This window comes from Mucilaginibacter sp. OK283, from assembly GCF_900110415.1.
Lineage (GTDB): Bacteria > Bacteroidota > Bacteroidia > Sphingobacteriales > Sphingobacteriaceae > Mucilaginibacter.
In genome coordinates this window covers 57,672-115,342 of the sequence record NZ_FODR01000008.1, presented here as the reverse complement: position 1 = coordinate 115,342, position 57,671 = coordinate 57,672, and the positions used below count along the sequence as shown (strand labels likewise).

The following is a 57,671-nucleotide window of genomic DNA, read 5'->3' as shown; positions in this document are numbered from 1 at the left end:
GTGGAAAAGATACCCTGGTTAAACCGCTGGATATGTTAACAATGCCCCCGCCGTCATTCATCAGTGGAATTAAGCCTTGCGTTAAAAAATAAACGCCTTTAAAATGAATGTTTAGCAGCTCATCAAAAAACTCGTCGGTAACCTCTTCAATCAATTTATATCCCCCGATGCCGGCGTTATTAATCAAAAAATCAATGCGGTTTGCACCAAAAGTATTGGTTAAAATATCTTTAACCTGATCAGTAAAAGCGGCAAAGCTTTTAATGTCGCCGGCATTGAGTTGTAGCGTTGCCGCTTTTCTGCCGCTTTGTTGAATTTGGTTAACCACATCTTGCGCCTCTGCCAGTTTGCTGTTGTAGGTAAGTATCACATCAATACCCTTTTCGGCAAGCCGAAGCGCCATATCTTTACCTAAGCCCCGGCTGCCACCGGTTACTAAGGCTATTTTATTTTTACTCTCCATTTTGATAATTTTTATGATACAAAATTGCCATTATTAGCATTGCAATCGTTTGTAATAATCAATCCGTTACTTGTACAATTCAAATGATATTGAAGCTGCAGCCTTGTAATGGTTAATTAAATTTGGGTAGCTTAAATTCCAGCAAAAAATCACATAAAAACCCCCTTTTTTATAGCGTAGTATAGCATATAAAAGCCTATATTAGCTGTCAATCAATGCAAAAAACAGCAGGATTATCCTCTTTGTCCGGCTTGTTTTTTAACCTATTTTATAATTTATGAGATCCTTTCTAATTTGTATTGCGGGCGGGCTATTTTTACTCTCCTCCTGCAAAAAGCCCGAGTACCAAAAAACAATGCACGATCCTGAACTGTACCGTGTTACCGTAAAGAAATTAAACGATATTGTGCTGGAGAACAACTTTCCGCCGGTTACTGCTTCACGTAATTATGTGTATGCCAATATCGCAGCCTACCAGGTTATCGCGGCCGGCGATCCGGCGCATTTCAGGTCGCTGTCCGGCCAAATCAAACATTTGCCGCCAACACCAAAGCCCTCAAAAGATACCACGGTTGATTACCAGTTTGCATCGCTGCTGGCATTTTGCTTTGTGGGCAATGCGGTAACGTTTCCGGAAGGCAGTATGGACCAGTATGTAGACGGGCTTAAACAAAAAGCAAAAGATGCCGGCATGCCCGATGATTTGTTTGAAGGATCGGTAAATTATGCCAATAAAGTGGCCAAATCTATCATGAAGTGGAGCAAAGGCGATAATTATTTAAAAACCCGGTCGGCAAGTAAATTTACGGTGAAACAGCAGGATGGCCGCTGGATCCCGACGCCGCCTATGTATGCCCAGGCACTGGAAGCACACTGGGGCGAGATAAGGCCAATGGTTTTGGATTCTGCGTCGCAATTAATCCCGCCAGATCCTCCGGCTTTTGACGTTAAAAACAAAAACGGAAGGTTTTACCTGCAGGCGCTTGAAGTGAAAAACATTGTCGACAGCCTTACCACCGAACAAAAGCACCAGGCCGATTTTTGGGACGACAACGCATTTAAGCTGAACGTAGTGGGCCATGCCTCATTTGCCACCAAAAAGTTTTCGCCGGGAGGCCACTGGATGAATATTACCGGAACAGTTACCCGCGCCAAAAAGCTTGATTTTAACACCACAGTGAGTGTTTACACCGAAACTGCCATTGCTTTATTTGATGGTTTTATCAATTGCTGGTATTTAAAATACCGCTCAAACTACGTACGCCCCGAAACTATTATCACCAAATACATTAATGCTGATTGGCGGCCGTATATCCAAACCCCACCTTTTCCCGAATACAGCAGCGGGCACGCGGTAATATCATCGGCCGCTGCTGAGGTACTCACCAGCAAGTTTGGCGATAATTTTGCCTATACCGATTCGTCGGAGATGGAATTTGGGATAGCGCCGTTATCGTTCAAGTCATTCAGGGAAGCCGCGAAGTCGGCAGCCATGTCGCGGGTGTTGGGCGGCATCCACTTTAAAAACGCCTGTGTTGTGGGCAATAAACAAGGTGCCGAAATTGGGCAGCTGGTGGTAAAAAAATTGCAATTGAAAAAATAATATATACGATATTGATAATGAACAAGCTATCAAAATGGCTGGTATTGCTGGCTTTTGTTGTTCCGATGACCGGAAATGCCCAGGGTGCCGACCCATGGACGGTTAAAGCAGATAAAATAGACCCGGCAAATTATTACGGTATCACCGTTGCCAACGGGATGATAGGTATTGTATCGGCACCTGAGCCTTTTAAAGTGAAAAATGTGGTACTGGCAGGAGCATATGACCTGTACGGCAGGGGCAGGGTAAGCAATTTTTTAAACAGTTTTAACCTGCTGAACATGTACCTGGAGATTGATGGCCGCCGCATTGATGCCAAAAACATCAGCAATTTTAAGCAGGAATTGGATATGCAGCATGCCGCCTTTACCACCACGTTTGATTATGGTGATAAAGCTACCATCAGATATACCTACTACTCGCTGCGACAATTGCCGTTTACCGTATTGATGGATGTATCTGTTATAGCCAAAAAGGCCATCAATATTACATCGGCCAGCGTAATGGAAGCGCCGGATGCTTTAAAGGAAGTTCAAAATTATTATAATGAAATTGACAGGCCGCATGTAACCATCAGCCTGTTAACATCTACAGCGAAAAGTCCTACAGGGAAAATGCAGTTGTGCGCGTCCACTTCGTTTTTATTTAACGAGCCGCATGGCCAGGAACCGCGTATTATTCACGAAATGTGGGATAATAACATGCACCTGATGAAATTCAGCAAAGCCGTTGCTGCCGGCGAAACCTATAAATATGCGGTTACAGGCTCGTCTATAACTTCGGCACACCATGCTGATCCGTTAAACGAGGCCGAACGCCTTACCATTTTTGCCAAACTGGAAGGCCGCGACCGCCTGATCAAATTCCACAACAAAGCCTGGGACGACCTGTGGGCCAGTGATATCCAAATTGAAGGCGATGCGCAGGCGCAGCAGGATGTACATAGCATGCTGTATCATTTGTATTCGTTTTCGCGGGCGGGTACTGCTTATTCGCCGTCGCCAATGGGGCTTTCGGGTTTGGGTTATAACGGACACATTTTTTGGGACTGCGATATCTGGATGTATCCCGCTATGCTGGTGCTACACCCCGAAATAGCCAGATCTATGGTTGAATATCGTTTTGAACGCCTGGATGCCGCCCGTAAAAATGCATTTTCGCATGGGTATAAAGGGGCTATGTTCCCTTGGGAAAGTGCCGATAGCGGGGTAGAAGAAACCCCCGTTTGGGCCTTGAGCGGTCCGTTTGAGCACCACATTACTGCCGATGTTGCCCTGGCAGCATGGAATTACTATTGCGTAACCCAGGACAAACAATGGCTGCGCGAAAAAGGCTGGCCCATACTATCGGCCACTGCCGATTTTTGGGCAAGCCGGGTTGAGCGTAACGGCCCCGGGCACTACGATATCAAAAACGTGGTAGCTGCCGATGAGTGGGCCGAAAATATTGATAACAATGCTTTTACCAATGCCGCCGCCATAGCCAACCTGCAAAACGCCGCTGCTGCTGCCAAAATATTAGGCGAAAAAGCGGATGCCGACTGGCAGCTGGTAGCGCAAAATATCCTCATCCTGAAAATGGATAACGGCGTAACCCGCGAACATGCCACCTATAACGGCGAAGGTATTAAACAGGCAGATGTTAACCTGCTGGCCTATCCGTTGAAAACGATAACCGATGCCGGCCAGATTAAAAAAGACCTGGAATACTACGAAACCCGTGTACCCAACGAAGGAACCCCGGCCATGACCCAGGCTGTTTTTGCCCTGCTATATGCCCGCCTGGGTAACGGCAATAAAGCATATCACTTTTTCAAGGACGCTTACGAGCCAAACCTCAACCCGCCATTCCGCGTAATTGCCGAAACCAAGGGTGGTACCAATCCCTATTTTGCAACAGGCGCTGGCGGTATTATCCAGAGCTTACTCATGGGCTTTGGAGGTTTGGATATAACCCCCACAGGTATTACACAGGTTAAAAGCAAGCTGCCACCCAACTGGAAATCGCTAAAGATAACCGGTGTTGGAGTTAACAAAACGACTTATACGATAAAATAAAGTTTCTTCATTTGAACAAACCCAGACTTACGAAGTTTAAAAAACTTCGTAAGTCTTTCGCCGCTTTGCAATTATTCTCATAATCAACTTCTCTCTCGCGGGGTTAGCATAGCGTAACCCGTGAGTAAATTTGGAGTAAGCTTCCAGCTTACGTTTACCAAATTGTAAATACACTTAATTTGAACGCGGTGCAGCTAAAAGCTGCAGCCAGATTGTGTCACGAGTTGAAACCTCGCGACAGACGAATAATACATACAATTATCAATTCTGATTTTCCGGCAAATCTTTACTTTCATGTTCGGTATCAATATGGTACCGGTTAATCAGGTGCAGCAGTACGCCGTTGGTCCAGCCGAAGCCGTCCTGTAGCGGGTACTCGCCGCCGCCTGCGGTAAGTTTGGTATCAACCACGTTGTATTTTTCAAGCAGTTTGCCGGTTTGTTTAAAAACCCTGATGTTTAACCGCAGCCAGCGCGTGGCAATTTCTTTGGCCAGCGCGTTGTAATGGTAGTTCTCCAAGCCGTCAATAGCTATGTACTGTAAGGGAGCCCAACCATTTGGTGCATCCCATTGCTGGCCCGAAAAGTTGAGCGTAGTAACCAATCCGCCGGCTTTCAGGAAGTTGTTTTTTAATCCTTCGGCAACCAGGCGGGCCTGCTCAACGGTAGCTATTTTAAATTCCAAGGGGAACTCGGCTGCCAGGGTGGGCACAGTTGATAGCTGGTTTAGCTGCCAGTTGTAATCATCGAACCAGCCTGTTTTTTGGTTCCAGCAGTATTTTAAAATAGCGGCTTTACGGCGGGCGGCGCGTTTGCTGTACAGCTTAGCCAGCTTTCCATTTTGAATTTGATTAAGACTGCGGGCTATGGTAAGTTCAAGGTTATACAGCAAACAATTCAAGTCGACAGGTACCAGGCTGGTGGTTTGTATGGTTGGCAGCTTGCCCGATGCATCAAACCAGCGTGTACTGAAATCCCAGCCCGAGGCTGCGGCTGCCCTGATGTTATGGTAAAATTGTGGCAACGGTTGTTGGGTTTCTTTGCCGGCGGTTACGTCCTGCACAAATGATTCCTCGCGTGGCTGATCGCTCTCATCCCAGTAGCGGTTCAAAAGTTCGCCGCCTGCCATTTTCACAACCCTGTGCGATGCCTGGTTAGCAGCCAAACCTTCCCAGCCCTGCATCCAGTACTGATATTCTTTAATCAACTGCGGTCTGAAATGAATCAATACTTTCTCCCCTTCGTTTTTTGCCAGCAGGTTTACCATCATGGCAAAAAATGGCGGTTGCGACCGGGTAAGGTAATAAGCCCGGTTTCCATTGGGTATAAAACCATATTTATCAATCAGGTAAGCAAAATTCTCAACCATATTGTGGATCAGCTTTACCTGGTGACTTTCCTGCAGGCCCAGCATGGTGAAGTACGAATCCCAGTAGTAAATTTCCCTGAACCGGCCACCCGGTACTATATAGGGGTTTGGCAAAGCCAGTGATGACGAAAATGGTTTGGCCTCATCGGGCCGGCGCTGTAAAACATGCCATAAAGTGTCAATATGTTTGCGGATACCCGCTTCAATATCTGTTTGAAACGAGTTGTGTGATACCGGCATATCAAAATGTGCCAGTACAAATGTTTTAATATCAAAGCCGGGTTTATCCTTTTCGTCCTGGTAGGCTTTCATGATCATGGCCGGATCCTGTTTGGGTACAGCATCTACAAAAGTTTTATTATCCGGAAAAATCTGGCCAAGCTGAACAGCCTCAAACAAGCCCGGAAACTGTTGCCGCGGTGTTAGCGTTTGTGCTTTAACGCCAAGGGTAAAAAATAAAAACGTGAGTAAAAAAAGTCTTCTCATTTAACGTATTGATGTGCCTTTTTAAGGATAAGGCAATTGGTTTATAATAATGTATAAATTTAATGTTTTTAAGTATAAATGTGTATTGTTAACACTATTAATTTGCTGTGTTTTTTAAACATATTTTGTAGCATGCATAAATTGTTATAACTTGAACATTATTACCAGGAACGCCAATTTAACCTGCTGCTGTTTAGTTATTTGCTCATCATGAAAATTTTTAACACGCTTATCATAAGTGCTGCCTTTTTGCTATTGGGCGGTAATTACAGCTGTGCCCAAAACAGCCAGTCCCGTAAAGATAGCCTTGATCGTAAATGGTGGAAAGAGGCTGTGGTTTACCAGCTTTATCCGCGCAGTTTTAATGATGTGGATGGCGACGGCATTGGCGATTTAAAGGGAATAATTGCCAGGCTTGATTATATTAAAAGTTTAGGTGTCGACGCCGTTTGGCTTAACCCGATATATGGGTCGCCAAATGACGATAACGGTTACGATGTGAGCGACTACCGCGATATTATGAAAGATTTTGGCACCATGGCCGATTTTGATGCCATGCTTAAGGGCATGCACGCCCGCGGAATAAAACTGGTGATGGACCTGGTAGTAAACCATAGCAGCGATGAACACGAATGGTTTAAAAAAAGCCGCAGCTCGCGCAACAGCCCTTACCGCGAATATTACCATTGGTGGAATGCCGAAAAAGGCAAGCCGCCTTACCGTTACAGCCTTTTTGATGTAAACCACGATGCGTGGCGGTATGATTCGCTTACCAATGCCTATTACCTGCATTATTTTTCGCGCAAGCAGCCGGATCTTAACTGGGAAAACCCCAAACTAAGGCAGGAAGTATACAATATCATGAAGTTTTGGGGCGACAAAGGCATCGATGGTTTCAGGCTGGATGCTTTCCAGTTTGCGGCAAAAGATACCACCTTCCCGGCTTTCCCGAATGGGTTCGAAAAAAACTTTACCCAGTATTACGGCATGCAGGGCAACCTGCATGGTTACCTGCAGGAGATGAACCGGCAGGTTTTAAGCAAATACAATGTAATGAGCGTAGCCGAAGGGGCCGGCAATACTTTTGAAGATGCACACAATTTGGTTGATGCCGACAGGAATGAGTTGAATATGGCTTATGCGTTTGAAGCAGTAGACATAGCCAAACCCGATGGTTATAGCGTGTTGCATTTAAAGCAGATATTTACCAAATGGGATAGCGCGTTTGCTGCAAAAGGATGGCTCTCCATTTTCCTGGCCAATCATGACCAGGCAAGGCTGGTTACCCGGTTTGGCAACGATAGCCCGGAGTTTAGGGCGGTATCGTCAAAAATGCTGACCACGTTTTTAATGACCATGCGCGGTACCCCTTATTACTATAATGGCGACGAACTGGGAATGACCAATGCCGGATTTAGTAAAGCAGAAGACTATCGTGACGTGCAAACCCTGAACGAATACCAGCGCCAGAAAAATCTTGGCACCGATATGCAAAAGTATTTACAACGTATGAGTTTTGAAAGCAGGGACAATAGCCGCACACCCTTTCAATGGAACAACCGCAAAAATGCCGGCTTTTCGACCGGAAAACCATGGATTGCGGTAAATCCTAATTACACCACCATTAATGTGGCTGCCGAGGAAAAGGATCCCAATAGTGCCCTTAACTATTTCAGGAAGGTTGTAAAACTGCGTAAAGACAACCTGGTGCTTGTATATGGCAAATACACCCTGCTTGATGGCCAAAACCCCGATACTTACAGCTATACCAGGGAACTGGATGGTAAAAAATTGCTGGTATTATTAAATTTTACAAGCAAGGCGGCCACAACCAACACCGGGGTAGATTTTAGCAAAGCCAGTGTTTTATTGGGTAATTATCCCCAATCTTCAACAAACGGAACGCTTAAACCTTATGAAGCAGTAGTTTACGAACTGAAATAAAGTATTTGAAATCAGTTATTTGATTGCCCATGGCTGCGATTATGGCGGCCATGGATTTTATGTGATTATACCTAATGGCAGGGTCTCCGTTGCAGCCCTTTAGAGATCTATAAACTCCACAAAAATTTATTGGATAATCACCGTCGCCTTTGCCGGTGTCATGATTATAGGTCCAGGTATTGGAAAACAGGTGGATGTAATTAATTGGGGATAGCCATATTTTTTTAAGCATATGTCCTATTCCGCACATCTCAATCGCTATTAGGGCATAAGTAAAACATCAATAAATAACACCATGAAACAACGACTCAATGTTTTTGAAAAAGGCCAGGGCGCTATGAAAGCTTTGTATGGTTTGGGCATCTACCTGGCTAAGTCGCCGGTTGAGCAAAGGCTTTTAAATTTAATTTATTTCCGGGTATCACAGGTTAACGGTTGCGCCTATTGCCTGGATATGCACTCGAAAGATTTACGTGCCAACGGCGAAACCGAACAACGCCTGTATATGTTAAATGCCTGGCGGGAAGCTCCATTTTATACCGATAGGGAACGCGCTGCATTTGCATGGGCCGAAGCTTTGACAAAAATTGCAGGTGGTCCCGTACCCGACGAAATTTACGTGGCAGCCCGCGAACAGTTTACTGAAGAAGAATTGGTTGATTTAACTTTGGCTGTTATCACCATTAACAGCTACAACCGCGTTAACCTTGCATTCCCTAATGTGGCTGCTGTTGGTACGTACAAAGTTGGCGCGCACGCCGTTCAATAAATTTGCAAAGCATAAGGTAACAAATTGAACACCTTAATTAAATAAGCCCGGTTATTATCTTTTGAAGATACCCGGGCTTATAAATACAATTCAAATCGGCGGTCATCCGGTTTTTGGTTTACGCCTTAAAAACCTGGGCACTAATTTTTTAGCCCTTGCCGAATTCCGAAATTTCAGGACGATAACCGACCAAGCGGCAATCAATAATGCAGCAATCATAGCGTTGTTGTTAAAGTGTTAGTGAATGAGATAATGAGATACGGAAGCTTTTAGCGTATTAATTTGAAAATCAATACATTATTGCCTTGTTTTTTTGCTTCTGTAATAACGGGATAGCATCAAATGGTTACAACCAGGCGTTGCCCGTCCGGTACATCTAAATTCCAAAGTTCGGCAATGTCTTCCAGGGTAACGGTGATAGTATCCACTTTGAGTTTTCCTTCGGCTGCAAGGGCAAACATTTCGGGTAGTATACCGGTAAAAAGCTGGCCAACCTCCTGCTTTGACCATGCGCCAAGCCCCGACCCGGTGAGCTGAAGATCGACGCTCCTTAAATTGGCGGCGGAGAGCTGTATGATATCGCCCGCCATGCTGCCAACCGATACATACCGTACCTTGTTTGTAAATGAACCATCGCCCTTTAAACAAGCAAGTATCATTTCGGCGGTATGGCCCCACAGGTAATCTATAATAACGTCAATGGGGGTTTGTGCGTGAATAGCTTTAATACGGGCCTTAAATTGTTCATCATCCTGCAAAACAGAAACCGCCTCATCGCCACCCATCATGAGCGAGTCATCAAGCGATTTTTGATTTCTGCCGGTTACAATCACTCTTTTTGCACCATAATGTTTGGCAATTTGAACGGCTACCCGGCCTGTAAAACCGGTAGCGCCATTTACCAGCACCACATCGCCCGGCTTAATACCGGCCTTAAACCGTAAACCCATTGCCGCGCCTATTACGGCGTTAGGCAAGGCTGCCGCTGCAGCATCATTAAGTCCATCGGGTATTTTTACTATCTGGTCTTTGTTAATGGTCGCTTTTTCGGCCAGCATACCACTCACACCCATGCCATAAACCCGGGTTCCATCTTCCAACAGGCAAACGCCATCTCCCCCAATCACCCGGCCGCTTGCCGCAGGGGCATCGCTTGAGTAGTGTTTGCCGGCGGCACGCCCTTTATCAAAGTGTTTAATGGCTACGGCTTTTACAGTTACCAATAGCTCATCGCTATTTTGAATTGCCGGCTGGGGAAAATCAACATATTGAGGTAATTCCCCTTTTTGATACATTACTGCTGCTTTCATCTTTTTATTTTTTGTTAAGACAAAATTAGCTGCAACGTTAGCAGCGCAACGATAACATATGTTATCAAGTTCAGAAATGTAATTTACCTTTTGCAAGCTTGCTTTTAATGCGGCTTAAGTGTACTTTACTGATACCCAGGTACGAGGCGATATAATGTTGCGGTATCCGCTGCACAATATGCGGCCTTTCGTCCAACAGTTTTTGATAACGCTCTTCGGGTGTATCCCTGATAAAAGAAACAAACTCGTTGATGTAATGGGTTTGCCTGCCGGCAGACAGCTGTAATATCATTTGTGCAAAACCGGGTTCCCGGCTTAGCTCATCCATCAATTGAGTAACGTATTGTTTGGGGAGTAAATAGACTACTGACGGCTCTATCGTTTCAACCGTGAATGCGCTTGGCGTGTTATTGATAAAGCTTTCGAGCGAAGCGAGGCCTTCATCCTCAAAAAAGAATTGTACAGTTTTATCATCCCCATTATTGTAAAAAAACGTACGCACACAGCCTTTCTCAATAAAAATATAGTGCTGTGATACTTTTCCTTCTTCCAGCAAAATTGTTTTAGCAGGTACCTCCAGCCGTTTTTGATATTCCAGGTACTTATCCCAAAAAGGATTTAATTGGGGGAATTTATTTCTGAAATGGAAAATCATAACCTGTATAATTAATATGCTAAGATAAGCTCCCTGTATATAAAATACGGATATTTATAAAACGAGGTGTAAATTCGGCATTAGTAATCAAAAGGCTTAAAGGGCAATTTGCGGCAGATAGCCCGCGCTAAACGCATTGACCGTTGATCGGGGTGTGAGTACAGTTACCTGTCCCGCCTTTATTGGTAAGCCTGGTTTTTCATAGCCGGCAGGCGTCCAATGATAAAGCTGGCTATCGGCTACCAGGTAGGGTTCGCCATCAACCTGTATAAAAGTACCGTTGGGCAGGCCCTGTACATCGGCATCGAACGTTACTTTGCTGCCGTTTTTATCAATCCTTTCCTGGTGTGTAATCTCGTCAATTTTTCCGATGGCGGTTTTATTATCAAACCCAAACCCGGGATTTCCCTTAAGCCACGCTGTTTTAAATTTGTTGGCATTATCGCGGCGGCATTCAAAACAAGGGCGATGGCCAGCTGCAAAAGCGGTGGCCTCATCCAAAAAGAACAGTTCTGTCCACAAGCCCGGCGACATCACCTCGCGATGCCTGCCTTTAAACTGTAGCAGGCAGGTAATCCAGGCTTTAAGCTTAAAAGGGCGCAGTATGGTTTTGGTATTACCATGCAACTGACCACGGTTACCTATCCAGGCGCCCCGTGAACTTGTTTTGATAATATCGCCATGAGGGTTTACCCGGTTTTGCAGCATGTTAAATAATTAAAGTTTACCAAAAAGAGCCTTTTTTTGCTTTCTGCCTTAGGCCTTCGGCTTTCAGCTCCTTCTCTAATCGCACTCAATGTTATGGCCTACCCGCAAAATGTGCCCATCGGGATCTTTTACCAGCATCTCGCGCATAAACCAGGGTTTATCTTCCGGGGGCGATAAAATTATAGCGCCTTTTTCTTTAATAGCTGTATAATATTCGTCCACATTTTCAACATTAAGGCAAAGCCATGTTCCGGCATGGCCCTGGTCGTCTTTGCAAAAAAAGATGGTGGTGTCGCCCGTTAGTGCACCGCCAAAGGTTGGCGGGTCGTCCCATGTCCATTGTTCTTCAAAACCCAGTACCTGTGTATAGTAGGCCAGGCTGCGCGTAACATCATCAGAATAAAGTATGGGGATAACCGATTCTATTTTCATGAGGAAAGGATATGTAGAGAAGCTAAATATGGAAATTAATCTACGTTTTAAACCAATCATTAATGGTTAAATCAAGATATGCATATTAGTTATAGCAAACAAAATAAATGGGAAAAGGCCGTCATTTTTCAAGATATGTGACCTTTATTTATTGTATATATCCTCTAAGAATTTATTAAATGAAGTTAAAATTAATTGTTTTAGCGGGTTATCTTTTACAATCATCAATGATCCATACACATAAGTGTTTTCATATGGAATAACATTGTCGTGCTTTTCAACAGATAAATCTAAATCGCTGCACCACTGGTTAAAAACAATTTTTCTATGTCTTGAATATCCGTCGTCGCCGAAACAAAAATATATAAGTACTCTGTGGTCGTTTTTATTAAAAAAATCATTAACGATAGACATAATAGTGGCTCTTATTAATCTATCATACTTGAACGAGAAAGGGGTAGATGAATGATCTCCGTCCCTGCTAAACCCTAAATTATAAACTATATGAATATTACCATCTGAATCGGGCAAAGTAGATTCAGAAAAGTAAATTAAGTAATGATGGTTTTGTTCAGAAATGAAACTATAAGAACCGTCTTCAGTTACATCAAAGCTATACAGGAGAGACAATTTTAATTCCCTTTAGCGTAGATAAACTTTCTCCATTTTTAATTGCCTTAACAATCCTTTTTTTATCCTCAATCATTTGGATGATTGGATTGGAGTTTTTTTGGGGTTCAGAAACAGTGTTTTTATTTACTTGTTCCATGATGCGTATTTTTTTGATATACTTTAAATTAAATACAAATTTAAACAAAAAAAAAGAAATATTTGTTCGGCGTATGCAATTTATCCTCGAAATAGAGTTGATATTACATACATCATAAACTCATTTATTGTTCCTTCTTCCAGTCCGAATATTTAGTTTCCTCCGGTACATTTGTCGGGCTTTCAAAATCCAGGTTATAGCTGTCGGGATCCTTTATGGTAACAACCCACATGTTGTTTCCAACAAAAGGCTCGTTGGGTTTAAGACCTTGTTCCACAAACTCCTGATACAATGCCAGCGCATCCTGGCACTGAAAGCAAACAGATACCCCCAAACCTCGCCCGGGCATGTCCTTATGCAGGGTTTGCAGCATAAGGGCACCACCACCGCGCTGAAGCCAGCACCATTCTATTTTATCTTTTGGTACCCATTGATTAACCAGCGTAAAGCCCAATCCTTCCACATAAAAGTGTAATGATCGCTCCATTTCGGTGATCATAAAAAAAGGTACCGCTTGAGTAATGTTTGGGGCTTTGGTTGTTTGATTGGCCATAGCGTGGGATGGTTAATGGTGCTGGATAACACAAAGTTAAGGTGTGGGATTGGTTTTAGCAATGATAGTTTTGGGGGAGAGTAACGTATATCGTATGGCGGCTACGACTCACCCATGACGAGTTAAAAAACGGAAGTCATCCCGAACTTGTTTCGGGATCCCACAGGACAGGTGACCCGCATGAAGTTAACTTAGCATGTGGGGTGCCGAAACAAGTTCGGCATGACATCGGGGGGACGTTGTCATTACTCCTTCAGAATCTGCGAAATTTTACAACTCAGCCCGACAAATCTTTAAAAGATATTATTCAAAGCATAGCCATAACTCTCACCCTAATCAACCATCCCATTAATATCCGTCACCAGCACCTCGCTCATATAATCTAAAAACGGGCGCATATCCCGTAATACCTGGCAAACACTTTCAAAAAAGCCGGCATTCAAAAATTCTTCATCGGTAAAGCGGTGTACAACCAGGTATTGCTTGTACCGCAACAAGTCGATAGCTTCATGATCGGCGGGGTAACCTTTGGGAGTGGTTTTCACGGTTTCGCCACGCAGCGTGCCAAAGCTTTTGATAAAAGCTGCGCTGTTGAGGATATTGCGCAAGGGCTTAGCATCAAAAGCAATATCATCCCTGATGCGTTTTAAATCTTGCGGGTTGGGCGCCCAAAATCCGCAGGCAATAAAGGCATTCCCGGGCTCAAAATGGTAATAGTACCCGCCGCGCCTGTATTTGGTGGCGCGCCTGAAACTGCCGCTCCAATTGGTTTTATAGGGCGTTTTATCTTTACCAAACCGGGTGTCGCGGTAAATTCGGTGCATGCTTTTTTTACCGGTTGGCGTTTCAATAACATCGTGCAGATTTAAGTTGGCCAGAATGGCATCTACAAAACCCTCTACAAAACCAAGCTGTTGCTGGTAAAACTCCTTATGCACGGTAAACCATTCCCGGTTATTGTTATTTTTCAGGTCGGTTAAAAAATTGATGGCAGAAAGGGGCAATACAGGTTGGCTCATGCCGTCAAAAATAACTATTTACGCCTTAAAGTAAGCACTGCAATTTCGGGCCAGATGCCTATACGGCCTTTTAGCCCAAGGAAACCGAAGCCACGGTTTACGTATAAATATTTGCCGCTTTGCTCATAAAGGCCGGCCCATTGCTTGTACACATACTTAATGGGGCTCCACTTAAAGCCAAACAATTCAAAGCCAAACTGCGCACCATGCGTATGGCCGGATAAAGTAAGGTGAACATGCTGGTGGTGCCCCATAGTTACCGCATCCCAATGCGATGGATCATGCGACATCAGCACTTTAAAAGCGTCATCGGGCACGCGGGCGGCAGCCTTTTCCAAATCGCCATATTTGTGGAAACCGCCCTTGCCCCAGTTCTCTACGCCGATGAGCGCCAGCGATTCGCCATTTTTATCTATAGTTAACGATTCGTTTAAAAGCAGGCGGAAACCTATTTCCTTATGCACATTTTTCAGGCGTACAAGGTTGGCATCCTTATCGTTCACGTTATCCCAGCGCATATAATCGCCATAATCATGGTTGCCCAATACCGAATATTTGCCATAAGGGGCTTCCAGTTTGGCAAAGGCCGGTATCCAGGGATCCATTTCGGCAGCGTGGTTATTTACAAGGTCGCCCGTAAATAATATCATATCGCTCTGTTGGGCGTTCACCAGGTCGAGGCCTTTTTGCACACCCTCGGCATCGCTGAAACTGCCGGAATGAATATCAGATAACTGGGTGATGGTAAAACCATCAAATTCTTCGGGCAGGTCGGGGAAGTACAACGTCTCGCGCCTTACTTTGTAATAGTGGCGGCCGCGGGTAACACCAAACAACAGCAGCAGGAAAAACACCCCGGCTATGATGAGCACAAACTGGCTTACGCCCACGCTATGCGGCGGAAAGCCACGGAACAGGCGCGTAACATCTTCCAGTAATAAAACAATGCTGCCAATAAGTTTAGGCACAAATGATAACAGCATTAATGCCATTAACCACGATATAACTTTGGTTTTACCGGTAAAGGCGCTTAAAACGATAGTGGCGCCCAGCAAGCCATCAAAAAGCCAGTAGGCCAGGTAAACCGTTGTATTGACGGTAAGCGTTTGTACCGCCGCAAAAAAATAAACATCAATAATAAGCCATAGCAATACAATGGCAAGTACTCTTTTCTTCATACTTAGGTTAGACGAACAAGTATCAAAAAGATTTTAACCATTTAAACTTCATTGCGTTAAGATGACAAAAGGGGTTTGGTCCTTTAAAATTGTAGAGACGCATAATTGCGTCTCCCGTAGGATATTCAGAATTTTCATGGTCGGATTTATAGGTCGGACCTTGCATGTGTGATTTGCATGCGGGCTAAGACTCACCCGGCGAGGCTACGCCCGCCACCCTCTCTCTTCACCTGCGGTGGAAAGAGGGGCTTGAATGCTCAATATCAATATATTATAGAGAAAAAAATAATGAATTTTCAAGCCCCTCTTTCCGGCGAAGCCGAAGAGAGGGTGCCGCGCGTAGCGCCGGCGGGTGAGTCTTCACCGCCATGCGATATACGCCATTTTTACTTTCAGAATTTTGCGAAATTTTACAACTCAGGCAGACGCAATTATACGTCTCCACAAAAAAACGGATCATATCACCACCCTGAACGTCAAATTAACCCTCGCCTTCATCGGTTTTACAGATTTGGCTATGCGGTGTTCCCAATGCTCCTGCAATCCGGCCTTCATCAGAAGGAAAGAGCCATGTTCCAGCCGTACCGAATATTTTTCATGGTGATGCTGTTTGCTGCGGATATCAAAGCTGCGTACCTGCCCAAAACTTACCGATGCGATGACCGGGTTTTTGCCCAGTACATCTTCGCGGTCGCTGTGCCAGGCTACCGAGTCGTTGCCATCGCGGTAATAATTGAGCAGTACACTGTTGAATTGGATGCCGGCCAGTGGTTCTATTTTATTTTTAATCATCAGCAGTTCGGGCGTCCAGTAATTGGGCTTGCTTTGGGTTAGGGAGGCATAATCATAAACCTCCGGGTCGCCGTACCAGGCGGTCAAACGCGGGGTAATAATGTCTTTATCATAAATCCTTTGCATACGCTGTTTCCAGGGAGTTTCGGCAATAAACTTTTGAAGCAGGCTATCGCTTTCCTGCTCATTAAAAAGGCCTGGGCGGTAATCTAATAAATGGCTGGGCAGGCCCTTACTTTGCCCGGCATCAGGAAAAAAACATAGCTGTTCCATATCAACCTCCAACTTTTTTTAAGAAGATCTGTCTAAAAATATAAAACAGACCGTTATTGCTTCGTACCTATCCATTGCGCACTAAAATTTGCATAAACATTCGCATGAACGCTGGCTAAGACTCACCCGGCTACGCTACGCTGGCCACCCTCTCTTCACCTGCGGTGGAAAGAGGGGTTTGAACGTTGAATATCAAAAGTTTATCAAAAAAGTAAGTGATAAAATTTCAAGCCCCTCTTTCCGGCGAAGCCGAAGAGAGGGTGGCGGGCGCAGCGCAGCCGGGTGAGTCTTCACCGCCATGCGATATACGCCATTGTTCATTCTTTGCTAAATTTTTTTTTACAAAGATATTAAAATGCTAATATTTTTAGTATTAGATTTGTGGTCTGTTTCTGATGGAAGAATTTTATATCGATGTGGAACTCAGCCGGGGCATGACCCGGATACAGGTGGACGAGGTGCCGCCTGAGCAATGGGATTTGCCCTATGCGCCGCAATTTATCATCGAGTTTTATAACGGCCGGGAATTTATCACCATGATGCTGCAACTTGAGCAGGGGGAATGGTATGATCGTAACGCCCGTGTACAGGATGACGATATACAGCGTTATTTTGAACCTGTGCCCGACCCGCGTAATGCCGATTATGAAAGCCCGTTAAGTGTACAGGCCATCCATGAAATTGGGCAGGCTATCAGCAGGCACATGGTAGTGCACCTAACGGTTTATATGGGATTATTTATACCTGTTTTTCGTGAACCAACTTTAAACTGAAACTCATGGAAGCAAAAAAGGATATTATCAGCCAGCTGAAAAAAGATATTTTATTGTGGGAGGGTTTTAAAGCGCCCATTGCCGGGGCCGACGATAGCTTTGGCCTGGGGCCTATTGAGGCTGCTTTTCCAAATGGGATTTTCCCGGTAGGGGCAGTGCATGAGTTTTTAACTACCGAGCCGGAGCATGCCGCGGCCACCAGCGGCTTTATTGGCGGCATACTGGCCCAGCTGATGCGTAACAATGGGGTTTGCTTGTGGATAAGCAAAGCGCGTACGGTTTTCCCGCCCGCGCTTAAGGTATTTGGAGTACCGCCTGAGCGGGTGATATTTATAGATCTGCAGCGCGAAAAAGATTTGCTTTGGGCAACCGAAGAAGCCCTGAAATGCGATGGCCTGGCAGCCGTTATTGCCGAATTGCCGGGCATCAACTTTACCCAGTCGCGCCGTTTGCAGCTGGCGGTTGAAAGTAGTAAGGTTACCGGCTTTGTTTTACGCACCGATGCTAAAAAGCTAAGTACCACCGCCTGTGTGTCCCGCTGGCAAATAACGCACCTGCCCAGCGAGTTGGAAGATGGTTTACCCGGCGTCGGTTTCCCGCGCTGGCAGGTAGAACTTTTAAAGGTGCGTAACGGCAACCCCGGCTGCTGGCAGGTGGAATGGGTGGCCGGCAGCTTTGCGCTGGTTGTTGAAGAGAAGGCGGTAACAGAAATAGCATACCATCAATATGCCTAAGCGATTCATGTCCATATGGTTTCGTCATTTAACTACCGACTGGCTTACCCTGAAGCAGCCGGAGCTGAAAGATGTGCCTTTTGTTTTTGCGATAAAAGATCACGGCCGCATGGTAATAACCGCCACCAACCATGCTGCCGAAGTGCATGGTGTAAAAGCAGGTATGGTTGCTGCCGATGCCAAAGCCATAATAGTTGGCCTGCAGGTGATAGATGAACAACCTGATAGGGCCGCCAAATTATTACATGCCTTAGGCGAGTGGTGCATCCGCTACACGCCCATCATCGCTATTGATTTGCCCGATGGGCTGATCCTTGATGTATCCGGTTGTACCCACCTTTGGGGGGGCGAACGGGAATACCTGAAAACGATAGTACTTAAATTAAGAAGCAAGGGCTACGATGCCCGCGCCGCCATGGCCGATAGCATTGGCGCGGCCTGGGCCGTTGCGCGTTTTGGCAGGCTGAGCCCCATTGTTGAAAGCTATGGGCAGGCCACGGCATTGCTGCCATTACCGCCGGTGGCCTTGCGGCTGGAGCCGGTTATTACCGAACGTTTGCAAAAACTGGGGCTGCGTACCATCGGCAGTTTTATCCGAATGCCACGGTCGGTACTACGCCGCCGGTTTGGGGAGCATTTGTTGATGCGGCTTAACCAGGCTTTGGGTAACGAGGATGAGCCGATGCAATTATTACAGCCCGTTGAACCCTACCAGGAACGCCTGCCCTGCATGGAACCCATCAATACCGCCACCGGGATAGGGATAGCGATCAGGCGGTTACTGGAAAGTATATGTAAACGGCTGCAACAGGATGGCAAAGGGTTACGAACGGGTGTACTTAAGTGCTACCGGGTGGATGGTAAGGTAGAGCAGGTGCAGATAGGCACAAACCGTGCATCGCATCATGTGGAGCATCTTTTTAAATTATTCGAGCTTAAAATAGCCACGATAGAGCCTGCCCTGGGTATCGAGCTTTTTGTGCTGGATGCCCCCAAAGTAGATGATGCCGACCCTGTACAGGAACGCCTGTGGTGCGAGGTTGGCGGCCTGGATGATACAGGAGTAGCCGAACTGCTGGACAGGATTGCCGGTAAAATAAATACCAATGTTATTCGCCGTTACCTGCCTGATGAGCATTACTGGCCCGAGCGATCTGTCAGAAAAGCCGCTACTATCCTGGAGAAACCAACTACCGCCTGGCGCATCAGCAGGCCACGGCCCACACAGCTTTTGGCCCGGCCCGAACCGGTTAAGGTCACTTCGCTGGTGCCCGATTATCCGCCCATGCTTTTTATCTACCAGGATAAAGTACACCCAATCAAAAAGGCAGATGGCCCCGAGCGTATTGAGCGTGAATGGTGGCTTGAAAATGGCGAACGCCGGGATTATTACCATGTTGAAGATATGGATGGCAAGCGTTACTGGATCTTTCGCCTGGGGGCCTATGTGGCCGGTGAAACAAATCAATGGTTTATTCATGGCTTTTTTGCATAGGTTATGGAGTATACGGAATTACAGGTTACCAGCAATTTTAGCTTCCTGCGCGGCGGCTCGCATCCTGCCGAGCTGGTTGAGGCCGCAGTTAAGCTGGGTTATACTGCCATTGCCCTTACTGACCGTAATACCGTTGCCGGTGTAGTACGTGCCCATGCCGCTGCAAAAAGTGCCGGCATCCGTTTTATCCCGGCCTGTCGGCTTGATTTGTTGGACGGCCCCAGTCTGCTGGCTTATCCTACCGATATTACAGCCTGGGGGCGTTTGTGCGCTTTGCTTACTAAAGGTAACCTGCGTACCGAAAAGGGCAAATGCGAGCTGTATAAAAATGATGTTTTTGAACATGCCGAAGGCATAAAATTTATAGTGATACCCCCCGATGAATTAAACACCTGGTTTGATTTTGATGATTCATTTAAGCAGGATTTAAAGGAATACCGGATAGCTTTAGGCCATGATTTATATATAGCCGCAACGCGCTCATACCATGGCGATGATGCTAAACGCTTTTACCGGCTTTCGCAGTTAACCATCCCTATGGTGGCTACCAATGATGTGCATTACCACGTGGAGGAGCGGCGCGAATTGCAGGATGTGGTAACCTGTGTACGCGAAAAGTGCACCATTCATAACGCCGGTTTCCGGCTGCATGCCAATGCTGAAAGACACCTGAAACCTATTGAAGAGATGGAACGCCTGTTTCAGCAATATCCTGATGCCCTGACACGTAGCCGCGAGATTGCCGAAGCCTGCCGTTTTTCATTGGATACTTTAAAATACCTGGAGCCCGAGTGGGTTAGCCCTGATGGGCGGACGGCAGATGAACACCTGGCATCCCATACCTGGGCTGGTGCCAAAAAAATGTTTAACGACGAGGAGTTTGAACAAGTGCGGGAGCAAATCCAATTTGAACTTGATTTTTTTAAAAAGCGCGAACTGGCACCCTATTTTTTGCGCATTTACGAGTATACGAAAAAAGCCGAAGAGTGGGGAATACTTCACCAGGGGCGCGGTTCGGCTGCTAATTGCGCAGTTTGTTTTTGTTTGGGGATAACTCCTGTTAATCCCACCAAATCGCGGTTGTTGTTTTCAAGATTCATGTCCGATTCGCGGGAGGAATGGCCCGATGTGGATGTTGATTTTGAACACGAGCGCCGGGAGGAAATTATCCAGTGGATATATGAAACCTATGGCCGCGAGCATGCAGGTATTGTAGCCACCGTTACGCAGGAGCGGCATAAAGGGGCCATACGCGATGTGGGGAAAGCTATGGGTATTTCTGTTGATACCATTAACCGGCTTGCAGGTGCTATCTGGGATTTTTCGGAAGAAGCCTTTGACCGCGAGCGCATTATTTCGCAGGGGCTTAATCCCGATGATCCGCTGTTGATGAAAGTACTGCAGCTAACCGATGAACTGATGGGCTTTCCCCGGCAGTTAGGGCAGCATACGGGTGGCTTTGTAATTATGCGGTGCAAGCTTTCGGATATCTGTCCCGTAATGAATGCCCGCATGGAAGACCGTACCCAACTGGAATGGAACAAAGATGACCTGGAAGATTTGGGCATTTTAAAGGTAGATGTGCTGGCTTTAGGCATGCTTACCTGTATCCGTAAAGGGTTTGACCTGGTTAAGCAGCACTACGGGCGGGAATTAACGCTGGCAAACGTGCCACAAGATGACCCTGCGGTATATGAAATGATTTGCCATGCCGATACCCTTGGCGTTTTCCAGATAGAAAGCCGCGCGCAAATGTCGATGCTGCCGCGATTGAAACCAAGGGTGTTTTATGACCTGGTGATAGAAGTAGCCATTGTGCGCCCGGGCCCTATACAGGGCGATATGGTGCACCCTTATTTACGCAGGCGCGATGGAATAGACCCTATAGAATATCCGTCTAAAGAACTGGAAGATATATTAGGGCGTACTAAAGGCGTGCCCTTATTCCAGGAGCAGGCGATGGAAATTGCCATTGTTGCAGCAGGTTTTACCCCCGCCGAAGCTGATCAGTTAAGGCGAAGTATGGCCACTTTTAAGGCTAAAGGACTTGTAAGTAAATTCAGGGATAAACTTGTGGCTGGCATGACGGCCAAAGGCTATACCGAAGAATTTGCCAAACGCATTTTTAAGCAACTGGAGGGCTTTGGCAGTTATGGTTTCCCCGAAAGCCATGCTACTTCGTTTGCGCATTTGGTATACATCTCATCATGGCTTAAGTGGTATTATCCTGATGTTTTTGCTGCGGCTTTGCTTAACAGCCAGCCTATGGGTTTTTACCAGCCGGCGCAGATAGTGATAGATGCCGAAAGGCATGGGGTAGTTGTACGCCCGGCAGATGTAAACCACTCTATGTGGGATAACACACTCGAAGAAAAAGATGGTAAGTTTTGTGCCGTACGTTTGGGCTTCAGGCAGGTGAACGGCCTGCGTGAGGACGACATGCAGGCGCTGATAGCCGGTCGCGGGAGCGGTTATACCAGCATTAGCCGGTTAAGCGATGCCGGTGTGCCACAAGCGGCTATTGAAAAGCTTACCGATGCCGATGCCTTCCGTTCCCTGAAACTTGATCGCCGCGAAGCTTTATGGGAAGTACCCGCGTTGAATGATAAGCCCATCGGCCTGTTTGCCGGCCAGCTATCCGAAAGTGCTATGGAGGCTCAGGTTACGTTGCCATTAATGACCCAGGCCGAGCATGTGGTACAGGATTATGCATCTACCGGTTTATCCTTAAAAGCTCACCCTGTTAGTTTTGTGCGCGAAAAACTGGATCTGTTAAAAGTAACAGCTACCGGCCGCCTGGCACAGCTAAAAGATGGCGACCCGGTTAAAGTGACCGGCCTGGTAACCGTACGGCAAAGACCCGGTACAGCTAAGGGGATTTTATTTATTACCATAGAAGACGAAACCGGCTTTGCCAACCTGGTGGCGTTTGAAAAGGTTTTTGATAAATACCGTAAAGAGATCTTACAATCACGCCTGCTGATGGTAGAGGGCAAATTGCAGGTGGAGGGAGAGGTAATCCATGTGATAGCACATCGCTTTTTTAACCTGTCGACACTATTACGCGGCCTTACCGCCGCCCACACCGAAGATTTGCCGGTATTAACCCTATCGCGCAGCGATGAAATAACCTCGTTGGTTACGCCGGTTAAGGAGATTTTTCACAAAGGCAGGAATTTTAAATAACAGGGGAAAAAGGAGAGCCAAGAATTAAGAGCCAAAAAAATAAAACTGTCGCGGGGTTATAACCCGTGACGAAAGGCTGGTTTCAGCTTTCAGCTGAACTCCGTAAGCTATAAGCTTACACCAGTTGTACCCACGAGTTACGCTACGCTAACCTCGCGGGAGTGGAAGAAAAAGACAAAACAAAAAATGAGCTTCACCCTCTATGCGGCGCAGCCGGAGAGAGGGTCGGCCAGCGCAGCGTAGCCGGGGTGAGTCGTGACCGGCGTTCAAAACCGCCATTGCTATAAACGCTAAATGTTCCTGGAAAATCAAATTTTAAATAGCTTCCTGATAAACCGAATATGAAAATTGCAGCTTTAAAAGCTGTTTGTTAATTGAAGTTGAGTGTTAACCATGAATATTTATAATATGTTAATTATCAATTGTTTATAATTTAATTTTTTAAAATGTGTTAAGTTATGTTAACCCAATTATATGCGTTTGCCATAATTCATGACTTTAATATCCGGCTCAAATAAAATTTATATTAACATTGCAACCGAAAATATGAACGAGACAAACCCGGCAATGCAGATGGCTTTTGATTACCTGGAAACAACCAATACGGTTGTTTTTTTAACGGGTAAGGCAGGCACGGGTAAAACCACTTTTTTACAGCGGGTACGGCAGGAATCAAAAAAGAAAATGGCTGTTGTAGCGCCTACGGGCGTAGCTGCTATTAATGCGGGCGGCATGACTATTCATTCGCTGTTCCAGATCGCCTTCGGCCCCATCATCCCGGCAGGTAATACGCGGCCCGAAATGCATTATAGCCCCGAGAAAAAGGAATTGTTATCCAGCCTGGAGCTGCTTATCATCGATGAAGTAAGTATGGTTCGGCCCGATGTGCTTGACCAGATAGACCTGATATTACGAAACCTGAAAGGCACCGCCCAGCCTTTTGGCGGTGTACAGCTTTTGCTCATAGGCGATCTGTCGCAGCTAAGCCCCATCATCCGCGATGAGGAATGGATGATGCTTGGGCGGTATTATAGTACCCCCTATTTCTTCAGCAGCCTGGTAATGCAAAAAGCACCCTATGTAAAAATTGAACTGGATCATGTGTACAGGCAAAAAGAACAGGCCTTTGTTGATATTTTGAACGAGGTGCGTAACCAAACTATCAGCCCCGGTAACCTGGAGTTGCTGAATGCCCGGCACCAGCCCGGCTTTCGGCCAACGGCCGAAGAGCCTTACATCACCCTTACTACACATAACTCCATTGCCCAGCAGCTGAATAACGAATTTGTGGAAGCATTGGAAGGGCAGGAGTTTGAATTTGCGGCCACTATCCGCGGCGAGTTCCCCAAGGATGCTTATCCCACTGAAACCAACCTGAAGCTTAAAATAGGCGCCCAGGTAATGTTTGTGAAAAACGATAGCTCGGCCGAAAAGCTTTTTTATAATGGCAAGATAGGGGTGATAACCCGGATAGAACCAGATACTGTTTTTGTGCGCTGCGGGCAGGAAGAACGCGAAATTGCCGTACAGGCTTTGGAGTGGACCAATATTAAATACCAGCTGGAAGATCAGCAAATTAACGAGACCAATGCAGGCAGCTTTGCCCAGATCCCGCTTAAACTGGCCTGGTCTATCACCATTCATAAAAGCCAGGGCCTGAGTTTTGATAAAGCCATTATTGATGTAAGCGAGGCTTTTGCCCACGGGCAGGCATACGTAGCGCTCAGCCGTTGCCGAACCTTGTCGGGAATGGTATTGCGTAACCCTATTGCTGCAAATAATATTATTGGCGACCCCGCCGTTGCCCGTTTTAATGAGCAGGCAAAGTCCCTTAAACCGGATGAGGAAAGACTGGAACGCGACCGCGAGCTATATCGCCAATCGTTGCTGGCCGAGTTGTTCAATTTCAGCGGTTTACAAAACCGGGTCGCCGGGTTTGAAGAGGCGACGCCAGACATGGAAAAAGATATTTTTAACGTGGCCGAAAAGTTATCTCAGCAATTAGCCACTTATCAGCCCGAACGCATCCAAAAAGCGGCCCTCTATTTCAAAGATAAACTGACTGAAGCCACCGGAAACCTCCATCAGCAAATCCCGGTGCTTATGGGCTTATCTAAAGATAAAGAAACAAAAGCCGCCAAAGCGGATAAACTGATTCAATGGATGATGGCCCGAATCGCGTTAATGGACCATTTTTCTGGAAATACTTTTACCGCAACTACATATCTTGAAGAAAAGCGGAAGGCACAAGACCAGGCTGGTTCAAACCAATCAAACTCCTACGTTAAGGCTTTGAACGAAAAGCCAAATCAACAGCTTTTTGACCAGTTAATGGCTTGGCGCGATACCGCAGCTGAGAGGGAAAATATAATGCCGGGAATGGTATTATCAGAGAAGACGGTTGCCGCTGTTGCCGAAAAATTGCCACCCACCATCAAAGCTTTGGGTGCCATTAAAGGGGTCGGCCCGCAAAAAGCCACACAATATGGCCCGCAGCTCATCGCCATGATCCGCTCTTATCTGCAGGAAACATTGGGTGCCGAAATGGAACAGGGGAATTTGTTTTAGAAAGAAGATCTTAAACCCGACATTGATAAAGCCGGTATATTCAGGTTTGCTTTATCGCCCACAAGTTGTCATTTCGAATGAACCAGGGTGGGAATGAGCGCTGGAGTGAAGAGAAATCTTGAACGCCACGCATTCCATCAAGCTGATCAGGATGCAATGCGTCTAAGATTTCTCACTCGTACCTCGTTTCGAAATGACATTTTTTATTTGAAAAGATTCAGGTGCATGGAATCCTGAAAAAAGATAGAATCAGGTGGTTTTAGCCAAATTTATTCCTACAGAAACGCTACTCGCGGAAATCCAACAAAAACACTTTCCGATTAATAAAGTTGAAGTATCTTAGGTTATTGATTGAAAGGTGATATAATAAACACCATCTTTCAATACTACATCTATAAAAACAAACTTCTTTAAAAAATGATCAGCAAAAAGATATTTGCCATTATTCCAGTTGCTTTAATTTTATCTGCCGGTGTTCAGGCACAGCTTTATAAAAATCCTAAAGCGCCCGTTGCACAACGTGTAGCCGATTTGTTAAAACGGATGACGCTGGAAGAAAAAGTTGGGCAAATGAGCATGTCGTCGCTAAGCGAAGCAAGCAAAAGCAAGATTGCTTACGGTGTATTGGAGAGCCCTTTTACCAATGTTTATGATATTGCCCAACAATCGATTGCCGCCAAAAAATACTCGCGCGAGCATACCCGGCTTGGTATTCCACCCATACAAATTGGAGAATGCCTGCATGGGCAATTATCGGCCGGCGCCACTACCTTCCCGCAGGCAATAGCGCAGGGGAGCACCTGGAACCCGGCGCTGATTGAGCAAATGGGCGCTGCCATTGCTTACGAGGCATCAACATCGGGCGTTGATGAAGCCCTGTCGCCACTTTTTGATCTGATCAGGGATGCCCGCTATGGCAGGGTAGAGGAATGCTTTGCCGAAGACCCTTACCTGGTTGGCCAGTTGGGTTCGGCATTTGTACGGGGCATGCAGGGCGATCCTGCCAAAACAAAAACAAGCATTGCCTTTGATAAAGTAATGTGTACAGGCAAACACTTTGCCGCCTACAGCAAACCTATTGCCGGTATTAACCTTGCCCCATCTGAGCTTGGCGAGCGAGAGCTGCGATCAATGTTTTTACCACCGTTTAAGGCAGCTGTACAAGAGGCCAACATAGCGGCTATTATGCCATCGTATAACGAGATTGACGGTATCCCGGCCCACAGTAATGAATTTTTGTTGAAGCAGATATTGCGTAAGGAATGGGATTTTAAAGGTTATGTTTTTTCGGATTATGGCGGCCTAAGTCAACTGTATAATTTCCACAAGGTGGCCAAAACCGCTTCGGATGCGGCACTTTTGGGAATCAAAGCCGGGGTAGACCTGGAGGCATCGCGCCCGGATGTTTATGGTCATTTGATTGAATTAGTAAAGGCAGGTAAGGTAAAGGAAGCACAGATAGATACCGCCGTAACCCGTATCCTGACCATGAAATTTAAAGCAGGCCTTTTTGAAAAGCCGCTGCCCGATACTGCACGCATTAAAAGCAGGTTACATACCGATGAACATATCAAACTCTCGCAGCAAATAGCCGAAGAATCTATCATCTTGTTAAAAAATGAAAAAAGCCTGTTGCCTTTAAATATCAGCAAATTGAAATCGATAGCTGTTATCGGTCCCAATGCCAATAAAGTACAATACGGCGATTATAGCTTTACCCGCGATAACCTATCGGGCGTAACCGTTTTGGAGGGGATAAAGCAATTTGCAGGAAATAACTTAAAAGTAAATTATGCTAAAGGCTGCGAGCTATCCGGCTTGGACAAAAGCGGTTTTGATGAAGCTGTAAAAACCGCCAATGAAAGCGACGCGGTCGTTGTGGTGTTGGGTACTACAAGTGTAGTATGGTCGGGTGTGGGGTGGAACGGGCAGGCTCCGGGTAACGAGCCTAAAGATCCATTTACCTGCGGCGAGGGTTATGATGTAACCGACATTAACCCACAAGGTGTTCAGCGTGAGTTGTTGCAGGCGGTTTATAAAACCGGCAAGCCGATGATATTGGTATTAGTACACGGCCGCCCGTGGAGCATTAGTTGGGAGAAAGATAATGTACCGGCTATTTTAGAAGCCTGGTACCCCGGCGAAAAAGGCGGTACTGCCATTGCCAATATCCTTTTCGGAAAGGTAAACCCATCTGGTAGGTTAAATATGAGCGTGCCCCAATCAACAGGGCATATCCCGATATTTTATAACTATGTTAACTCATCAAAAGGAATTAACCGCCAGCATGGCACCATTGAAAAACCGGGACAGGATTATGTATACTCATCAACCGATCCTTTGTTTGCTTTCGGGTATGGCTTAAGTTACACCACTTTTCAATACGATAACTTAAAGGTATCTAAACCCGTATTCAGTAAAAATGAACGGGTGTCAGTTTCGGTAGATGTTAAAAATACAGGTGCTGTTCTGGGCAAAGAGGTGGTGCAATTGTACCTGGGCAACAAGATCAACTCGGTAAGTACACCCGAAATGAGCTTAACGCGATTTAGCAAAATATCCCTTGCCCCGGGTGAGGTAAAAACGGTGAGTTTTACCATTAGCTATAAGGATTTAGCAATTTGGAACAGGCAAATGAAATTGGTTACCGAGCCGGGAACTTTTGATGTAATGATAGCAAAAGCTGCCGATAACGTGGTGCTGAAAAAGCAGCTGGAATATAGATAGGCCTAATTACAGGTTTAAAAAGGGGCGGTGATGATTGAGTTTGCCGAACCAAAGTGAAAAACTTACGAAGTTTAACTCCATTTAATTGTTTTTCAATGGAATCGTTGATGGCTTTGCCGTTTTAAAACTTCGTAAGTCTGGGATTTTTTCACTTGTTTCTAACAATGATGTGTGTGGTTTTAAATACCTACACTATCTTCATCTCTTCTGCATTCCACTTAATTACCTTGTTTTCAAAATAGCTGTCGTTACAGGCCAGGCAAGGTGCCGCAGCCCTGAAACCAAATACGGCGTCTTCTACAACAGGTTTACCTGTACGTATGGAATCAAAGAAGTTGGCAAAGTGATCGTTTGATGCATTATACCCTTCCGGGGCGCGGTAACTCTCGCCTGGGAGAATAGGCTGCTGCTGGTCGGCCTGCGAAAAGCGTTTGTTATAATCGTCCATTAACGCTTTTTGCTGGGCTTCGGTAAAAGTTGATAACGAATCCCAGCCTCCGATGCCCGTAGCTACCGGCATTTTGTTTTTGCGGATAGAAAAGCTATCATCGCCCATCAGGTCCATCACACCTTCTGAACCTACTATTTTGGTAGTACTGTGATCGCCCTCGCCGCTGATGAAGTTTACCCGCAGTGTTACCTGGAACGCTGGGTGTTCTTTTGTTTCGCCGTAATGGATCACGGCGCTCATTACATCCGGCACATTGCGGCCATCTTTCCAGTAGGCCAGGTCGCCGATTGAGTAGATTCTTTCGGGTCCTTTGGAGCCGGTTATAAAGTGTATGCCGCTTAGCAGGTGAACAAAAAGGTCGCCGGCAACCCCGGTACCATACTCGCGGTAATTACGCCATCTGAAAAAACGCTTGCCGTCATAATCATATTTCAGTTTGGCGTTTGATTGAAACCTTGCCCAATCTACAGTCTGTGGCGATGCATCAAAGGGAATAGTGTATTGCCAGGCCCCAAGCGCGCTTTGCCTGTTAAAAGATGCCTCGATAGAGTTGATTTTGCCAATGGCACCGGCCTCATACAATTCTTTTGCTTTTTTATAGGCAATGCTGCTTACCCGCTGGCTACCAACCTGTAAAATCATTTTTGTTTCCTGTTGCGCCTTAATCTCGGCAAGGCCCTGGCTTATCTGGTGTACCATGGGTTTTTCGCTGTAAACGGCTTTGCCGCTGCGCATGGCATCAATGGCTATCTGGCTGTGCCAGTTATCGCTGGTTGCTACAATAACGGCATCTATATCCTTGCGGGCCAATATTTCGCGATGATCGCCGGTAGTGAACAGGGTAGATCCGTAAAGTTCTTTAGCCCTGTCAAGGCGGCCTTTGTAAAGGTCGCAGCAGGCTACCAACTCAACACCGGGTACGGTTAATGCGGCCCTGGTATCGGCAAAACCCATAATGCCCATGCCTATGGTGGCAATCCGGATTTTATCATTAGGCCCCACGCGCTTTTCGGTGCTCAGGATGCGGAGCTCATGTTCTTCTTTGGCTGCCAGGCTATTAAGCGTAGCCGAAGTAAGCAAAACGGAAGCACCCAGGTGCTTAATAAATTTTCTGCGGTCGGTTGACATGGTAAATTAAGTTTTAAATAATGTTGGCACAAACCGCAAGGGGCGGTTACATAGGTTTGCGAGAGGCAATTTAGCAAACCAAAACTAAAATGCAATCAAAATTTATTTAATCCTTAAATAACAGGTATCAATCACGTTTGGTGCCTTTTACCTTAGCCCTTTCTCCTTCAGAAATTTTATTAATAGGGCCGGATGATCTGTCTGCAGGCCCTTTAAGCCTTTGTCTAACGCGTTATTCCAATCGGCCGGACCCTCGCCTGCACTTTGGATATCAGGCCAGGCCGGGATGTTGTATTTGGCTGCAAGGGCTACCATATCATTGGTGTATTGGTTGTATGAGCCGTCAAGGATATCGGGCTGATATTTATTGATAAAGCTTTCCATTGCCGCTACCGTTTTAACGCTATCGGGCATACTCAGCATCAGGGGCATTTTTGGCGCGGCCTTACGCCAGCCGGTGAACTGGGTTGCGCTATTGATGTATACCAGCACTTGTTTTTCCATGCCGTATTGTTTTATCATCTGGTAGGCTTGTTCCGGGTCGGCGGCTTTAAAATCAAGGTAAATATTGATCTTGTTTTTGCATGTAGTAAGTATCTGCTTAAAGGTAGGGATATGGTATACGGTTTTATCTGTGGTATCCTTGCTTTTTACTTTTAGCTGTTCCAGCTCGTCAATGGTAAAATCTTTAACGTTGCCTTTGCCGTCGGTCATGCGGTTGATAGTGCCATCGTGCATGCTAACCAGCTCGCCGTCTTTAGTAGTGCGCAGGTCAATCTCTACATAGTCAGCCTCGTTCCTGATGGCCTCCTCATAGGCTGCTAAGGTGTTTTCAGGATAAATAACATGGTCTCCGCGGTGGGCCGCTATAATAAATTTATGTTTTGATTTTGGGGCCGGGTTAGGCGTAAACGAAGTTAGGCCTGCTATGAAGGCTATAATGGTGATAAACAAAAAATTCATGATTATTGATTTAGTAAGATAGTAAAGCCCGGGTTTAACCGGGCTTTTTGGCTAATAAGTGTTAGTTAACTATTGTGCCCGATGTTTTTTTACCTTTTTGCTTGTAATGGTCGTTGCGTTCCCGGTCTTCATCGTCCATATCAACACCTTTTTTAATTTTGCGCCAGTTGGTGTTTTTGCTGTAACGCGCCATTGCCTTTTTTGTATCAAATATGCGCGTATCGCTTGGTATAAAAGTATATGGGGTATAGTCGGGCTTATCGGTAAAAAAATCTTGTAATAACGATGCGGTAACGTCGTACTGGTTTACATAAGGCACATCCAGCACGTTATAAATGGTTTTTAATATCGAACCAAAATTGGCATGGGTGTGGCTTACATAGCCTTTTTTAACATACGGGCCAGCCAGCATCAGGATAGACCGGTGGGCATCCACATGATCGACACCGCCTTGCGGATCATCCTCGGTAATAATTACCAGCATGTTTTTCCAGTATTTAGTGTGCGACAGGAAATCGAGCATGCGGCCAATAGCAAGGTCGTTATCGGCCATGTACGATTGCCTGTACGGGTAGCCGTCTTTAGGCCTTACATCTGCTCCATGGTCATTAGGAACCTGCATGGTTATCAGCGAAGGCATTTTCTTTTTACCGGTAATCCACATCCTGGTAAACTCGCTTTTAAACTGCTCAACACGGAATTGGTCGGGGATATTGGTGTTAAAGCCGGCGTAGTTATGGCTGGTACGTGTGTATAAAGCCTTTTGCATAGGCACCATAACAATATGGGCTGCACCGGTGTTGGTATCTTCCCATTCTTCGCGCACGTGTGCGGTTTCGTTGGCCTCGCCAAAATTGTAAAAGTCTACATGCTTGCGCTCCAGGGCTTCCCACAGGCCCCCTGTTTCGGCATAGTCTTCAGGGTCCATACTGCCTGTTGAACCGGGAAAACGGCGACCGGGGGCGTTTGAAAATAGTTTAGCGGTTTTGCTCACGTTGGAGTTTGCTTCCACCCATTCGTTGGGGATAACGCCCATCATCCAGTGGTGGCCATGTATAGATGCATCACTATCGCAGTAATAATTATCACTGAAAGCGTACTGTGTGGCTACCTTAATATGGTTGGGCGATACATTAAGGTTAGGGAACTGCATCCGGGTAGCATCCGGCAACGTATACTCGCAATGCACGCCGAAACGGGCCAGGGTACTATCGCCTTTGGCGTTGGGCAACTGGCCTAAAATTTCGTCGTAGGTGCGGTTTTCTTTGGTAATGTATACAATGTATTTGATAGGCGTAGGCGATGAGCCTGGCAGCACCGGTAATGGGTTGTTGGTAGCAGCATCAACCGGTTTACTTATAAATGTATTGCTGATAACTTGTTGGGTGTACCCGGCCAGCTGCGCATTATCGGGCATGGCAACTTTTTGAAAGGTGCCTAACTGTATATCGCCGATGTAGGTACCTTGCGGTGGGGCAACAAAACTATGGCCGCCGTTGGGGCCGGCGCCGTAGCCGCGGCAGGATGTGATATACAGTTCCTTTTCATCGGCCGATAATTTTACCCTTGATGTTCCCCAGCCAGTTGGGATAAGCCCTTTGGTGGTTTGGGTAGGGATATCAATTACCGCAACGGCATTGAAACCTAAAAGCGCTACGTAAAGTGTTTTTTCATCTTTACTTAAGCTAATGCCGAAAGGTAACAGTCCTCGGAATTTATCAATACGAATGTCAACTTTAATCGGGATATCGCCCAGCAGCTTATGGTTTTTGTAATCGATAATGGTGATATTATCATTTGTGGCATTGGTAACATAAGCATATTGGCTGCCAACAGCTATTGAGTTTGGGCTTGCGCCGCCGGTTACTTCGGCATCTTCCAGCATCTGGCCAACCTGGTGGCCGGTTTTAAATTTATTGATCACCTTGTTGGTTGCCAGGTCGATAGTGAAAACGCTCATAGCCTCGGGCGATGAAGGGCTGCCAACACCGGGAATCTTTCGGCCTTCAACAACAGTTCCCTCGCGCGACTCTTTGGTGTTATCGCCATAAGGGTGCCGCGAGATCATGATTGAATCGGCATTTTTAGGGGTAGCTCCGGTTATTAATGGGTAAGAATACATGCCTACGTTGGCCACAAAGGCTGTTTTTTTATCGGGGCTTAAAGCCAGGCCAAAGGGCTGGCGACCTACATTGATTGATGCGGTTATTTTTTTTGTTTCCAGATTAATCCGCACCATACGGAAGTTTCCCCTGTCCAGCACCAGTAACTCGTTTCTATCGGCATTAAACAGTAGGTCGGATGTGAAGCTGTCGTCATAATCTTTATTGCCAACCCTGCCATTTAATGATAGCGAATCTGTTTTTATAAACTTTTCGGCATCGTATACAATCACAGCGCCATTATCGCCACCGCTCAGGTACAGTGTTTTTGAATCGGACGAAAATGCTACACCCAAAAACGAACCATTAGATAAAGGAGAAGCGATCTTTTTATCGTATGATGGTACCCTTGAGCTGCCCATGGTGGCAATATCAATAAGGGTGATAACACCGTTATGCAGCGTTACCGCTTTTTTGCCGTCGGGAGATATGGATAACCCGAAAGGATCATGCGTTATGCGGATGGTTTGGCCGGCTGGTGTTATTAACCTGCCGCTGGGTAAAACAGATGCGCCGGCAGTATCTATTTTACAGTATTGATTAATCCCGGGTACCTGTAAAATGCTTACCTGCTGCTTTTGGGCAAAGGCGCATGGCATAAGCCCAATGCCGATTGCGAATGATAAAAGAAACTTGTTTTTAACTGGCATAGATAAATTGTTTTTAACCAAATAAAGGCCCCCGTTTGACGAGGGCCTTTGCAAAGTTGAGGTTAATAATTTTTATTTAAGAATGTACATTTTACCGTTAATGTCGTCATTGCCGCTATATTGATCGGCTAATGCTTTGTTATAATTAACAGCATTTGAAGTACGCTCGGAACCAGGGTACTGGAAACGCAATGCTATACGACCGCTATTACCCGTACCCGGACCAGTTGTAAAGTTAGGTACACCGGTACGGCGGTAGGTAAAGTAAGATTCCAATCCTGAGTGACGGAACAATGCCAGGTATTTTTGTGTTAAAATTTTGGTAAGGCCAGCCGCATCAGCAGTATACTTAACACCTGATTGTGCGTAGTAGGTAGCCCAATCAACATTGATGGGATAAGTATCATAGTTAGCTAAATTTGCTGTACTGGTTGAACCCGGGCGATAAAAGTATGCGGTAAAGCTACCTGCGCCTGTAGGTATACCATAATAAGCAAACGAAGTTTGGATGCCTTTGATATAATAATCTTCGGCGTTACCTGTTGCCCAGCCACGGTTAATACCTTCGGCAATGTTAAACATCAATTCGGCATAACCTATTTGAATAGCCGGCTCGCCGGTGTAGGTTGAGTAATAACGTTTCCTGTTCAGGAATGAGTATTTCTGTAAGCCTGCGTTGTTATACATTACACCTAAGTCCAAACCCGGATCGGCACCAATGAACGACGAAAACGCTGTAGGGCTTTGATGCAGGTTATCAACGTTGTAACGTGCAGGTTCAGCAGTTACAAAAACACGTGGGTCTTTTAAGCCGGTTAATAAACCGATGTAAGTAGCCGATGTGTTTTGCCTTGAACCATTTTGGCCAAAGTTATCCGGTGTTTGTGGGTAATAGTTTGTTGGGCTCAAGAAAGTGTATTGCAGGTTATCAGCGGCACTTGTCATAACCGGATATTTAGTTGGGTTATTAACGATAGTGGCAAATTGATTAGCAACATCAATATCACCATTCTTTTTACTTAATTGGATCAATAACCTGATCCGAAAAGTATTTACCACTTTTTGCCATGCTGTTAAGCTATTGCTTAGGTAGATATCGCCCGCAAGGGTGTTATCGCCTTTGCCTATCAAAGCAGCTAAATCGGTGTTCGCACTTTCTAACCAGGCTAATGATTGGGTCATCACGGTTTTTTGCGAGTCATAAGCCGGGGTTAAGTTAGAAAGACCTTGTAATGCTTGAGTCATTGGGATATCGCCTTCTTCCATACTCATCTTACTGAAAAAATATGCCCTGAAAAATTTCCCCAGAGCGCTGTATGGGTTAACTGCGGGCGCACCTGCTTTAACAGCCTGGTTTTCCATGGCCAACACGTTTTTTAAGGTAGTGTAGTAGTTGTCGCCGCTGCCAAAATCATAACGGTTGTTACCGTAATAATCGTAGTTGTAAATATAATACTGGGCATAAATTTCATTTGAACCATCAGGAAAATCTGCCATGGTATTCAATATGCCATTAAAAAGAAGCGAAGCCGGAACCGCATTTGGTACGTTTGGGTTAACAGATAACTCCTGGAAACTCTTTTTACAGCTGGTTACTGTAAGTATCATGAATACCGGCAGTAAATAAATTCTAAATATCTTTTTCATATTCATCTGTTATTTTAGAATGATAAATTTAAGTTGAAGCCGTAGCTGCGTACTGTTGGCGATTGCAATACAGTTTGAGCCTGGGCGCCGTTGTATTGGTCAAGATCCACATCCTTAAAGCGTTTGTCCTTATAGAAGTACAACAGGTTACGGCCATAAAGCGATGCAGAGATCTTTTGGATAAACGATTTTTGCAACCAGGCTTTAGGGAAATCGTAGCTAAAAGTTACTTCGCGCAGTTTGCTGAAGGTTTTATCCATCAGGTTTGATTCGTCTACGTTGTAATATTTACTTACATAATCCTGCACCAATGCTGTTTGCTTGTTTTGTGAAAATTGCAAGGCAGAATAGTTTAAGATAGCTCCTGTTTTTGAATCAAGGTTGATTGCTGTACCGTTTGATACGTTTACACCCGGACCAACATAAGTACCGTTGTAACCAGCTACGCCAAAGTTTTTCCAATCCTGGTAACGGGCATCGCCAAGGGTGCCTGTTGCAGTTTCGATATTAGCGCCACCACGCATGGTTTTATTGTGCATATAATCGATAATAACACCACCAACAGCTCCATCAAACTGGAAGCCCATGCTGAAATTTTTGTAACGGATTTTGTTGGCAATGCTCCAGTTGTAATTAGCATTTTCGTGACCTAATACCTGGCCACCAACTGATAGTGGTTTGCCTGCTGCGTCATTAATAATCTGGCCTTCTTTTGTTCTTAAAAATTTGCTGCCGCGTAATATGTCGGTGCGGTCGCCTACGCTGTAGTAATTTAAGTAGGTGCCGTTTTGACCCGGAGGCAATTCTTTGTATACTTCTTTATTGTTCGATACGTTAACCAACACATTCCATGTAAAGCCACCCAGATTTTTAATAGGTGTACCTTCTAATGATCCTTCATAACCTGAACGTTTAGTTTTTAAAGCGTTTAAGTATAGTGTGGTGTAGCCTGTGGCGGTAGAAATTTGGCTTGCGAATACTCTTGGACCATCAATATACTGGAACGCAGTAGCGCTTAGGCCCAACCGGTTTTGCAAAAATTTAATATCAAAACCTTCCTCGTAGTTTACGCGGGTAGATGTTTTAATGTTATTTATATATAACGAATTGGTTGCATAACCAGCCGTTGTATTGTTGTATGGTTTGCTTGTTGAATAAGATGGGTTCAGCGAATAATCGGGCCCATTGTATGGCGAAGTATAAGTAGAACCGTAACCCAGCGGATTATTAAACAATGATGGGCCGGTACTGCCACCGAAAGCGGTAATTGAGCTAAATGGAGCAGGGCCAATAGTTGGGCTTGATACATCGGCTCTTACATTGGCGTATGATCCGCGTGCCTTCAGGAATGAAATGGCTTCGGGCAGTTTAATATAATCAGAAATTACAGTTGCTGCCGACACACTTGGATAATTATAAGTAGTCGCGTTTTGGAAAGCGCTTGATTTGTCTCTACGATAAGTTCCGGATAAGGTGGCATATTTACCGAACGACATATCTAACGACGCATAAAAACTCAATACTCTTTCAGATGCGTTAAAGCTGGTAGCCTGGATTGGATTTTTTGAGTTGCTGAAAGCATAAACCTCAGGTACGTTCAAGTAATCTGTAGATACCCAGCTTGAATTGTAGCTCATGGTACGCAGGTTTGAACCTACTAAACCAGATAAATTTAAAAAATTCTTAACCGTGTAGTTGTAGTTTAAAATTAACTCGGTGTTGTTATCAAACAAATTACGGCGATCTTCACGATAGTCACCCTGGTTGCCTTCACGTCCGTAAGGGTGGGCGCTAAAAGGCAGGTCTTCTGTGCGTAAAATATTGTAGGTGTCAATTTGTGAACGTAACCTTAAATTCAAATTATCATTGAATTTGTAAGTTCCACCCAGGTAACCGTAAGTGTCATTTTTGTAATGGCCACGGGTCCATTTTTGAGTTAACAAATATGGGTTATGGTAACGCTGATACTCCTCAAATTGCGATTGAACACCAACTTTACCAGGTTGCCAAATGGCTTTAATGTCTGGTGCGTTGATATCCCAATCTGCACCTGTCCATATCGAGATGTTATAAATGATACTATTAGGACCATATTGAACGTCTGGGAAGTTATCTGTTGATTGCCTGTTGAAATCAACGTTACCCTCAAAAGTCAATTTAGGAGTTGGCGTAAATGACGCGTATAAATTGGCATTAGCGATATTCAGATATTGCGATGGAATGTAGCTGGTTTGGTGTTGCTGTGAAACCGAAAACCGGGTTGTGTAAGTATCTCCAACGACGCCTAATGCAACGTTATTATTGGTTTGCGAACCTACTTTCAAAAAGTTTTTCAGGTTGTCTTTACCTCGTGCTGTCCAGGGCGTTCCCTGGCGCACACCGTTAACAATAGGGCTATCATATTGCGGAATTAACTGGCCGTTAAAATAAGGGCCCCAAACATCGTAGTCGCCGTCTACACCGCCTGGTGCACCACCTTTACCATCAACAAATTCGTAAAAGGTGTTCTCGCCCGGCCCGAAAGAGTTTTGAGTACGTGGGAAAGCAAGGAAACCGCTGTTTAATACAGTACTGCTGTTGATATCAACGGTTAAACCTTTTTTGTTTTTGGCACCTTTTTTTGTGGTGATTAAAATGGCACCATATTGTGCGCGGCTACCGTAAAGTGCAGCAGCGGCAGGGCCTTTTAATACAGTGTAAGTTTCAATATCATCCGGGCTAATGTTATAAGTATCTGTATTGATAGGGAAACCATCAACAACATATAATGATACCTGGCTACCCCTGATCAGTACGTTAGGGTTACCTAATAACTCGGCAGATGGGCCAACAGATACGCCTGCAACTTTACCTATTAAGCCTGTGATCGGGTTAGGATCGCGGGCAGTTGTTAAGGCGTCGCCTTGTACAGTTTGTATAGCGTAACCAATGCGCCTGGTTTCTTTTTTAATACCAAGGGCTGTAACAACTACCTCATTTAATACCTTGTTGTCGCCGTTTAAGCTTACATTAATTACATTTTTATCGGCAACCACAATGTTTTGTGGGGTGTAGCCAATAAACGAAAATGTAAGTGTTTGACCGGCACTTGCCGAAATAATGTAACGGCCCTCAATATCGGTAACCGTACCTCTGTTTTGATCTTTAATGCGTACACTTACACCGGGTACTGGTAAGTGGTTCTCGTCGGTAACTGTACCGCTTATTTTGCTTTGAGCTAATAATATAGATGGCGCAATACAAAATAACAAAACCGTAATAACGGTTTTTAGTCTCTGGTAAAACTTATTCATCTGCTAAAATTTAAGGGTGAAACATGTAGTTTTTTCATACAGCAATGCTAAACTTTGTTTATTATTAGTAAACCAATTTAGTATTAAGCTATACTTAAGCTTTTGTTTACCCTGTGTTAAGCAGGTAGTTTTTGTAACGAAAATATCACATCTTCTTTATGGAAAATTAACACATGGCCATTAAGGGTTAACCTGTTGTAAATGAGCAAGTGCAATACCTTTCAAATAGTCGATATTATCAACAGGTGTATTCATTTCTTTGGCCATATCATCCCAGTACCTGAGTCTTATAATCAGCTCAGAATCAGGGTTTAGTTCAAAGTTGGCGGCTTCATCAGCAGTCATTACCCCGCCCTGGAAATTAAGGGTAGCTTTACTGGCGTCCGACAGGCGGTTATAGTATTCCGGGTATTTAAAAGTGAGGTATCTTTTGGCAATTACATGGCCCTGTACCAAGTTGGCAACCCTTTCGGAAAAACCGCGTTCCAGTAAAAAATCGGCGCCAATTTGTTCATGGTCTACATTGCCCATGCCATCCATGCTTTCGGCTTCGCCGGCCTCGGCACATAAATGGCCAATGTCATGAAAAAAAGCGGCCAATACTACTTCGTCGTCAAAGCCTTCGGCTTTAGCCAGGGCAGCAGCCTGCGACATATGCTCCAATTGTGAAACAGGTTCGCCTATATAATCTTCGTCGCCATATTTTTCATATAGTGAAAATATTTCGTTCACCACAGCCTGTGGGTCATAAGCAGAATAAGTCATGTTGGTAGGTTTTTAGTGCAAATTAAGCCGATTGAGGTTACTATATTATTAAATGTTTGTGAAAAAAGCCCCCTAACCCCCTGAAGGGGGAACATTTTGAATGATACGTTTTTTATCTGTTTTATGTATAAGATACCAAAAAGTGAACAGTCAGGTTTATTATAATAATGGGGGCAAAGCACCATGCAAATCAAAAACTCCCCCTTCAGGGGGTTGGGGGGCTTGACATTTTTTTTTACTTTGCGAGTGTTTACCAATACTAAACAAAATGGAACAAGATATACTGATACAAATCAGTAACCGGATAAAAGAACGCCGCCGCGAAAAAAATATAACCGTACAGGAACTGGCCATACGCGCTAATGTAAGTAAGGGACTGATATCGCAAATTGAAAATAGCCGTACCATACCATCGCTTATTGTATTAATAGATATTATTAAAGCGCTTGAGATAGATATGAACGAATTTTTTAAAGATATCCGGTCGAAAAGTAATTATTTTCCTGTGCTTATTAAACGTAAAGACGAGTATGAGCATTTTGAAAAGGAGCATGCATCGGGCTTTCATTACCATAGGATATTTACACAATCCATTAACCGGTCAACGGTTGATATCGTGGTGCTTGACCTGATGCCTGGTTCATCGCGGCCAATGGTTACTACCGAAGCTTTTGAATACAAGTATATTTTAAGCGGCGACGTAGAGTATTATTTTGATGACTATAAGGTGCTGCTAAACCAGGGTGATTCGATGCTGTTTGACGGCCGCCTACCGCATACACCTAAAAATCCGGGCAGCACAACTGCAAGCATGCTGGTTGTTTATTTTTTTGAGGAAAAGAAGTAGGGTTGATTTGAAAATTTGAGAATTTGAAGATTTGAAAATTGCCTAATTGGGTTTAATTTTCAAATTCTCAAATCTTCAAATTCTCAAATTGATATTAACCAAACCTTAACATAAACTTAGTTTGCCTTTAATGAAATAAGTTTAGTATTGCTAAACATTTGAAATTTTACATTGATTAACCAATGACGGGTATGAGGCTGATAGAACAGTTAAGGGGCAAAGTTGCCAAATGGCCTTATTCCTTGTTGTCGGTAATGGCGGCCGTGTCTGCGTTTGGGTTGTATACATCAATGTATGCGTTCCGAAAAGCTTTTGCCGCCGGTACTTTTACCGGGCAGCAATATCTGCATATTGATTATAAGGTTTGGCTGGTTATAGCGCAGGTAGTGGGTTATACTTTCAGCAAATTTTATGGCATCAGGTTTATTGCCGAGGTAAATGCTAAAAACAGGGGCCGGTACATATTAACATTAATTGGCATAGCATGGGGGGCATTGCTTTGCTTTGCTTTTGTGCCTGCGCCATGGAATATCGTTTTCCTTTTCATTAATGGCTTTCCCTTAGGGTTGATATGGGGACTTGTTTTCGGTTACCTGGAAGGGCGCCGGTCTACCGAGTTTATGGCGGCTGTATTATCTATCAGCCTCATATTTGCATCGGGTTTTGTAAAAACGGTGGGGCGCACGCTGCTTACCGTATTTCATGTAAACGAATTTCATATGCCTTTTTTAACGGGTGCCATATTTGTTTTGCCCCTGTTATTGTTTGTTTTTTTTATGGAGTTAATGCCCGCGCCAACGCCTGAAGATATCAGCCTGCGGGCCGAGCGCAGCCCCATGAACGCCGCCGAACGCAAAGCTTTTTTGATGCGTTTTTTGCCCGGTATTATCCTCACCATTATCATTTATGTATTGCTGACCATTATGCGCGACGTACGCGACAATTTTGAGGTAGAAATATGGGCCGACCTTGGCATCAAAAGCAATAGCATTTATACAGGAATTGATTCTATAATCTCGGTGATTGTACTGGTGGGTATTAGCTTGCTGATATTGGTTAAAAAGAATTTGAGGGCGTTTAGCATCGTTCACCTGTTTATCATAGGCGGATGCGTATTGGTGGGTGGTGCCACTTTACTTTTCTCTCTTAAAATAATTGGCCCTGTAACCTGGATGACGATGGCCGGCCTTGGTCTTTACATGGGTTATGTACCTTATAATGCCATCTTTTTCGACAGGATGATAGCTACCTTTAATTACCGCAGCAATGTGGGCTTCATTATGTACATAGCCGATTCGATGGGTTACCTGGGTAGTGTAAGTATTCTGTTTATAAAAGAACTTGGCCGGCCCACCATCAGCTGGGGTGTTTTTTTTAAAGAAGGCGTAATGATAGTGGCGATTGTAGGCGGCATATGTGGTGTATTATCGCTGCTGTATTTTTTACAAAGCGCTAAATCAAGTCAAAATTCAAAATTCAAAAGTCAAAACAACACAGTGGGTGATGACTTAATGACAACAATAAAATGAGTGAAAATAATACTTCAAAAAACTCCCCCTTCAGGGGGCAGGGGGGCTCTGTTATAGTAATAGGCGCGGGCATAGTTGGCCTGGCTACTTCGCGGGCGCTGGCTTTGCGTGGGTATAAGGTAACCGTATTTGAACGCAATGAACGTGCGGTTGGTGCATCCATCCGCAATTTTGGGATGATATGGCCAATTGGGCAGGCTACAGGGCCCATGTATGAGCGGGCCATGCTTTCGCGCAGCATCTGGAAAACCATTTGTACCGAGGCTAAAATATGGCATGATGAAGTTGGCTCCCTGCACCTGGCTTACCATGATGATGAGCTACAGGTGATAAAGGAATATGTAGAAGCCAACCAGGCGCATCGTGATTGCGCGTTGCTAAGCCCTGGCGAAGCATTTGTAAAATCACCGGCAATTAATACCGATGGTTTAAAAGGCGCTTTATGGAGCGGTGAAGAAATGATCATCGAGTCTCGGGAAGCTGTTGGGCAGGTGGCAGCATACCTGGCCGATAAATATGGCGTCGAATTCCATTGGAATACCGCTATCAGCCGTATTGAGCATCCAAAAGTATATTCGGGAAAAAGCACCTGGGAGGCAGATGAAATTTACGTTTGCAGTGGTGCCGATTTTGAAACGCTTTATCCGGAGTTATTTGCGCAAACAGATATTACCAAATGCAAGCTGCAAATGATGCGGCTGGTGAGCCAGCCTGATGGCTGGCGCATTGGGCCATCGCTTTGTGGCGGCTTATCTATGATACATTATCCCGGCTTCCAGGTTGCTGCTTCGCTACCGGCCTTGCGCGCACGTTACCAGGAACAATACGCTACACATTTGAAATGGGGCATCCATGTAATGGCTTCCCAAAACGGCAATGGCGAACTAACCATCGGCGATTCGCACGAATATGGCCTGGTGCATGATCCATTTGATAAGGCGTTTATTAATGAAATGATAACAGGCTACTTACATACCTTTGCTAATTTTAAAGACTGGCGGTTGCTGCAATCATGGCACGGAATACTACCAAAGATGACCAATGGTGCAACCGAACTTATTGTTGACGTGGAGCCGGGTGTAACTATTATTAATGGCCTTGGCGGTAACGGGATGACCCTTTCATTAGGCTTGTGCGAGCAGGTGATAGCCGCCAGGTAGATCATAGTTGATGGACCATAGTCCATGGACGATAGTGCATCATCTATGGTCTATGGTTCATCGTCTATAGTCCATAGATGGTATACCATACTATATTTAACATTTCACGTACAACGTATAACGTAAAACATACAACCTAATAATTATGCTCGATTCAAGACGGGATTTTCTTAAAAAAGCGGCTTTGCTAACCGGGGCCGCCGGCTTAACAAGCCTTTTGCCCGAATCTATTCAAAAGGCCATGGCCATTAACCCTGCACCCGGCAGCACTTACCTTGATGCAGAACACATCGTGATCCTGATGCAGGAAAACCGCTCGTTCGATCATACCTACGGGATGCTGAAAGGTGTGCGTGGTTATAACGATCCGAGGGCTATCGATCTGCCCAATAAAAACAAAGTTTGGCTGCAATCAAACCATAAAGGCGAAACTTATGCGCCTTTTCACCTGGATATTAAAAACACCAAAGCCACCTGGATGAGTTCGTTGCCACATTCATGGGCCAACCAGGTAAATGCGCGTAATGATGGCAGGTTTGACCAATGGCTGAATGTTAAACGCAACAGTATTAAAGAATACTCGGATATGCCTTTAACAATGGGTTTCCACAGCCGCGAGGATATTCCTTTTTATTACGCACTTGCCGATGCCTTTACCGTTTGCGACCAGAATTTTTGTTCGGCTTTAACCGGTACCAATCCCAACAGGCTGTACTTTTTTACGGGCACCATCCGCGCCGAGCAGCATGAAAATTCCTTAGCCCACGTTTGGAATGATGATATGGATTACGGCACGCTCAACTGGGGCACGTTCCCCGAGCGTTTGGAAGACCATAACATCTCCTGGAAACACTACCAAAACGAGATTGCCATAGATACCGGCCTTAAGGGTGAAGAAGACCCCTGGCTATCCAACTTCCAGGATAATCCACTGGAGTTTTTTGGCCAGTATAATATTAAATTGTATGATAGGCACATAGCCCACCTGCAAAAACAATCAACAGATTTACCCGGGGAAATAGATGCTATTGAAAAGCAAATTGCCGCTTTACCAGTGGGCGATGCGCATATCGATCACTTAAAAAAACAGCTTAAACAAAAACGTCGCGACCTGGAGAATGTAAAAAAAGACATGGCCAGCCTTGATCCGGGTAAGTTTGTCACATTATCACAACGCGAAAAAAACCTTCACCAGAAGGGTTTTGTAACCAATACCAACGACCCGCATTACCGCATTTTAAGCCCGTTAAAATATAATGATGGTGGCACCGAGCGTGAGTTGTTGGTGCCTAAAGGCGATGTGCTGCATCAGTTTAGGGAAGATGTAAAAGACGGTCATTTGCCAACGGTTTCCTGGCTATCGGCGCCCGAGCATTTTTCTGATCATCCAAGCTCGGCCTGGTATGGTGCCTGGTATGTATCCGAAGTAATGGATATATTAACCCAAAACCCCGAGGTTTGGAAAAAGACCATTTTTATTTTAGCATACGATGAAAATGATGGTTATTTTGACCATGTGCCACCTTTTACGGCCCCGCATCCGCATAAAGCAGGAACAGGCAAGGTATCGGAAGGGATTGATACCAGCGTTGAGTTTGTAACCTACGAGCAGGAAAAAGCACGAAACAACTTCCCCGAAGTTTTTGATCGCGAAAGTCCTATTGGCCTTGGCTTCCGTGTGCCATTAGTTATCGCATCGCCCTGGAGTAGGGGAGGTTGGGTAAATTCGGAGGTTTTTGACCATACATCAACCCTGCAGTTTTTAGAAAAATTCCTGAGTCATAAAACCGGCAAAAAGGTTGTTGAACCTAATATAAGCAACTGGCGCCGTACGGTTTGTGGCGATCTTTCAACCACCTTCCGTCCGTACAATGGCGAAACTATTCCTAACCCCGAATTTGTAGCCAGGGAGATGTTTTTAGAAGGCATCCATAAAGCGCAATTTAAAAAACTGCCAAATGATTATAAGTTGCTGACTGCGGAAGAGATAGCGCTGATTAACAAAACTCCGCATGCGTCACCTTACATACCGCAACAGGAAAAAGGTATTAAGCCATCATCAGCGTTGCCATACCAGTTATATGCTGATGGGAAATTAAGTGCCGATAAAAAATCATTCGGGATAAAATTTAATGCGAGCAAACAGTTATTTGGCGATAAAGCTTTGGGCTCGCCGTTCAATGTATATGCCCCTGGCAAATACGCCAGTTTCAGAGATCCGCAAAAAATGGAGCCTTTGCGTACCTGGGCATACGCGCTAACCGCTGGTGATAGCCTTGCAGATGTTTGGCCTTTACATGAATTTGAAAATGGCGAATACCACCTGCGCGTGTACGGACCAAATGGTTTTTATCGCGAATACAAGGGTACCGCGGCCGATCCGTTGCTGGATGTAACCTGCGATTATCAGCAAGCTAACATCGTGCTGAAAATGGCCAATTTAAGCCACGATGAGACCTATAATATGCAAGTAACCGATCATGGTTATAAAACCAATAATCAAAGAGTTGTAGTAAATAAAAAAGGCCAAAGCACGTTAGTTCTTGACCTTTCCAAAAGCCATGGCTGGTATGATTTCAGCATAAAAGTAACCGGGTCGCACGCTTTCGAAAAAAGATATGCCGGCCGGGTGGAAAGTGGTAAACATAGCTTTAGCGACCCATTGATGGGCAAAATGGTTTAAAGATTCATTTGTACGTTTATTTTTAGCCCGGGAACTTTGTTAAGTTGTCGGGCTTTTTTATTAGCGGGTTTATTTAACTCTCGCAGGTTCGGCAGGCAGGCCAGCGGCAACCCTAAGGCGTGCCATGGCCCAGCACCACCAGGCACATTGTTCGCCATTACCGGCATCTTTGGTTTTCCATACCGCGTTGTTCATAGCTGCAAGGTCGGTATCACTTATCTTTTCAGATTGTTTATGGCCGTTGCCGTCAAGCCAGCCGCCTTCCATGTACACTGGTTTGGGGGCATTAACAATTTTTATCAGGTCCAGGATTGCTTTTATCCGGTTGTAATCTTTTTCTGTACGGGCAAATTCCATTTCCCAGGCTTGTCCTTTGCCAATAATTTCGTTAGATACTGTTCCGTCCGGGTAACTATCTGTAGGCATCCAGGCCAGTCCGTTTGTTTTTTTAAGCATGCCCTGTTGCATAGCTTTTACGGTATTGCGCATTACCTGGTGGTTTAAACCCTCCCATTGTGCGGCAACAGGCGATAGGGTTACCCATCCCATCCCTAAATAAGGTGTACCTCCGTTTGAATCGGGCAGCCGCATTTCCAGGTAAGTGGTATCGCTGTTACGTACCGTGGTCAGGTTTTTACGGATGCCTTGTTGCAGTATCTCCATTTTTTTACGCCAGTCCGCAGCCAGCTTGGTTTCGCTGCGGCGTTCGGCTACGGTCGCCATATCATTCAAAGCTGCGCCAACAAAACTTTGGGTAAGTAAATCCCAAACATCCCAGCGTCGGCCTTCCCTTGAATGTTCAAACGAGATATTACGCACCAGGCCTGGTTCAACCGACCACCAGCCATGCTGAAAAAATGTACGGTCGCAGGTACGTTTCATAATCGCACTTACCAGTGGCCAGGTTTTATCTTCAAAATTGGTGTGGCCCCGTTTAAGTGCCAGCCTTGCCCAGGCCAGCAGTACATGTGCCTGTCCGTCAATCTGGTGCTCATCGCTGATGATTGTATATTTATTATCCTTTATCCCTATAACATGTGGTATGCGCTCCATATCGTTTTGGGTGGTGGCATCAAGCACACATTTAATGTTTAATTCGGCCTCCTTTAAGCGGCTGGTTTCTATCAGCAATGATACCATCGCGCCGGTTGTACGGCAATACATACCCTCGTAAGCGCCGGTTAATGATTCGGGTAAAAAGCCATCTTTCCTCATCCTGTCCAAAAGGCTATAATAGGTGTTGGAGTACAGCTTTTCAAAATATGGCGATTGGAGGATGGCTTTGATATCATTTAAACTGGTTTGGGCTTTTACCTGCATCATGCCGAAAATCAGCATCATCAACAAGAACAAAGGGTAGTGTTTTTTAGTCATAGTGATATAAAATAGCGTGCAACCCAAAAGTAATTTAAAAGTGACAGATATGTCATTTGGCTGCCCGCGAAATTGCCTGAAACAAAAAAGAATTTTTTATTTAAAAATAATCTTGTAATTATGTCTGTCCAATTCAGAAACCGTTTTACCGTCCATTTATGCTTCCAGGAGAGGAATATCAAATGTGGCCCGATGCTAAATTGTTAGATTTACTAAGGCTGGATGACCGTGAGGCATTTGAATTGCTGTACAAAAGATATTCGGCCAAGCTGTTCCACGCTGCCTACAACCTTTTTCGCGACCGCGATGTTTGCGAAGACCTGGTGCAGGAATTGTTTATTGATTTATGGACAAAACGTAGCCAGCTCAACATCACCTCGCTTGAGTCATACCTGAAAGTGGCCATCCGTCATCGCGTTATATATTATATCCGCACCAAAAAAGCCACGCTTGATTTGGAAGTTGTTGAAGAGCTGATTGAAAAATATACGGCAGACAGCAAACTGTTACAGAGCGACATTAGCCAGCTGCTGGAAAACAATGTTGCCCTGTTGCCCGAAAAATGCCGCCAGATTTTTACGCTAAGCCGTAAAGAATATCTATCCAACAAAGAAATAGCCTCTCGGCTAAATATCTCTATCAAAACCGTCGAAAATCAGATGACCATTGCCTTGCGCTATCTGCGTACCGGGTTAACAGATTACCTGCCATCGGTTGTTGCCCTGTTAATGGTTTATATGATGCGGTAGAGGTTATAGCGCAGACACATCTAAATAGCTAATGGAATGAGTTTATGTCGTCGGGAAGATATATGCATCAAACGATACTTTGTTTTATTGCCTGATAATGGTTAAATGATAGAGGTACCAAAGGGACTTTTATTGGCCAGCAACAGGCACAAATATTTGGATGCACCTAAATTGTGCTATCAGTTTAGTGTTAACCATGATAAAATATAATAAATTGATTATTAGGTACTTATTGGTATTTTATTTGAAATGTGTTAAGTTATGTTAACCCAATTAGATGCGTTTGCCCTGGTAGGGATTATTCATCCGGCGGGTATTTAAAAACTATTATTTAAATTTGTTAGTACCGATAGCAGCCCGGCTTTTTATCGGCCTCCAATTACAAACTTTACCGGTTGCCTGTTTATAGTTCACGTCTGTTAAAAAAACTACAATGAAAAAGGTATCACTTTTTTTTGTGTTCCCCGTTATTTTAACCGGGACCTGCTTGCTTGCGTTCAATTTGCATAATTCAACCGGTGAAAAAACTATAAAGAAAAGCTACCCGGTTACCTGTGGATCATTTGCTGCCAACAACATCGATACTGCGGCCGATGGAAAATACATGATAAAGCTGCCGGGATGGGGCAATTATAACTATTCAATATCAACCCATAATGATAGCGCCCAGTTTTATTTTAACCAGGGCTTAACCATGTATTATAGCTATCACATGAAGGAAGCGCTGGCATCATTTAAAGAAGCTGCCCGGTTTGACCCGGCTTCGCCAATGACTTATTGGGGCCAGGCTTTAACTATGGGCCCGTACTACAACGCGGTTCACCTTTATAAAGTGCCGCAAGGGCTACCCGGCGTTTTAAAGCGGTTAAATACAACTGCCGGTAACGCGTCTGAGAAAGAAAAAGCACTTATCAGTGTCATGAACCTGAGATACCCGTTGGTAAAAGATCAAACTAATCATGATGAAAAGGCTTATGCGCAAGGCATGCGGAAACTGGTATCGGCATATCCTGATGACGCGGACATAAAAATGTTATATATAGATGCCATGATGCTGATACATCCCTGGGATTTTTGGACTACTGATGGACTGGCCAAAGAATGGACGCCCGAACTGGTGGATTTATGTAAAGGCGTATTGAAAGCAAAACCGGATAACCCGGCCGCATTGCATTATTATATTCATCTTACAGAAGCATCCCATAATCCCGAAACGGCTATGTTCAGTGCCGAAGCCTTAAAGCGGCTTTTCCCGGCGGTAGGGCACATGGTACATATGGCAAGCCATGTTTATCAACGGAACGGGCTATATTTTCAGGGGGTAGATGTCAACGAAAAGTCGGGCAAAAGTTCCATTTTGTATGCCTCGATGGTGAAGAATTTATCCCTTGCTAAATCAATCCCTCATGTGTACGCTGTAGAAACCTACTGCGCCTTTAGCGGAGGGATGTACGAAAAGGCGCGGGAAGTTGCCCTGCATTGTCGCAATAGCGTTAAGCCAACAGCCACAGATAGTTATGCTCAGTATTTATATATGATGCCCGTGCTCACGATGGTACGCCTGGGTAAATGGGACGAGGTATTGAAGGATAATAACCCGCCGGCCGCCGATTGGACTTACGCGCAAGTACTCCATAATTTTGCAAAAGGACTGGCCTTTATTTATACCGGTAGGCCGGATTCAGCAAATAGCCAGCTGGGGTTAATACGTGATAAAATTAATGCCCCGGTATTAAAAATAAGAGATATCCCTTTTAATACACCGTTTGAAGGCGCTACCATAGCCGAAAATATATTGGAAGGTGCGATTTTATTGGCACAAAATAAATATGAAAGCGGTATAGCCAGCTTTAACAAAGCCGTAACAGTTGAAGATCACATGATTTACTCCGAGCCTGCCCAATGGCCCATCCCCGCCAGGCAATTTTTAGGAGCTTACCTTTTAAAAAACGATGATAATATCCGGGCGGAGCAGGTTTACCGGGCCGACCTGGTGCGTAATCCTGGCAATGGCTGGTCGTTATTGGGGTTGTATCAAAGCATTAAAGCACAAAATCACAAACAAAACCTGGCCGAATATAAATCGGGCTTTCTTCGCTCGTTCTCGCACGCGGATGTTGTGCCAACAGGTTCGGTTTTTATGGAATAAGATGTGATAATAGGCGGCACTTTGACTTGTTGTAGTTAGATTTTTACACGTTGAAATAAATTTCTCAAAAAAACTTTCAGCTGCTTTGGGGGGTAGGACATGTTCAATGCATCCTGCATATATAAACCATGAGAAAGTTTAATTTCAGGAGAAAACAAGTTTCTGCTAAAGATCAATCTTTGCAGGAGGAAATCGTAAATCGGTATTTTGATGATTTGGATTTGGGAAAATTACCCGAAGCAAACGATCATGGTGTTGAATTTAACAGCGACAAAGTATATAGCCGCATTACCGCGCAAATTGACGGCGGCAAAATCAAAACCTTTAAAAAACAATGGCTGGTAGCGGCTTCGTTACTGGCAGGCTTGTGCTTGTCGGCTTACATATACCGCAATAATATACTTGATTACGTTTCGCCAATAACTACCAGGCAAATTGCAGCAGCCAATGGCAAAATTGTAAATATAACCCTTGCCGATGGCACTAAAATATGGCTCAACGGCGGCAGTAAACTTACTTATCCCGATAAATTCCGTGGCGACCGCCGTGAGATCACTTTAACAGGTGAAGCTTTTTTAGATGTAGCGCATGATGATCATCAATCATTCATTATTCATACCGGCGCTGTACGCACCCAGGTGTTGGGTACAAGTTTCAATATAAAAGCCTATCCCGAAGATCATTTTGTGAAGGTAGATGTGTTGAGCGGTAAGGTAGGGGTAATAGCGGCGGCTAACAATGCCAAAAAATCGCAAACAGTTTTCTTAACCCCTGCCCAGGAAGTAATTTTTAACAAGGATAATAACCAGGTCGTTAAAACCCAAATAGTTGACGTTGATATATTGGTTAGGTGGAAAAACGGCGACCTGGTATTTAAGCGGATGCCACTGCCGGAGGTAATAAGTACAATTGAGCATCGCTTCAATGTTAAAGTTGACGTGGATATCAATCTTGTGAGATGTTCAATAACAGCCGACCTGACCAATAAATCGTTGGAAACCGTAATGAAGGTTTTATCAAAAATTGTTAAAGGTAAAGCCATACAGGATAAGGGCGGCTACCGCCTTAAGGGCAAAGGCTGTTAATCAATAAAATAAACCAATTTATCCAAAATATAACCAATTATTAGCTAACCTAAATAGAAGAGCATGACAACATAAATACATACAAAAAACCCTGATCAAAGGGATTTGAACAGGGTTACTAAAATGCAGCGTATTAATAAGTGCAACGTTTCGAGGTCCAATTCAGAACAAAGCACTCAATTTCAAACACTTTAATTATCTCAAATCTATGAATATATCTCTATTTTCAAATGGAGTAGTTCGTTATGTATTAATATTAATGAAATTTACCTCGCTCGCCTGCTTTGTTGTTTGCTTCATGTGCCTTTCGGCGGTAGCAAATGATTCATTTGGCCAACGCTTTTTGGAGATTTCGGTTACGCTGAAGCTCAAGAACGCAAGGCTTACCGACGCGCTCGATAAGATCTCGGCCGATAAACATATTAAATTTGCCTATGCGGATAATGTGCTAAAGCCAGATTTCAGGGTAACTTTGAATGCCAAAAATGAAAGCATCAAAACTGTGCTTAATGAGGTGTTAACTCCATTTAACCTTAGCTATAAAATTATTGATGACGTAATTGTTATTGATGAAAAAGCCGAGGTAGAAAGCAGCACAGGCGTCATACAGCAGGCCCCGCCGGTCCCCATTAAAATTACAGGTAAAGTAACCGACGAAACAGGTCAGCCATTTCCTGGCGTTGGCGTCAAAATAAAAGGAACTACCACCGGCACCATTACCGGTGTAGACGGAACTTTTACTTTGCCTAACGTAGGCAGCGACGATGTACTGGTATTCAGCTTTATTGGTTACACACCAAAGGACGTGCCGGTAAATAATCAAACTACCTTTAACGTGCAGCTATCGCCCGAGCGTACTTCATTAAACGAAGTAGTTGTGATTGGTTACGGCACACAAAAACGGGCCAATATTATAGGCGCGGTCGATCAGATCTCGTCAAAAGCTATTGAAGGTAAACCATCCGTAAATTTAACACAGGCTTTACAGGGCACATCGCCCAATCTTATCATCCAGCAAACTAACTCCGAGCCTGGTGCTTATCAAAACATTAACATTCGTGGTGTAAGTACTTTAGGCGATAACAGCCCGCTGGTAGTTATAGATGGTATTACCGGCGGTGACATTAACCTGCTTAATCCGCAGGATATTGAAAGTGTCTCAGTTTTGAAAGACGCCGGCAGCGCGGCCATTTACGGTTCACGATCGGCAAATGGTGTGATATTGGTTACTACCAAAAAGGGAAAGAAGAACTCCAACACCCAGCTTACCTACAACGGGCAGGGCGGTGTACAGGAACCACATGTGGGTTATAAGCCAGTTCACAGCTATGAAAACGCCATCCTTAGGAACGAGGCCGTGGTAAATGCAGGTTTGCAGCCAATTTACAGCCCGCAGGATATCCGAAATTTTCAACAGGCAGGCGATCAGCAATGGTTTTTAGATGCCATTTTAAAAAATGCCGTGCTGCAAAACCATAACCTGGCACTAACTGGTGGTAATTCCTCATCATCATACCTGGTTTCGGCCGGAGTGACAGATCAACGGAGTAACCTTGTTGGACCTAACTATGGCTTGCGCCGTTACAATTACCGCATGAACCTGAGCACCGAATATGGTAAATTGAAACTGACCAGTATCCTGTCTTATTCGCGTACCGAAATTAAAGAGCATTCTTACAACACATCAACCCTTATAGTTGATGCCGGCAGAACGCCAACTTATTATAAAATTAAAGACGACCAGGGACGGTATTTGACCAATGATGTATTAACAGAATTTAACCCACTTGGGATTTTAGAAGCAGGCGGCTACCGCAAACGTGATAACGATAACATTTTCGGTAATTTAAATGCCGAGTTGGCCATTACCAAAGACTTTAAGTTGAAAGGTGTTTTCGGGGGTACGCTATTATCAAACCACATGTTTGGCAGGGTGATAGAAGTTGATTATTTCCCGAAAGGTACATACGGTGCAGATAGGAATACGAATGATGAGAATAACAAGAATTTGTTTTTAAATACACAGGTAATTGCACAGTATACCAAAACATTCAATAAATCGCATAACGTAGATGTGCTGGTGGGAGTGGCCAATGAATCGACAACTAACCAGGGCAATAGCCTTTACCTGAAATATACCGACCCGGAGTTGGGTACGCCTACAACAGGTACTATAATTGACCCTGCATCGTCAAACACCAATAATAACACCACAGAAACGAGTTTGAACTCAGCTTTTGGAAGAGCAAGTTATAATTATCAGAATAAGATATATGGTGAGTTTGATTTCAGGATAGATGCCTCATCAAAGTTTAATACAAAAAACCGCAACGCTTTCTTCCCATCGGGATCGGTAGGTTACCGCGTTACCGAAGAGAATTTTATGCAAAGCTACCGCGATAACTATGGCGATTTAAAGTTGCGCGCATCATACGGTATTTTGGGTAACCAGAACGTTGGCGATTACCAATACCAGCGTACTTACGGCCCCTTCCAAAATGCTTATGGCTTTAATAATGCCGGCGTTGGTGGCGCAGCCATATCATTTGCCAATCCGGATATTCGCTGGGAGCGTGCTGCCACATTTAATGCAGGTATAGATGCTGGTTTTTTCAAAAACACCCTCACCATATCTGCCGATTATTTTAACAAAGTAACAAAGGATATTTTGCTGCCACCAATAGTGCCAGGTGTGTTTGGCGCCGGACTGCCCGATTATAACGCCGGTAAGGTGCAAAACAGGGGATGGGAACTGACTGTTAACTACCGCTTATCAGGCAAAAACTTTAACCATTCGTTTTCATTTAACGTAGCCGATACTAAAAATAAAGTATTATCGCTTGAAGGTGGCGATCAGATTAAAACCTACGACGAATTGCAGGTTATTAACAAAGTTGGCCTGCCGATTGGCTCATACGTTGGTTTAAAACGCGATGGATATTTCCAAAACCTTAACGATATTGTTAACGGGCCAAAACCGGCCGGTTTAACAGTGTCGCCGGGCGATAACCGTTACGTGGACGTTAACAAGGATGGGGTTATTGATGATAACGACAGGTTTGTTTTAGGCAATGGTTTCCCGCGTTTAACATTTGGCTTTACCTATAACGTAACTTACAAGGGCTTTGACTTCAACCTGTTTATGCAGGGCGTAGGCAAACGCAGCATGTTTGTTCGTGGCGAACAAGTTGAGCCCTTCCATTTCAACTATTCGCAGGTGATCTATCAGCACCAACTGGACTACTGGACACCTCAAAATCCTGATGCCCGTTATCCGCGCCTGGCAGCTGCCGGCAGTCAATCAAATACCAATAATTTCAGGCGCGGATCTGATATGTACATTTTTGATGGTTCGTACCTGCGCGTTAAAAACGTAACGCTGGGTTATTCGTTACCGCAAAGCGTAGCTAAGGCCATAGGCACTCATAAAGTAAGGGCTTACGTTTCAGGTCAAAACATCCTCACCTTTTCGGGCATAAAATTCCTTGACCCTGAGTCGACGGAGTTTGATGGTAATGTACAGGCTCGGGGTGCTAATAGCGGCAGGGCCTATCCAACGCCGATATATTATGGGTTTGGTATTGATGTAACATTATAATTTATTATAGATGAAGAAATTAACGACATATAGAACCGTGTTTTTTATAGCCCTGTTAACTGTTATGGTTTCAGCCTGTAAAAAGCTCGATCTGGCACCGGTAAATAAATTTACCGATATCAACTTCTGGACAACTACCGAAAAAGCGAACAGCGTATTAAATACCGCGTATTCGCAAATGTTTCGCTCAGATTATTTCTTTTACAATGAAGGCGCATCCGACAATGCGTACAATGGCCGCGGCGACGCCAATGGAGTGGCGTCACTTGCAGCCGGAACTTATGATCCTTCGCTGGGGCGTATTAAAGAGGAATGGCAATATCATTACTCAGGTATCAAAACCTGTAATATTTTTTTAGAGAATGTGGACAGGGTAACCTCAATGGACGCCGCCCTTAAAGTCCGCATGAAGGCCGAGGCTAAATTTATTCGTGCTTATCATTATTTTCAGCTGGCTACCTGGTTTGGCGATGTACCGTTGTTTGATAAGGATATTTCGATAGCCGATGCCAAAACCATTGCCCGTACGCCAAAAGCGCAGGTGATTGATTTTGTATTGAAGGAACTGGACGATGCAGCCGCTGCATTACCGGTAAACACAGCTTATGCCGCTGCAGACAGGGGGCGTATTACCAAAGGCGCTGCCATTGCGCTTAAAGCAAGGGTTTATCTTTATGACAGCCGCTGGCAGGATATAGCAACAACCTGCGAAAAGTTGATAAATGATAACAGCAATGGCACCTATAGCCTGTTCCCATCGTACGAAGGCGTGTTTTTACCGCAAAACGAGTATAACAGCGAAGTAATCCTCGACCTTGAATTTGTACCGCTTATTAAAACATACAGCCAGTTTTTTGATTTTGCCCCACTTGCAGTTGGTGCCCGCCTTAATGCCCTTGCCCCAACACAGGAACTGGTTGATAGCTACCTGATGGCCAATGGTAAAAAGATTACCGACGCAGGATCTGGCTACGACGAGAACAATCCGTACGTAAACCGCGATCCGAGGATGACTAATACGGTAGTTTATAACTTATACAAATGGAAAAAACCGGATGGCAGTACCCAAACCATTTATACCAAACCCGGATCTGATCCTGGTACGGATAAACTGGATGAATATGCACCCGGTAAAGTGAGTTCGCCAACAGGTTATTACATCCGCAAATATTACGACCCTACATCTGCCGTAAATTTCCAGTCGGGTTTAAACCTTATCCTTATTCGTTATGCTGATGTATTACTCATGTATGCCGAGGCTAAAAATGAATTGGGCCAGTTGGACGGCGGCGTATGGGACAAAACCATCAAAGCTTTAAGGAGCCGTGCCGGTTTTACCGACCCCGCCGCGCTTACTTTCAGTGGCGCTCCCCAGGCCGATCTGCGTACCATTGTTCGGAACGAACGCCGTACCGAGTTGGCTATGGAAGGCTTACGCATTTTTGATATCCGCCGGTGGAAAACTGCCGAAGTGGTATTAAACGGCTGGTCGCATGGTGCCAAATTCGGGCCGGCTTCTGTGGATAACGGATACATCAGGGCCGATTTGCGAAGTTTTGATAAAAGCAAAGCCTATTTATGGCCGGTGCCGAGGGACGAACGTGCTGTGGATCCAAATCTTACACAAAATCCAGGTTGGTAGTTCAATAATTATTTATAAAGAAATTATAATCAATTAAGATCATGAAAAAAATTACTTTCTGCCTGATGGCAGGCATATTGGCATTAATAATTGTATCCGGCTGTAAAAAGGATAAAACCCTTAACCACACGCAGGTATCGGCAGTAAAAAACTTTTTTGCGCCTGTTGATAACAAATTCATAAAACTTGAGCCAGCTTCCGGTTCGGCATCGTTTGAATGGGAGCAGGCACAGGCCGAAGATAATGGCCTGGTGATGTATGAAGTAGCATTTGATAAAACAACCGGCGATTTTTCCAAGCCGATTTATACCATGCCATCTGATGGCAATGGCTTATACAACAAGCTAACCATCTCTTTTAAAGACCTGAACAAAATTGCCGATCTGGCAGGTATCCAACCGCAGGAAACCGGTAAATTAAAATGGACGGTAATGTCATCAAAAGGGATCAACGTACAAAAAAGTAGTTTATCGCGCACTATTGAAGTGCAGCGCGCGCCTGGATTTAGCGAAATTCCTGCCGATTTGTATATTACAGGAACAGCAACCGAAGGTGGTGATGACTTAAGCAAGGCCATACATTTAAAACAAATATCAACCGGCGTTTTTGAAGCATATACTTCATTAAAAGCAGGAACACTTCATTTTGCCGAACGCAACACAGGTACACCTGCAACTTATTCTATTGATGGCGTTAAATTGTTAAAGGATGGCAATACTACCATTGCAGGCGCTACCAAAGTTGAGCGGATAGTGGTTGATTTTACTACAGCATCGGCATCGATGACAGAAGTTGTATCGGTAGGTTTATGGTTCGCTGCCGATAACAAAATCTGGTTTAACCTGCCATACGTTGGTGGCAGCAGCTGGGAAATTGATAATGCATCCATCGTTTTCCACCAGGAATCATGGGGCAGGGATGAGCGTTACAAGTTTATGTTTACGCTTAAAGATGCTGCAGGAACAACATCAACGCAGTACTATGGCAGTACCAATTCAGATAACAGCCCGGCTACCGCAACCACTGCCGCATCCTATTATTATATGGTGCCGGTTAACAATTCGCAATATGATTACTGCTTTAAATTTGATCACCGTGCCGATAATGGTAAAGCGGATATTAAAATTATCTGGAGCGCAGACGTACCTGCATATACCCATGTTGTTACCGTTAAGTAATAAATAAACCATCAATTCTGTACCGGCATCATTTTACCGGTACAGAATTTAAAATAAAATTTATGAAGATCATAACCCAACATATACAGAAATGGGCATTTGCAGCATTGATACCGCTTGTGCTCACATCGTGCTTAAAGGATAAGCCTTTTCCGCTTTATCCTAACAATAAAACGGCAACCGTTGATTATAAATATGCTGCTACTGCCGACTCATTGCAGGAAAAAACTTACAGCACCTATCTGTCGGCAAATGGAAATTATTTTGTGCAAAATAACGCAGGTAATACCAATTATAACTACTGGCCCCAGGCACATACGCTGGATATTTTTACCGATGCCTTTTTACGTACCAAAAACGACGTTTATAAACAACGAATGAAATCGTTGTTAAATGGTACCCGCGTTACCAACGGTAATAAATATCAAAACGAATATTATGACGATATGGAGTGGCTGGCGCTTGCAAGCCTGCGGGCTTATGAGGCTACCAATGATAACGATTACCTGGATGCAGCAAATACCCTTTGGACGGATATTAAAACCGGCCAAAACACCAACCAGGGCGGTGGTATAGCCTGGCGCAAATCGCAGCTGGATTATAAGAATACCCCCGCCAACGCGCCCGCTATTATATTTGCCTGCCGTTTGTATGCTTTAAAAAAGAACGATGCGGACCTTACAATAGCAAAAAGTCTTTACACCTGGCTGAACGCCACCCTGGTTGACCCTTCGAACGGGATAATTTGGGATGGCA

Annotated in this window: 39 protein-coding genes and 1 pseudogene (2 of these 40 cut by a window edge); 21 read left to right on the top strand and 19 right to left on the bottom strand. The window is 44.7% G+C overall.

Annotated features, from left to right (window positions below):
• Positions 1 to 463, bottom strand: the 5' portion of a protein-coding gene (locus BMX56_RS18550) for an SDR family NAD(P)-dependent oxidoreductase (RefSeq protein ID WP_090651172.1). The gene continues 302 nt to the left of window position 1, outside the view; only the first 463 of its 765 coding nucleotides appear in the window; its start codon is at positions 461 to 463; its stop codon lies off the left edge, out of view.
• Between the two features lie 355 nt (positions 464 to 818).
• On the opposite strand from BMX56_RS18550, the gene BMX56_RS18545 reads away from it, so the two are divergent.
• Both BMX56_RS18545 and BMX56_RS18540 read left to right on the top strand, forming a co-directional pair.
• Positions 819 to 2,066, top strand: a complete 1,248-nt coding sequence (locus tag BMX56_RS18545; RefSeq protein ID WP_218152452.1) for a vanadium-dependent haloperoxidase — start codon at positions 819 to 821, stop codon at positions 2,064 to 2,066.
• Positions 2,067 to 2,083: 17 nt separating this feature from the next.
• Positions 2,084 to 4,123 carry a glycoside hydrolase family 65 protein gene (locus BMX56_RS18540; protein WP_090651170.1) on the top strand — a complete coding sequence of 680 codons (2,040 nt, stop codon included), beginning with the start codon at positions 2,084 to 2,086 and terminating at the stop codon, positions 4,121 to 4,123.
• Between the two features lie 261 nt (positions 4,124 to 4,384).
• On the opposite strand, the gene treA is transcribed toward BMX56_RS18540, so the two are convergent.
• Positions 4,385 to 5,977: an alpha,alpha-trehalase TreA gene (gene treA / locus BMX56_RS18535; protein ID WP_090651169.1), complete on the bottom strand. Its 1,593-nt coding sequence runs from the start codon at positions 5,975 to 5,977 to the stop codon at positions 4,385 to 4,387.
• A gap of 210 nt (positions 5,978 to 6,187) precedes the next feature.
• Between treA and BMX56_RS18530 the strand changes: the two genes are divergently transcribed.
• Together BMX56_RS18530 and BMX56_RS18520 are read left to right on the top strand one after the other, a co-directional pair.
• Positions 6,188 to 7,921 (top strand): glycoside hydrolase family 13 protein, encoded by a 1,734-nt coding sequence (locus BMX56_RS18530; protein WP_090651168.1) that lies wholly within the window; start codon positions 6,188 to 6,190, stop codon positions 7,919 to 7,921.
• Between the two features lie 295 nt (positions 7,922 to 8,216).
• The gene (locus BMX56_RS18520; RefSeq protein ID WP_090651166.1) at positions 8,217 to 8,690 is read left to right on the top strand and encodes a carboxymuconolactone decarboxylase family protein; all 474 of its coding nucleotides are present in this window, start codon (positions 8,217 to 8,219) and stop codon (positions 8,688 to 8,690) included.
• Positions 8,691 to 9,202: 512 nt separating this feature from the next.
• Here BMX56_RS18520 and BMX56_RS30700 read toward each other — a convergent pair.
• The 10 genes and pseudogenes from BMX56_RS30700 to BMX56_RS18470 all read right to left on the bottom strand — a co-directional run.
• Positions 9,203 to 9,640: pseudogene (locus BMX56_RS30700) on the bottom strand (zinc-binding dehydrogenase); the annotation flags it as partial.
• A 430-nt stretch (positions 9,641 to 10,070) separates the two neighbouring features.
• A complete protein-coding gene (locus tag BMX56_RS18505) occupies positions 10,071 to 10,655 on the bottom strand; it encodes a Crp/Fnr family transcriptional regulator (protein ID WP_090651163.1) in 585 nt (194 codons plus the stop codon).
• Positions 10,656 to 10,751: 96 nt separating this feature from the next.
• Positions 10,752 to 11,363, bottom strand: coding sequence for a hypothetical protein (locus BMX56_RS18500; protein ID WP_090651162.1), 612 nt, complete (start codon positions 11,361 to 11,363; stop codon positions 10,752 to 10,754).
• Positions 11,364 to 11,438: 75 nt separating this feature from the next.
• On the bottom strand, positions 11,439 to 11,795 hold the full coding sequence (locus BMX56_RS18495; RefSeq protein WP_177183859.1) for a VOC family protein: 357 nt from the start codon (positions 11,793 to 11,795) through the stop codon (positions 11,439 to 11,441).
• A 144-nt stretch (positions 11,796 to 11,939) separates the two neighbouring features.
• Positions 11,940 to 12,326, bottom strand: coding sequence for a DUF6169 family protein (locus BMX56_RS30695; protein WP_369829646.1), 387 nt, complete (start codon positions 12,324 to 12,326; stop codon positions 11,940 to 11,942).
• An 82-nt stretch (positions 12,327 to 12,408) separates the two neighbouring features.
• Complete coding sequence (locus BMX56_RS30230) at positions 12,409 to 12,564, bottom strand: hypothetical protein (protein WP_177183858.1); 156 nt, start codon at positions 12,562 to 12,564, stop codon at positions 12,409 to 12,411.
• A gap of 124 nt (positions 12,565 to 12,688) precedes the next feature.
• The gene (locus BMX56_RS18485; protein ID WP_090651159.1) at positions 12,689 to 13,117 is read right to left on the bottom strand and encodes a VOC family protein; all 429 of its coding nucleotides are present in this window, start codon (positions 13,115 to 13,117) and stop codon (positions 12,689 to 12,691) included.
• Positions 13,118 to 13,449: 332 nt separating this feature from the next.
• Positions 13,450 to 14,136, bottom strand: coding sequence for a DUF2461 domain-containing protein (locus tag BMX56_RS18480; protein ID WP_090651158.1), 687 nt, complete (start codon positions 14,134 to 14,136; stop codon positions 13,450 to 13,452).
• 14 nt (positions 14,137 to 14,150) lie between these two features.
• Entirely contained in the window at positions 14,151 to 15,314 is a 1,164-nt protein-coding gene (locus BMX56_RS18475) for a metallophosphoesterase (RefSeq protein ID WP_090651157.1), read from the bottom strand.
• 456 nt (positions 15,315 to 15,770) lie between these two features.
• The gene (locus tag BMX56_RS18470; protein WP_090651367.1) at positions 15,771 to 16,379 is read right to left on the bottom strand and encodes an alpha-ketoglutarate-dependent dioxygenase AlkB family protein; all 609 of its coding nucleotides are present in this window, start codon (positions 16,377 to 16,379) and stop codon (positions 15,771 to 15,773) included.
• A 395-nt stretch (positions 16,380 to 16,774) separates the two neighbouring features.
• Between BMX56_RS18470 and BMX56_RS18465 the strand changes: the two genes are divergently transcribed.
• The 6 genes from BMX56_RS18465 to BMX56_RS18440 all read left to right on the top strand — a co-directional run bounded on the left by BMX56_RS18465 (position 16,775) and on the right by BMX56_RS18440 (position 27,862).
• Positions 16,775 to 17,152, top strand: coding sequence for a hypothetical protein (locus tag BMX56_RS18465; RefSeq protein ID WP_090651156.1), 378 nt, complete (start codon positions 16,775 to 16,777; stop codon positions 17,150 to 17,152).
• Positions 17,153 to 17,157: 5 nt separating this feature from the next.
• Positions 17,158 to 17,886: an ImuA family protein gene (locus BMX56_RS18460; protein WP_090651155.1), complete on the top strand. Its 729-nt coding sequence runs from the start codon at positions 17,158 to 17,160 to the stop codon at positions 17,884 to 17,886.
• Entirely contained in the window at positions 17,879 to 19,381 is a 1,503-nt protein-coding gene (locus BMX56_RS18455; RefSeq protein ID WP_090651154.1) for a Y-family DNA polymerase, read from the top strand. Before BMX56_RS18460 ends, BMX56_RS18455 begins: the two co-directional genes overlap by 8 nt.
• Positions 19,382 to 19,384: 3 nt before the next feature.
• Complete coding sequence (locus BMX56_RS18450) at positions 19,385 to 22,567, top strand: error-prone DNA polymerase (protein WP_090651153.1); 3,183 nt, start codon at positions 19,385 to 19,387, stop codon at positions 22,565 to 22,567.
• A 546-nt stretch (positions 22,568 to 23,113) separates the two neighbouring features.
• On the top strand, positions 23,114 to 25,135 hold the full coding sequence (locus BMX56_RS18445; protein ID WP_177183857.1) for an HRDC domain-containing protein: 2,022 nt from the start codon (positions 23,114 to 23,116) through the stop codon (positions 25,133 to 25,135).
• A gap of 417 nt (positions 25,136 to 25,552) precedes the next feature.
• Positions 25,553 to 27,862, top strand: coding sequence for a glycoside hydrolase family 3 N-terminal domain-containing protein (locus BMX56_RS18440; RefSeq protein ID WP_090651151.1), 2,310 nt, complete (start codon positions 25,553 to 25,555; stop codon positions 27,860 to 27,862).
• 187 nt (positions 27,863 to 28,049) lie between these two features.
• Here BMX56_RS18440 and BMX56_RS18435 read toward each other — a convergent pair whose 3' ends face one another.
• The 6 genes from BMX56_RS18435 to BMX56_RS18410 form a co-directional block, all read right to left on the bottom strand.
• Positions 28,050 to 29,441: a Gfo/Idh/MocA family protein gene (locus BMX56_RS18435; RefSeq protein WP_090651150.1), complete on the bottom strand. Its 1,392-nt coding sequence runs from the start codon at positions 29,439 to 29,441 to the stop codon at positions 28,050 to 28,052.
• Positions 29,442 to 29,588: 147 nt separating this feature from the next.
• Positions 29,589 to 30,404, bottom strand: a complete 816-nt coding sequence (locus tag BMX56_RS18430; RefSeq protein ID WP_090651149.1) for a glycerophosphodiester phosphodiesterase family protein — start codon at positions 30,402 to 30,404, stop codon at positions 29,589 to 29,591.
• A gap of 61 nt (positions 30,405 to 30,465) precedes the next feature.
• Positions 30,466 to 33,216 carry a hypothetical protein gene (locus tag BMX56_RS18425; protein WP_218152451.1) on the bottom strand — a complete coding sequence of 917 codons (2,751 nt, stop codon included), beginning with the start codon at positions 33,214 to 33,216 and terminating at the stop codon, positions 30,466 to 30,468.
• Positions 33,217 to 33,288: 72 nt separating this feature from the next.
• Positions 33,289 to 34,863, bottom strand: coding sequence for a SusD/RagB family nutrient-binding outer membrane lipoprotein (locus BMX56_RS18420; protein WP_090651148.1), 1,575 nt, complete (start codon positions 34,861 to 34,863; stop codon positions 33,289 to 33,291).
• 14 nt (positions 34,864 to 34,877) lie between these two features.
• Positions 34,878 to 38,156: a SusC/RagA family TonB-linked outer membrane protein gene (locus BMX56_RS18415; protein ID WP_090651147.1), complete on the bottom strand. Its 3,279-nt coding sequence runs from the start codon at positions 38,154 to 38,156 to the stop codon at positions 34,878 to 34,880.
• Positions 38,157 to 38,336: 180 nt separating this feature from the next.
• A complete protein-coding gene (locus BMX56_RS18410) occupies positions 38,337 to 38,921 on the bottom strand; it encodes a phosphonate degradation HD-domain oxygenase (protein WP_090651146.1) in 585 nt (194 codons plus the stop codon).
• A 268-nt stretch (positions 38,922 to 39,189) separates the two neighbouring features.
• Between BMX56_RS18410 and BMX56_RS18400 the strand changes: the two genes are divergently transcribed.
• The 4 genes from BMX56_RS18400 to BMX56_RS18385 all read left to right on the top strand — a co-directional run bounded on the left by BMX56_RS18400 (position 39,190) and on the right by BMX56_RS18385 (position 45,140).
• Positions 39,190 to 39,768, top strand: a complete 579-nt coding sequence (locus BMX56_RS18400) for a helix-turn-helix domain-containing protein (protein WP_090651144.1) — start codon at positions 39,190 to 39,192, stop codon at positions 39,766 to 39,768.
• A 191-nt stretch (positions 39,769 to 39,959) separates the two neighbouring features.
• Positions 39,960 to 41,297, top strand: coding sequence for a DUF5690 family protein (locus tag BMX56_RS18395; RefSeq protein WP_090651365.1), 1,338 nt, complete (start codon positions 39,960 to 39,962; stop codon positions 41,295 to 41,297).
• Positions 41,294 to 42,457, top strand: a complete 1,164-nt coding sequence (locus tag BMX56_RS18390) for a TIGR03364 family FAD-dependent oxidoreductase (RefSeq protein WP_090651143.1) — start codon at positions 41,294 to 41,296, stop codon at positions 42,455 to 42,457. The genes BMX56_RS18395 and BMX56_RS18390 overlap by 4 nt, the downstream gene beginning before the upstream one ends.
• A 145-nt stretch (positions 42,458 to 42,602) precedes the next feature.
• A complete protein-coding gene (locus tag BMX56_RS18385; RefSeq protein ID WP_090651142.1) occupies positions 42,603 to 45,140 on the top strand; it encodes a phosphocholine-specific phospholipase C in 2,538 nt (845 codons plus the stop codon).
• A 69-nt stretch (positions 45,141 to 45,209) separates the two neighbouring features.
• Here the strand turns inward: BMX56_RS18385 and BMX56_RS18380 are convergent, their stop codons facing one another.
• On the bottom strand, positions 45,210 to 46,514 hold the full coding sequence (locus tag BMX56_RS18380) for a hypothetical protein (protein ID WP_090651141.1): 1,305 nt from the start codon (positions 46,512 to 46,514) through the stop codon (positions 45,210 to 45,212).
• Positions 46,515 to 46,672: 158 nt separating this feature from the next.
• On the opposite strand from BMX56_RS18380, the gene BMX56_RS18375 reads away from it, so the two are divergent.
• From BMX56_RS18375 to BMX56_RS18345, 7 genes are all read left to right on the top strand, one after another.
• The gene (locus BMX56_RS18375) at positions 46,673 to 47,263 is read left to right on the top strand and encodes an RNA polymerase sigma-70 factor (protein WP_090651140.1); all 591 of its coding nucleotides are present in this window, start codon (positions 46,673 to 46,675) and stop codon (positions 47,261 to 47,263) included.
• 433 nt (positions 47,264 to 47,696) lie between these two features.
• A complete protein-coding gene (locus tag BMX56_RS18370; protein WP_090651139.1) occupies positions 47,697 to 49,412 on the top strand; it encodes a tetratricopeptide repeat protein in 1,716 nt (571 codons plus the stop codon).
• 128 nt (positions 49,413 to 49,540) lie between these two features.
• Positions 49,541 to 50,497, top strand: coding sequence for a FecR family protein (locus BMX56_RS18365; protein WP_090651138.1), 957 nt, complete (start codon positions 49,541 to 49,543; stop codon positions 50,495 to 50,497).
• A gap of 208 nt (positions 50,498 to 50,705) precedes the next feature.
• Positions 50,706 to 54,095 carry a TonB-dependent receptor gene (locus BMX56_RS18360; protein ID WP_090651137.1) on the top strand — a complete coding sequence of 1,130 codons (3,390 nt, stop codon included), beginning with the start codon at positions 50,706 to 50,708 and terminating at the stop codon, positions 54,093 to 54,095.
• 10 nt (positions 54,096 to 54,105) lie between these two features.
• Complete coding sequence (locus tag BMX56_RS18355; protein WP_090651136.1) at positions 54,106 to 55,737, top strand: RagB/SusD family nutrient uptake outer membrane protein; 1,632 nt, start codon at positions 54,106 to 54,108, stop codon at positions 55,735 to 55,737.
• A gap of 41 nt (positions 55,738 to 55,778) precedes the next feature.
• Positions 55,779 to 56,915: a SusE domain-containing protein gene (locus tag BMX56_RS18350; RefSeq protein ID WP_090651135.1), complete on the top strand. Its 1,137-nt coding sequence runs from the start codon at positions 55,779 to 55,781 to the stop codon at positions 56,913 to 56,915.
• Between the two features lie 62 nt (positions 56,916 to 56,977).
• Positions 56,978 to 57,671: the 5' portion of a glycoside hydrolase family 76 protein gene (locus BMX56_RS18345; RefSeq protein WP_090651134.1), read on the top strand. It continues 467 nt past the right edge of the window; only the first 694 of its 1,161 coding nucleotides appear in the window; the start codon lies at positions 56,978 to 56,980; its stop codon lies beyond the right edge, outside the window.

Coding starts and splice junctions, on each gene's coding strand:
- BMX56_RS18480 (WP_090651158.1), bottom strand. CDS start 14,136: ATGAGCCAACCTGTATTGCCCCTTTCTGCCATCAATTTTTTAACCGAC.
- BMX56_RS18475 (WP_090651157.1), bottom strand. CDS start 15,314: ATGAAGAAAAGAGTACTTGCCATTGTATTGCTATGGCTTATTATTGAT.
- BMX56_RS18545 (WP_218152452.1), top strand. CDS start 819: ATGCACGATCCTGAACTGTACCGTGTTACCGTAAAGAAATTAAACGAT.
- BMX56_RS18425 (WP_218152451.1), bottom strand. CDS start 33,216: ATGCCAGTTAAAAACAAGTTTCTTTTATCATTCGCAATCGGCATTGGG.
- BMX56_RS18400 (WP_090651144.1), top strand. CDS start 39,190: ATGGAACAAGATATACTGATACAAATCAGTAACCGGATAAAAGAACGC.
- BMX56_RS18485 (WP_090651159.1), bottom strand. CDS start 13,117: ATGGCCAATCAAACAACCAAAGCCCCAAACATTACTCAAGCGGTACCT.
- BMX56_RS18350 (WP_090651135.1), top strand. CDS start 55,779: ATGAAAAAAATTACTTTCTGCCTGATGGCAGGCATATTGGCATTAATA.
- BMX56_RS18380 (WP_090651141.1), bottom strand. CDS start 46,514: ATGACTAAAAAACACTACCCTTTGTTCTTGTTGATGATGCTGATTTTC.
- BMX56_RS18460 (WP_090651155.1), top strand. CDS start 17,158: ATGGAAGCAAAAAAGGATATTATCAGCCAGCTGAAAAAAGATATTTTA.
- BMX56_RS18445 (WP_177183857.1), top strand. CDS start 23,114: ATGAACGAGACAAACCCGGCAATGCAGATGGCTTTTGATTACCTGGAA.
- BMX56_RS18395 (WP_090651365.1), top strand. CDS start 39,960: ATGAGGCTGATAGAACAGTTAAGGGGCAAAGTTGCCAAATGGCCTTAT.
- BMX56_RS18505 (WP_090651163.1), bottom strand. CDS start 10,655: ATGATTTTCCATTTCAGAAATAAATTCCCCCAATTAAATCCTTTTTGG.
- BMX56_RS18360 (WP_090651137.1), top strand. CDS start 50,706: ATGAATATATCTCTATTTTCAAATGGAGTAGTTCGTTATGTATTAATA.
- BMX56_RS18415 (WP_090651147.1), bottom strand. CDS start 38,156: ATGAATAAGTTTTACCAGAGACTAAAAACCGTTATTACGGTTTTGTTA.
- BMX56_RS30230 (WP_177183858.1), bottom strand. CDS start 12,564: ATGGAACAAGTAAATAAAAACACTGTTTCTGAACCCCAAAAAAACTCC.
- BMX56_RS18530 (WP_090651168.1), top strand. CDS start 6,188: ATGAAAATTTTTAACACGCTTATCATAAGTGCTGCCTTTTTGCTATTG.
- BMX56_RS18520 (WP_090651166.1), top strand. CDS start 8,217: ATGAAACAACGACTCAATGTTTTTGAAAAAGGCCAGGGCGCTATGAAA.
- BMX56_RS18355 (WP_090651136.1), top strand. CDS start 54,106: ATGAAGAAATTAACGACATATAGAACCGTGTTTTTTATAGCCCTGTTA.
- BMX56_RS18450 (WP_090651153.1), top strand. CDS start 19,385: ATGGAGTATACGGAATTACAGGTTACCAGCAATTTTAGCTTCCTGCGC.
- BMX56_RS18435 (WP_090651150.1), bottom strand. CDS start 29,441: ATGTCAACCGACCGCAGAAAATTTATTAAGCACCTGGGTGCTTCCGTT.
- BMX56_RS18440 (WP_090651151.1), top strand. CDS start 25,553: ATGATCAGCAAAAAGATATTTGCCATTATTCCAGTTGCTTTAATTTTA.
- BMX56_RS18465 (WP_090651156.1), top strand. CDS start 16,775: ATGGAAGAATTTTATATCGATGTGGAACTCAGCCGGGGCATGACCCGG.
- BMX56_RS18390 (WP_090651143.1), top strand. CDS start 41,294: ATGAGTGAAAATAATACTTCAAAAAACTCCCCCTTCAGGGGGCAGGGG.
- BMX56_RS18495 (WP_177183859.1), bottom strand. CDS start 11,795: ATGAAAATAGAATCGGTTATCCCCATACTTTATTCTGATGATGTTACG.
- BMX56_RS18500 (WP_090651162.1), bottom strand. CDS start 11,363: ATGCTGCAAAACCGGGTAAACCCTCATGGCGATATTATCAAAACAAGT.
- BMX56_RS18375 (WP_090651140.1), top strand. CDS start 46,673: ATGCTTCCAGGAGAGGAATATCAAATGTGGCCCGATGCTAAATTGTTA.
- BMX56_RS18540 (WP_090651170.1), top strand. CDS start 2,084: ATGAACAAGCTATCAAAATGGCTGGTATTGCTGGCTTTTGTTGTTCCG.
- BMX56_RS18385 (WP_090651142.1), top strand. CDS start 42,603: ATGCTCGATTCAAGACGGGATTTTCTTAAAAAAGCGGCTTTGCTAACC.
- BMX56_RS18420 (WP_090651148.1), bottom strand. CDS start 34,863: ATGAAAAAGATATTTAGAATTTATTTACTGCCGGTATTCATGATACTT.
- BMX56_RS18365 (WP_090651138.1), top strand. CDS start 49,541: ATGAGAAAGTTTAATTTCAGGAGAAAACAAGTTTCTGCTAAAGATCAA.
- BMX56_RS18455 (WP_090651154.1), top strand. CDS start 17,879: ATGCCTAAGCGATTCATGTCCATATGGTTTCGTCATTTAACTACCGAC.
- BMX56_RS18410 (WP_090651146.1), bottom strand. CDS start 38,921: ATGACTTATTCTGCTTATGACCCACAGGCTGTGGTGAACGAAATATTT.
- treA (WP_090651169.1), bottom strand. CDS start 5,977: ATGAGAAGACTTTTTTTACTCACGTTTTTATTTTTTACCCTTGGCGTT.
- BMX56_RS18370 (WP_090651139.1), top strand. CDS start 47,697: ATGAAAAAGGTATCACTTTTTTTTGTGTTCCCCGTTATTTTAACCGGG.
- BMX56_RS18430 (WP_090651149.1), bottom strand. CDS start 30,404: ATGAATTTTTTGTTTATCACCATTATAGCCTTCATAGCAGGCCTAACT.
- BMX56_RS18470 (WP_090651367.1), bottom strand. CDS start 16,379: ATGGAACAGCTATGTTTTTTTCCTGATGCCGGGCAAAGTAAGGGCCTG.